Below are 57,671 nucleotides of genomic sequence, written 5' to 3'. Positions count from 1 at the left end.
AAAAAACTTCTTTTATATACAAAGCACCTTTTGAAAACGGTCTTACAGAGCACGAATTTGACCACATTATGGTTGGTTATTATAATGATGAGCCAAACATTAATAAAGACGAAGTAGAAGCTTGGAAATGGATGTCTTTAGACGAAGTAAAGCTAGATATAGAACAGCATCCAGAACTATATACCGCATGGTTTAAGATTATTTTTGAAAAGTTTTACGAATTTATAAAGCATTAATCAATGAAAGTAACCGTTAGCAGAAAAGCACATTTTAATGCCGCACATAGGCTGTATAGAAAAGACTGGACAGAAGACAAAAATAATGACGTATTTGGTAAATGTAATAACCCAAGCTTTCATGGTCATAATTACGAGCTAATTGCACATGTAACAGGAAATATTGATCCCGAAACAGGTTATGTAATAGATATGAAAATATTAAAAGATATCATAAAAGAAGAGGTAGAAGATGCTTTTGATCATAAAAACCTAAACGTAGACGTACCAGAATTTAAAAACTTAAACCCAACAGCAGAAAATATAGTTGTCGTAGTTTATAATAAAATTAAAGCCAAATTAGATCCAAAATTTGAACTACAAGTTACTTTGTACGAAACACCACGCAATTATGTAACTTATCCTTCAAAATAATTAGAATAAAACTATCAAAAACTAAGTTATATAGTGAAGATAATAAACTTTATATGTAGCTTTGCGCAAATTAAATTTTAATTATCATGGCAAATAAAAGAGACCTAAAAAAAGATATTAATTACGTTTTAGGAGATATTATTGAAGCTGTTTATATCTGGGAATATGCAAATACAGATAAAGACACAAAAGAAAGTGAAAAAATTATTGATGATGCAATAACAACTTTTGACGAGTTAATAGCAAAAGTAAACGCTAAAGATGTTGAAAATAAGAAAGTTCACTTTAAAGGTATTCAACAAGAACTAGAAGACAAAGGTAGAGCGTTAATAGAAAGAATTAACAAATTAGGATAATTTTTTAAAAAAAAGTTTGCAAATATCATTTCTCAAATTATATTTGCACTCGCTTTGCCGATGTAGCTCAGCTGGCTAGAGCAGCTGATTTGTAATCAGCAGGTCGTGGGTTCGAGTCCCTCCATCGGCTCTAAAAGCTTCTCAATAAAATGAGAAGCTTTTTTTATTAATAAAAGTTGATATTTAATCATTAAAAAAGCCATTCAATTTTGAATGGCTTTTTTAATTATTTCTGTTATTTTATTTAGCTTCTTCAGCTTTTCGTTTACTTATATAGTCTTCTAACTGCTTACCATATTTAGAGTTTTTAATCTCTGGAGTTAGTACTTTATTAATCGTATCTAGTAAGTTTAATCTAGCATCATAAATTTCAGATAAAGCTATGTAAGGAGCAACTTCACTATCTTTATTATTAATAGCAAAATTAACAGCATATAAATATTTTCTTTTTGTAAAGCCTTCTAAAGCCTTTTCTGTTTTCTTTATAGCAGCAGAATCTTTATTTTTTAAAGCATCTAGATTTTCTTTAAAAACATCTAAGTTTTTGTTGTTTATTTTATTCATCATTTCTAGATATTCTTGGTAAAGTTCTTGTTGTTTAGAACCTTCAATTTTAGCGTAAAAATTAAAGTTTTCTAATTTGGTGTAAATTTTGGTTACACCTTTATCACCAAAGAAAGATATGCGATCATTTTCTTTAGAGTTTTTATCTAAATACAAATGAAATACTTCTGGCTCATCAATCTCTGTTTGTAATGTAAAGTTAGAATCGCCATTTACAGTTACAGAATCTACAGTAACTAAAGTTGTATCAATTACTTTTTTTAGGTAAACAGTACCTTTTTTTAAACCTTTAACGGTAGCTTCAACAGTAAGTTTTTTTCCGCTTTCACCGCAAGAAAAAATAAGTGTTACAAGAAGTAGTACTAAGATTTTTTTCATTTTTATTTAATTTTTAATGGGCAAATATCTTATAAAAATCACAAAAATACTAACCAGCAGAAGCTAATTGCATTAAAATTGTACAACCAATTGCAGCTATAGTACCAACTGCATAACCAAAAACAGCTAATAGTACACCAACTGTAGCTAATGATGGATGAAAAGCAGAAGCAACAATAGGTGCCGATGCAGCGCCACCAACATTTGCTTGACTACCTACAGCAAGGAAAAAGTAAGGTGCTTTAATAATTTTTGCTACAAAAATTAAAAGTAGCGCATGAATAGACATCCAAACTAATCCAATTGCAATTAAACCAACATTGTCAAATATTAAGGTTAAATCCATTTTCATACCAATACTTGCTACTAAAATATAGATAAATACACTACCAAATTTACTAGCGCCTGCACCTTCATAATTTCTAGCTTTTGTGAAAGAAAGTAAAATGGCAATTATAGTTGAAATACTTATCATCCAGAAAAAAGAACTGTCTAAAAAGGTAAATACATTTTTTAAAGTTTGGTTTTCTATACCATCAACAATGTTTTTGAAAAAAGGAGCTAAAATACCAGCAAATAGATGGGCTACACTAACAGTACCAAAAGCGATTGCAGCCATTAGCATTAAATCTGTTAAAGAAGGATTACGTTTTACGCTATCTGTAAAAGAAGACATTTTTTCTTTTAAGGATTCAATAGAAGATGTATCTGCTTTTAACCATTTGTTAATAGCGTTTCTTTTACCTATTCCTATTAAAAGAAGCGCCATCCATAAATTAGCAACAACAATATCTACAAAGACCATTCCGCCATAAAGTTTTTGATTATAACCGTAAATTTCTAGCATAGCAGTTTGGTTAGCTCCGCCACCAATCCAACTTCCTGCAAGGGTTGATAATCCTCTCCAAACAGCATCTGGACCAACACCGCCAACAGTTTCTGGAGAAAAAGCAGAAATCAATAAAATAGCTATAGGTCCTCCAATTACAATACCTATTGTACCTGTAAAAAACATGATTAGCGCTTTCCAACCTAAATTAAAAACACCTTTTAAATCAATACTTAAAGTCATAAGTACTAAAGCAGCTGGTAAAAGGTATCTACTTGCAACATAATATAGGTTTGTGCTATGTTTTGTTATTTCACCAGTGTCTGTGTTAGTAGTTTCCCATTCTGGAGCAATTAAACCTACAGTAGTTAAAACTGCAGGAAGCATATAAGCCATAAATAACCCAGGAACTATTTTATAAAATTTCTCCCAAAAGCCACCTTTTAAAGACTCTGTGTAAAAAATAGCACCAAGTGCTAACATTAATATTCCAAAAACGATAGTGTCGTTTGTAAATAATGGTTCGTTCATAGTTTAGTTTTATAGTTACCGCAAAATAATCAAATAAAACTGTAATAAAAAGGACTTAAAATAAAGTTTGGCACAGCATTTGTTTTATTTAAAGTGTAATTAATTATGATGACTTGGTAAAGGTGTGGTTACCTGATCTAACGAGTAATGATTACTCATATTTTTGGTTGGTTAGTATGAAAAAGCATCTCTTTTTGAGGTGCTTTTTCTATGTAATAAACTTTAACAAAACTTTTAAATTCTAATTGTAAGGAAATCAGTATTATATAGACTAAATATATGTAATATTTGTGAAGACGTAATTATGGTGTGGTTACCATAATTAAATAGCAAAGATTATTCATATTTTTGGTTGGTTAGTACGAAAAAGCATCTCATTTTGAGGTGCTTTTTCTATTTTATGTCAAAATAAAGTTTGGCACAGCATTTGATTTATATAATACGTAATTATTTATGAAGACTTAGTAAAAGGTGTGGTTACCTTAATTAACGAGTAAAGATTACTTATATTTTTGGTTGGTTAGTATGAAAAAGCATCCTTTTTAGGATGCTTTTTCTATTTAGGTATGTTGCCATTTAACTATTTAATAAAATTTGTAATAGTATCAATTAACCCTTCTGCAATAGGTCTTTGGGTTTCTGCATATGATTTTGAATTTTCTAAATTATCACCTTCTATAGTAACAAGTACGTGATTCATATTTTCTATTATTTTTAAAGTAGCATCTTTATTAGCTTCTTTTAAAAGTTTAGCTTCAGTTTCACTTACCTGTAAATCTTTAGTTCCGTTTATAACTAAAATAGGTATGTTTAAAGTACTTAAGACTTCTGTTGGATTATATTTCATCCAATTTATCATAAACTTTTGGATTTCAATATTAAATATAGAAGATAATGCCATAGGATAATCTGTAGTTGTTTTACCTTCTTTTAAAGTTTTAAATATACGTTTAGTATCTTCTGTAAAATTAGGTGCTGTTTTATTGACTTGTTCTATAATAACTTGATCAATACTTTGTCCTGCACCTGCTAAAGATATAAAACCATCTGCACGGTCCTTAGCAGCAAGCATACCAACTAAGCTACCTTGACTGTGCCCAATAACATAAATTTTATTAAAGTTTTTAGTGCTTTTAAAATAATCTATTACAGATTTTGCGTCTGTAACAAAATGATCAAAAATTATATTTTTATCTAAATTATTAGATTTTAATTGTTTAACAATACGTTTATCATATCTGTATGTAGCAATATTGTTATTGGTAAGATTTACAGCTAATTTTTTTAAGCTATTATTTTTTAAAAAATTTTGATTACCATCTCTGTCGGTAGGTCCTGATCCTGCAATTATAATAGCTAAATTAGGCTTTTTGACATTATTTGGTGATAATAATGTACCATCTATATGTTTATTTACAGAAATGTCTTGTTTTGTAAAACTAGATTCTTGCGCAAGAAGAGAAGAGCTAAAACAAAGCGAAATAAAAAGAACTAAAAATTTCATATTATTTTTTAATTTAAAATTGTCAAAAAGATGCCAATTTATAGTGTTAACATGTACAAAAATAACTGAATTTATTTTATCGATAGTTATCGAATTAATAATTTTAAATAGTGTTTTTAGTCCCTTGTTTTGTGTTTTTAATCGATAAATGTTAAAATTAAGTGCATTTCATCGAATATTTATGTTTTTAAACTATTTGAAGAAGAAATAATGTTATGTTTGACACGTACTAAGAATTACATACTTTTTAGTTCAATGGATTAATTAATTAATATTTGCATCTTGATTAGATATAGAGACCCTAAATCTGACCAATATATAAGATGCCAAATAGCATAGAGTCAAGGTTGAGGGACCTTGACTCTTTTGTTTTTAATAATTTCTATTTAATAATTCTAAAGGTTAGATTTATTCTCTGACCAATATCTTTTTTAGTTTTTGCAATTTGATGTAACCAATGGTGTTGGGTTTTACCTTGCATTAAAAGTAAACTACCATGCTGAAGTAATAGTTTTTGTTTTAAAGATTTATCTTGTCTATGTTTTAAATGAAAGTATCGTTCTGCTCCAAAACTAACAGAAGCAATTATTGGGTTTTTTCCTAATTCTTTTTCATTATCTGCATGCCAGCCATTACTGTCGTTTCCGTTTCGGTATAAATTAGTAAGACACGTGGTAAATTTTGTGTTAACTTTAGTTTCAACTTTATTTTTTATTTGCTGTAGTTCTTCTGTAAAAACATGCGGATGCATTGTAATATTTGAATAGCTGTAAGGCTTACCATTGTTGCCAAAAAGCGCTGTTAACCTTGGTTGTTTATAGGTTTTTCCAAAAACAGTTATATCATCTTGTTGCCAATTTATGTGTTTTAAAAGCGAATTAAAATAGGCGTCTGCTTCTTCTTTATTAAAAAAGTCTGGATAGTATTTAATGTCAGAATCAGGTAAATTTAATGATATGTCTTCAGGAAAAAGCATTTTAAAATTGTAAATAAAAATATGCCCAATACATTAAAAAGAATTGTAATGGAATGCGTAAAATTAATACCCATTTAGGTAAACCTGCACTAGCTTTTTCATTAGAAAGCATATAGAAATGAACAGTAAAAAAAACAGCTAGCATTAAAATAATACCATAAATAGCTGTGTTTTTTGTTGAGGGAAAGCATAGCGTTGCACCAAGAATAATTTCGGCAACACCACTAAGTAATACCATTAATTTGTGATTAGGAATATAATTAGGCATAATGCGCATATACATTTTAGGTTTTACAAAATGCATTATTCCAGCCAAAATATACATACACGCCATAGCGTAAAGATGCCAAGGATAAGTCATAGTAACGTTTTATTTTATAAATTTAACCTATTAATTATTTATCATGAAATTTAGCCTAACTCTTTTATTATTTTTTATAACTCGACTCACTTTTGCACAACTACCTAAAGGCTTTGTATATGCACAAGATAGTTTACCTAATTTAAAAGTTGAATTACGTTATTGTTATGATAATAATTTTGTTGGAGAACAAATAGATGGCTATGTAAACGAAGTTGTGATTACAACAACACAAACAGTAGAAGCCTTAAAAAAGGTACAAGCCGATTTAAAAAAAGAAGGTTTAACCCTAAAAGTTTTTGATGCTTACAGACCACAACGCGCAGTTAATCATTTTGTTCGTTGGGCAAAACAAGTTAATGATACAATGATGAAAATGCATTACTACCCAAAAGTAAATAAGCGTAATTTATTTAAAGAAGGTTACATTGCATCAAAATCTAGGCACAGTAGTGGTAGCACTTTAGATGTAACTATCGTGAATTTAGAAACTGGTGAAGAACTAGATATGGGATCTCCTTTTGATTTTTTTGGACCAGAATCTTGGGTAAGCAATACTAATCTAACCGAAAAACAAATCGCTAACAGACAACGTTTACAAAATGTTATGCTTAAAAACGGTTTTAGAAATTACCCGAAAGAATGGTGGCATTTTACATTAAGAAATGAGCCGTTTAAAAACCAATATTTTGATTTTTTAGTAGAATAGTTTTTAGACGTGCTGATCAATCAAAACAGGATTACCATCAGGATCTAAAATCACAAAACTTGCTGGACCAGAACTGTTTTCGTCAGCTTCTGTAATTAAAGGTATTTGATAAGATTTGATGTGTTTCTGGATATCTCTTACATCTGTAAAGTCTTCTAATTTATTAGCACTTTCGTCCCAACCAGGATTAAAAGTTAGTATGTTTTTATCAAACATGTCTTGAAACAATCCTACAAGCGCGTTACCATTTTTCATGATTAAATAATTTTTTTCTATCTCTCCAGCAAAAGGTGTAAAGCCTAATTTTTCATAAAATGCTTTTGATTTATGTATGTCTTTTACAGCAAGACTAACTGAAAATGCGCCAAGTTTCATTATCTAATTTTTTAAAATGAAGTTTTGAAGATAGGTAATTTTTATCAAAATTGGGTTACTGTTTTAAATTCTTAATTCTTTCTAACAATGTAGGATGAGAATAATGCATAAACACGTACGCAGGATGAGGCGTTAAATTACTTAAACTATTTTTAGATAACTTTTTAAGTGAAGTTATTAAAGGCTCTGCTTTGTAGGTGTTTTTTGCGTAGTCATCTGCTTGGTATTCAAACTTTCTAGAAAACCAATTCATGATTAATCCTGTGATTTCAGAAAGCGGACTGTATAAAATACCAAATGCAATTAACCCGATATGAAAGCTTGTTTTTTGTACGCCTAAAGCTTCAGAAAGCATAGGATTGTCAATTAATAATGACAATATAAAAAGTGTGAAACCAGTTAATAAAATCGAAGAAATTAAATTGAAAATAATATGCTTTTTCTTGTAATGACCAACCTCATGCGCTAGAACTGCAACGATTTCATCTTCATCTAAATCATTAATTAATGTATCATAAAGCGTCACTCGTTTTTCATTTCCAAAACCAGAAAAATAGGCATTGGCTTTGGTGCTTCGTTTTGAACCGTCAATGATAAAAATCTTATCTAGATTAAAGCCAACACTTTCAGCATATTTAGAAATTGCATCACGCAAACTTCCGTCTTCTAAAGGTGTTTGTTTATTAAAAATAGGTACTATTAATCGCGAATAAAATAGGTTGATAAAAATGGTGAAAACAGATACTAAAATCCAAGCATAAATCCAGAATAAATCTTTAGTTGTGTGATAAAACCATGTGATGATGCCTAGTATGATTCCGCCAACAATTATGGTCATTAACCAACCTTTAATTTTATCTAAAATAAAGGTTTCTTTAGTAGTTTTATTAAACCCAAACTGTTCTTCAATCACAAAGGTTTTGTAAAAAGAAAATGGCGTGGTCAAAATATCACTACCTATCATTATAATTCCAAAAAAGATAAGCGTTACCAAAATATTATGGTCTGTAATTTGTCTAGCTAATTGATCTACAAATGCAAAACCATCTAAAAAGAAAAACGCTAACGTTAATACAAAAGAAAATGTAGAAGTTAATATCCCAAAACGATAGTTAGTAGCTTTGTAGCGTTGCGATTTTTTATACTCGTCTTCATCATAAACATCTTGTAACTCTTCAGGTAATTGATCTTTATAATGTTTCGCGTTAAGCGCATCTAAAATTTTATCAATAATAAAATTAATGCTTATAATTGCGATGATGATATAGAATAGGGTAGTGTGATTCATGATAATATTTTAAATAAAATCTCTTTGTCTTTTAGCTTCAAAAACTAAAATTCCAGCAGCAACAGATACATTCATAGAGTCAATTTTTCCACTCATTGGGATAATGATGTTTTGTGTTGAAGCATCGCGCCAAGCTTGACTTAAGCCATCTGCTTCTGTACCAACAACAATAGCGCTGGCTTTAGTGAAATCTTGTTTATGATAATATGCTGCATCCTGCAAAATAGCACTGTAAATATTAATGTTATTCGACTTTAAAAATGCGATAATATCTTCTGTATTACCAGTCGCAATGGTATTAGTAAACAAGCAACCAACACTAGATCTAATAATGTTTGGATTGTACAAATCGGTTTTAGGATTTGCTAATATAAAAGCATCTACGTTTGCTGCATCTGCGGTACGTAACAACGCGCCGATGTTTCCAGGTTTTTCAGGTGCTTCTGCAATTAAAATTAATGGATCTTTATTGTTTAGTTTCAAGTTGTCTAATTGATGCGATTTACTTTTAGCAATCGCTACAATACCTTCAGTTGTATCTCTATGCGCTATTTTTTGATAAACGTCTTTAGAGATTTCAATGACTTGAGTAGAATTATTTAGTTTAGGTAAACTGTCTTGTGGGCAAATTTCAGGATAAAACAAAAGGGTTTTTATATCGTAATGTCCTTGTAAAGCCAATTGTATTTCGCGTAAACCTTCAACAATAAACAGGTTTGTTTTACGACGTTCTCTAGATTTTTCTTTTAATAAAACTATCTGTTTTATTAGTTGGTTTTGTGTGCTAGAAATTTGTTTGTAATTCATAACACAAAAGTAATTTAAAAAATGTAAGTATTGTAACAATATAACGACCTAGCACTAATTATAACGATAAACCTTAAACATGAAAAATTTTTTATTACTAATTACTTTAGCTGTTTTTCTTTTTAACTGTAAAGAACAAACAAAAAAAGAAACTGAGATTACTACTGATTACAAAAAAGAAGAATTAGATGTTACAACTTCAATTTACCCTGAAACATTAACTAAAATTTTTGATGCGCATGGAGGAATTGACCTTTGGAATCAAATGAAATCTTTAGAGTTTACAATGCCAAAACCTAACGGAAATGAAGTAACCTTAACCAACTTAAAAACTAGAGAAGCTTTAATAACACATCCTGATTTTGTGATTGGACATGATGGTGCAAAAACTTGGTATGTAAATAATAAAGAAGGCGAGTACAAAGGTTACGACCCTAAATATTATTATAATTTGATGTTTTACTTTTATGCAATGCCTTTTGTATTTGGAGATGATGGTATTAACATAAGCGATGCAGAACCATTAACCTTTGAAGGAAAAACATATCCTGGTATTAAATTTACTTATGAAAATGGAGTAGGAGAGACGCCAGAAGATCAATACATTGTATATTATAATCCAGAGACTTACGTAATGGAATGGTTAGGATATACCGTAAACTTTATACCTGGTATTGATACTACCGAATTTCATTTTAGAAAATATAGCAAATGGCAAGATGTAAATGGTATCTTATTACCTGCAGAAATGGTACGTTATAAATACAAAAATAATTTACCTACAGAACCAATGGGAACAACAGAATTTATAGATGTTAAATTAACAAAACAAGCTGCTCCTAGAGCGAATTTTAAAGCACCAGAAATTGCTACAATTGTAGAATAAAAAAAGCGAGCATTTAGCTCGCTTTTTTTTATTATTGGTTTTTATATTTTTCTGAGTAGCGTTTTGCTAATTCTGTTTGATGTGTTTCAAGACTAATATCTCTACCTTGTATAAAGGCTTTAGTTAGTTTGTTGGTACGCATATCTAAAGCATCACCTTCACTAATAAAAAGTGTGGCATCTTTACCAACTTCTAAAGATCCAACAGTATCATCAATACCTAAAATCTTTGCTGTGTTGTAAGTGATTAAACTTAAAGCTTGTTCTTTAGTTAATCCGTAAGCAACAGTAGTACCTGCTAAAAATGGTAAGTTTCTAGTGTTCATACGTTCCATATCACCAGCATTTTCAAGACCAACCAAAACGCCAGCTTCAACCAATTGAGTAGCTAATTTATATGGTAAATCATAATCGTCATCACCACTATTTGGTAAAGAGTGTACACGTTGTAAAAGCACTGGTACGTTATTTTCTTTTAATAAGTCTGTTACGTTGTTAGCTTCGTAACCTCCAACAATTACAGTCTTTTTTATGTTTTGCGCTTTCGCGAAATTGATAGCGTCTGTAATTCCTTTTTCGTTATCTACATGTACATAAAGCGTTTTATTACCATTAATTAAACCTTGTAAAGCATCAAAAGGAATATCTTTTGGAGATGTATTACCCGCTTGATAGGCTTTATTTTCTGCAAAATAGTTTTTTAATTCGTCTACTTCTTTGCTGTAGTTTTTGTTTTCGGTTAAAACCATTGGTTCTCCTAACCACCAACGACCGCGCGAATATGCTCTTGGCCAATTTAAATGGATTCCATCATCTTCTTTGATGATCGCATCTTCCCAATTCCAAGCATCTAATTGTACAATGCTTGACGTTCCAGAAATACGTCCGCCACGAGGCGTGATTTGCGCCATTAAGACACCGTTTGGACGCATAGATTCTACAACTTTAGATTCGGTATTATATGCAATTATACTTCTTACATGCGGATTCATAGCTCCGATTTCATCTTCATCATCACTAGCTCTTACAGCATCTACTTCTACTAAACCTAATGTAGAATTAGGAGCAATAAAACCAGGATATACATGTTTGCCTTTTGCGTCTATAACTTTGCCTTGTCTGGCTATTTTCATCATAGCACTACCAACAAAAGTAATTTTTCCGTTGTCAAACATGATTAAAGAATTTTTAATCACATTACCGTTACCCATATGTAAGGTAGCACCTTCTATAGAGTAAGCATTTGTTTGTTTTGGTGCTGGTGTTTGCTGTGCTAAACCAGAAAGACTCACCAAAAGTGTTAGGATTAATATATTTAGTTTTTTCATTTTTTATACGTTTTGATTATACACGTTGTCCTTTTTTAAAACTGATGTTCTACAGAGTCACAGTGTAATAATTCTTTTTCTTTTTTCTCAATTGACTTCGTCTTTAACCCTTTGTGTTTAGCCTGAAGCATCATTGTGGTTAATTCATTTTTTTCTTTTTCCATTGCTTCACGAAGTTGTGCATCACGTTCAATATCAAAATAAACTGTACCGTCAATGATTGTTTTTTCTGCTTTAGCATAAATAGATAACGGATGATCTGACCATAAAACCACATCTGCATCTTTACCAACTTTTATACTTCCTACACGATCATCAATGTGTAATAATTTTGCTGGGTTTAAAGTCACAAACTTCCAAGCGTCTTCTTCGCTAATATCTCCGTATTTTACACTTTTTGCAGCTTCTTGGTTTAAGCGTCTAGACATTTCAGCATCATCACTATTAATAGCAACCGTTACACCTGCATTGTGCATGATTGGTGCGTTAAAAGGAATAGCATCGTTAACCTCATATTTATATGCCCACCAATCGCTAAACGTAGATCCTCCAACACCGTGTTCTACCATTTTATCGGCTACTTTATAACCTTCTAAAATATGTGTGAAGGTATTAATGTTGAAGTTGAATTGTTCTGCAACCTTCATTAGCATATTAATTTCACTTTGTACATAAGAGTGACAAGAAATGAAACGTTCTTTATTTAAAATCTCGGCAATAGTTTCTAACTCAATATCTTTTCTATATGGTTTACCGCTTTTCTTTAATGCATCATATTCTTTTGCTCTTTGAAAATAATCTATGAAAACCTGCTCTACACCCATTCTTGTTTGTGGAAATCTGTTTCTACTATCATCGCCCCAATTACTTTGCTTTACATTTTCACCTAAAGCAAACTTGATAAATTTTGGAGTGTTTGTGTAAATTAAATTTTCTGGTGTTTCTCCCCATTTTAACTTAATAATTGCCGAACGACCGCCAATTGGATTTGCAGATCCATGAAGTACTTGGATTGATGTAACACCACCAGAAAGGTTGCGGTAAATATTTATATCTTCGGCATCTAAAACGTCTTCTATACTTACTTCTGCAGTGCTATTATGACCAGCTTCATTAACACTTGAAGTTGCAATATGCGAATGTTCGTCAATAATTCCAGACGTTAAATGCTTTCCTGTAGCATCTACAATTGTTGCATTACCAGCGCTAAGATTTTTACCGATTTTAGAAATTTTTCCGTTTTTAATTAAAACGTCTGTTTGTTCTAAAATACCTTCAGCTTCATTAGTCCAAACCGTTGCGTTTTTAAATAAAATAGTTTCTTGTTGAGGTAGGCTAGTAAAACCGTAAGCCATGTTAGGATAAGTAACAGGGAATAGTTTTGGCATTTCACTTTCTTTATCTTCGTCTTTATCGCTTTTTTTCTCTTCAGTTTTTTCTGAAGCTTTTTTAGTAGCGTTAAAAGCAAATTCTGTTCCGTTAGGTAAAATTGCTTTTCCTTTTATGTTTTCTGAATCTGAAATTTTTGAAATAACTCTTACAAACTCTTGTTTTGTAGTGTCAATTGTAGAAAAAGTTAGCGTTAACCATTCGTTAGAAAAGTTAATTTTAGAACCTAACTCTTTATCTTCAGTTTTTACTTTAGACTTCAGTTTTTCTATATCTCCAGAGATTGATAATTCGTAATCGGTATTATTTAATTTAAACGTGTAATCTCCACGTAAGTCTTTGGTGTCCATTGGTGTTATTTCATCTTTAACACCAGTTACCCAGTTTTGATAAATGGTTGTTTCTTTATCAAAAATATCTCCGGAAGTGATTAAAAAGTTAGCATAAGCACCAGTTTTTAAATGTCCTAATTGAGTAGATTTACCTATGATTTGAGCAGGAATAGTTGTTAAAGCTTCTAATGCTTTAGTTTTATCTAAACCATATTCTATAGTTTTTTGAAGATTAGCCAACAAGTCTTTTTCTTCTTTTAAATCATGAGTTGTAAAAGCAAAAGTAATATTGTTATCTGCTAATACTTTAGGATTTGAAGGTGCTTGATTCCATGCTTTTAAGTCGGCTAAACTAACAGAGCTAGCCATTAATGGATCTTCCATATCATATGCATCTGGAAAATTTACAGGTACGATAAACTGTGCGTTTGTCGCTTTGATGTCTTTAATCCATTCGTATTCATCACCGCCAGAAACAAAAACATATTGAGTATTAAATTGATCACCGATTTTATCAAAACGAAGTACATTTTCTTTGCTAGAAGCATTAAGAATTTGAATTTCATTTCTATTAGCATTAAACGCTTCTAAAGCACGATCTTTCTCTTTTATATTTCCTTTTGCGTACCAATCTGCGTCAAGATTTACTTGTCTTAATAATGCCATAGTACCCATTAAAGATGTTGGGTACATTTGACGTGATGTTTTACTTTTTGAAGTACCGTAAAACTGACCTAATTTTTCGTCTAATAATCTTGTAGCATCACTACCTTCTGGAGCTAATGTAATCAATACGCCAGTACCTTGGATAATTCCGTCGTCAATGTGAGAATTAACAACTCCAAAACCAGCTTTTCTAAGTTTTTCAGCCTTTTTAATATCAAAGTCAAAAAAGTCTAAAGCGTTTTGGTCTGGTCTTATATGGTCGTTCCAATAAAAACCATCGCGACTTGCATCGTATTGAGGTGATCGTCTATTACTTGAAGCGTTTTCAACAGGTTTCATTCCAAAATCGCTGTACGTTTCGATAAATGAAGGGTAAATAGTTTTACCACTTAAATCTACAGTTACTGCATTTTTTGGGACAGATACATTATTACCACTAGCAACTACTTTTCCGTCTTTAATTAAAAGTGTACCATTATCTACAATTTGTGTTGGAGTAATGTAGATCTTAGCATTTGTAAATGCTGTGTAATTAGAGGTGTTAGTTTTTACACCATCATTTTTAGGAATATATTCTTGTGCAAAGGAATAACTACACAACAATAGTCCTAAAAAGCTTAGGATTTTTCTCATAAGATTAGTTAGTTTAAAGTCTTAAAGAGACTAAAGATAAGTCTTAAAGCAACCCATTCAAAATCAAGGGTGAAATTTTAACTTTTTTAAAGTGTTTTATTTTGTAGGTAATTTACTAGTAATGCCACTACATAGCTGTAGCTTTCCATACCTTTTGCTTGGTTATTGGCTTTTAGATAAGTAGTGTATGTGCTTTTAAAGAAAATTTCTGATGGGTTTTTGTAACTATCCCAAAAGTCCTGTACTTCTTGATAGTTTTTGATAATACCAGGGTTTATAGTTTCAACCAATTCAAAATAAGTATCAGGATTACGTTTATAGACTTCTCTTAAGCAATGTCTTAATCCAAAGGTGTAACCACAATATTTAAAATAAATATCTGGATTGTTTACAGATGCTAAAAAGCCCATAAAATTAGCTTCGTTTTCTAAAGCATAACCTAATTGGTGTGCAATTTCGTGCGCAGAAGTAGTTGGGAATTTATACTCCGGAATTAAATAATCTACTTGCGCTTCGTTAGTTAGCGGATTCAAATATCCGCTAAAACCCATATACGTTAGCGGTAAACTAAATATCGATTTTTTTAAACTTTTTGGATGGTATTCTAAATGCGGAAATTCTTTTTCTAGCGCTTTATAACCATTAGGAGTTTGTTTTAAAATTTCGGTTTTTGTGTAAGGTAAAACTACTTTTACAGTGTCGTTTTTGGCAATTTGTAACTGTAAACTGTTAGATTTTTCAATAAGTTTTTTGGTGACCGAAAGTAGTTGCTCTGTAGTGTAATTATCTTCTAATTTTAAGTTTTTGTGTAAAGGATTACGGTAATAATTAAATCCCCAAAGTAAATGAAACGCAAAATACACAACACCCAAAACAGCACCAACATCTAACAACCATTTTACGGTGTCTTTATAAATGCGTTTTCTATTTAAAACTAACCATCTAAGTATTAAGATTAAGCCAATACCATAAACAAAATCACCAAAACTAAACGGTAACCAACCCAAAACATATCTAAAGAATTTAGATAAAAACGGATATAAACCGTCGCTATAATAACGGTCTACAAATTCAGGAAAACGTTTGGCAAGTTGCACCAAAATGTAGGTAGGTACAATTAATCCCGTTAAAATTAATTTGGTGTGTTTTCGCATAGACATCAAAAATAAATAAAATAAACCCTTATTGGTTATGTTTTAAGTATTCTTTTAGATTTCAAAATAGGGGAAATATTCTCATAATTTCAACTTAAAAAAGTAATTAATCCATAGTGCATTTTGTACTTTTGTGTTTCAATAAAAATAAAAATATGAGTCAAGACGTAAGAGCCTTAGAGCCTAAAGCATTGTGGAATAAATTTGCCGATTTAAACGCTGTACCAAGACCTTCTAAAAAAGAAGAGCGCGTTATAAAATTTATGAAAGATTTTGGAGCTAAGCTAGGTTTAGAAACTATAGAAGACGAAGTAGGAAACGTAATCATCAAAAAGCCAGCAACAGCAGGTATGGAAGACCGTGTAACTATTGTAATGCAATCGCATTTAGATATGGTACATCAAAAAAATAACGATACGGTTTTTGATTTTGATACACAAGGTATCGATATGTATGTAGATGGTGATTGGGTAAAAGCAAAAGGAACAACACTTGGTGCAGATAACGGTTTAGGTGTTGCCACCATTATGGCTATTTTAGAAAGTACAGATATACCACATCCAGCAATAGAAGCTTTATTTACCATTGATGAAGAAACTGGTATGACTGGCGCAATGGGATTAAAAGGCGGATTATTAACTGGTGATATTTTATTGAATTTAGACACCGAAGAAGATGACGAAATTGGTGTTGGTTGTGCTGGTGGTGTAGATGTTACTGCAAGACGTTCTTATGATGAAGAAGAAACACCAGAATTTAAAACCGGTTATAAAATTGAGGTAAAAGGATTGCAAGGTGGACATTCAGGAATGCAAATACACGAAGGTTTAGGTAACGCTAATAAAATTATGAACCGTGTGTTATTTGACGGTTTTGAAAACTTTGGTTTACGTATCTCTCAAATAGAAGGCGGAAGTTTACGTAACGCTATTCCACGCGAGAGTAAAGCAATTGTCGCTATAGATGCGATACACGAAGAAGCTTTTTTAGCTGAAATGAAAGAGCAAGCCAATACCATAAAAAAGGAACTTAAAACCATGGAGCCAGATTTAGAGATTTTAGTCACTAAAACTGAAACGCCAGAAAAAATTATGGATTTAGGTGTGCAAGAAGGAGTAACCAGAGCAATTTATGCGGCTTTAAATGGTGTATACCGTATGAGTGCAGATATACCAGAATTAGTAGAAACCTCTAACAATATAGCGCGAGTAACTATAAAAGATGGCGAAATAGAAATTGCGTGTTTAACACGTAGCTCTGTAGAGAGTTCTAAATTAGATTTAGCCAATACTTTACGCGCAACGTTTGAATTAACAGGTTGCGAAGTAGAGTTTTCTGGAGATTATCCAGGTTGGACACCAAATATGGACGCATCTATCTTAAAAGTGGTTACCAATGTTTACGAGCGTTTAAACAACGAAAAACCACACGTTGCAGCTTGCCATGCAGGATTAGAATGCGGTATTTTAGGACAAAATTACCCAGATATGGAGATGATTAGTTTTGGACCAAATATAAAAGGTGCACATAGTCCAGACGAGCGTGCACAAATTAGCTCTGCACAAAAATATTGGAAATTTGTGTTAGAAATTTTAAAAGACATCCCAAAGAAATAGGGAAGTAGATAATAATAAAAAAAAGCTCAGTTTTGCTGGGCTTTTTTTGTTTCGTTTAACGGTCTAGTATAAGAATAGTAGCGGATTTAGACGCACTAACTTTTCGGTTAAATACAGACCTTTTTTATACTTACTTGCTTTTGTTTTAGCGATTAAACCGCTATTATTTTTATACATTGTTGGCAATAGTACTATTTTATTTTAAGTGAGATTTTATAAATTTTACTTAAGCCATTGTTACTTTCATTAATATATTTTTTAAAATCTGAAATAGTTTCGAAATTTCTTGGATAAATATTATTTCTTTTGCTTGTGAAATATAATATTTGGTTTTGCTCATCATAAAATGGGCAATATTCCATATATTTTGTGTTTACAGGAATTCCTAGGTTTATGGCCTTTTTCCAGTTTCCATTTGTATCCTTTTTCGAGATATATAAATCCCCACTTCCTTGACCATCTTTTTCATTATATTTCGAATAAATTATAAAATCTTCGTTTTCAGAAATAAAAGCATTAAACTCATAGCCGGCACTGTTTATATTTTCATCTAATAAAACAGGTTTTAAATACTTATCACCTTTCAATTCACAATAATAAATATCATCTTTTCCAAAACCATCAGGTGATACCATTGTAAAATATATGTTCCCATTTTTACTGACAGTAGGATAAAACTCATCTAATTCTGAATTAATTGGTTTCCCGACGTTTTTGGGTTTTGACCACACTTCATTATTGTTACCTCTTTCAACATACCAAATATCAAAATCCTTTTTTTCATTAATAGAATCATTTAATGGTCTATTAGAGACAAAAAATAGTCGATTATTATCAAAAGACAAAAAGGGCTCTAAATACATATATGAATCACAAAAAGGCAATAATTCTGGTTGAGACCATCCTGTTTTATTCTTTTTAATATAAGCAAGTTGTGAAATTTCCTGATTAGGGCTTTGTACAGTAAAGAATGCTTCTTTTCCATCTTTTGAAATACAAAAATCTCTTACATTAAGAAATTGATTTAGTGCTTTATCAAATTGAGTAATATCAGATTCACTCTGAGCTGATAATAAATTTGAAATAAGAATTAACGAAATTACTAATCTGATTTTTTTCATTATTGAAGTTTTTTTTAACGTATTATTGCCAACGTTAAGATAAAGCAAGTTTCCAATTCGCGTTATCGATTGTTAAACGAAGTTAGTGTTTTAATGTAAGAAAATCAATACGTAGGTCTACATATATTTATAAAAAAACCACCTAAAAAGGTGGTTTTGTATTTATGTTTTAGAGGTATTTATTTAATACCAACAATTTCTAAATCAAATACTAAATTAGCATTTGGTGGTATACGTGGCGCACGTCCGTTTGGTCCGTAACCTAAATAACTTGGTACAAAAATACGGGCTTTATCGCCAATGTTCATTTTTAGCATAGCTTCTCTAAAACCTGGTACAAGCGTAGCAGACTCGTTATAAATCATAGGGAAAGGCTCATATGCACCAGCTTTATCTGCTTGTTCGTTATAGGTGTTTGTAGCTTTTGCTACTTCTGCATCTGTGGTGTAAAATAAGTTTCCGTTTTCAAAGTAACCTGTACTTTGTATTAAGACATTATCGGTGCTTTTTGGTGTTACACCATCTTTGGCTTTATTTAAAATCATCACTAATCCAGTAGGCGACTCTATAACTTCACCTTCCATATCTTTATTTTTCTCGATAAAGGCTTTACCAGCTATTTTTGCTTGCTCTTTAATTTTTTCTTGCATAGCAGCTTGTTGTTCTTCTAAGCGTTGAGGTAATAAAGGCTCTTTTTCGGTAAATACTTTTGCAGCGTCAAATGCTTTTGCATCGGCACCTTTTCTTATAATATTTAACTCTTCAATAATAACAGGATCTACAGGTTTTGTTTGTACTGTTTTTACATTAGATATGGTGTCTTGTACTTCTATTCCTTTTACTAATTCTCCAAACACTGCATGACAGCTTGTTCTTGGCATGTTACAGTTTTTAAAACTTCCGTCTGCATAAAAAGCATCAAGATTGGTTTTTGGTACTTCGGTAATAAAAAATTGGCTACCATTTGTGTTTAATCCACCAGAGTTAGCCATAGATAAAATACCTGCTTTATCGTGACTTAGACTTGTGTCAAACTCGCTATAAAATTTAAAACCTGCGCTTCCCATACCAGTTCCTGTTGGGTCGCCACCTTGTATCATAAATTTATCCATAACTCTATGAAAAGTAATACCGTTATAAAATGGTTTTCCTTTTAAAGAATCTGCTAATTTTGGATGTGTTCCTTCTGCAAGACCTACAAAGTTGGCAACAGTAACAGGTACTTTGTCGTAAAATAACTTAGCGACCATGGTTCCTTTGTTGGTTTTAAACTCGGCGTAAAGTCCGTCTGGTAAATCAGGATATTTGTCTTGACACGACATTGCCGAAAAGCTGACAATAAAAGCGATAAGTAAAAATTTCATTTGTTTTTTTATTAGGTTCATTGTTATTTGGTTTAGTCTTGATTTTTAGTGATTTTATTTACGGTTACTTGACACATAATTGGTGTGTTAATACCTATTTTGCGTTCGTCTCCATAATAACCATATGCTTTTTGCGAAGGGAATAAAAATGTAGCAGTTTCTCCTTCTTTTAGAAGTTTTAAACCTTCGCGAAGACCAGTAAAAATTTCTTCTTGATCCATAGCGTAGTTTTGCGTTTTTATTTCTTCTTTAGTGTAAATTACATCGCTATCTAAGGTTTTTACATTGTAATTGAAGTTAATTATATCGCCAAAACCTGGTGTTTGTAAACTGTCATTTTCAACTTTTGTATTGTAATAGTACCAAAAACCGTTTCCTGAATTTTTAAATTCTTTATCAGGTTGATTGGCTATTATGGTTTCTATTTTTTCAATTTCTTTTTGGTTTAAAGCTTTATTACGTGCAACAGATTGGTCTATAAAACTTCCAGAAGACACAGTAATTGGTTTGCGCGCTTCAGGACTTTTGCAAGCTGTAATAAGCAGTCCTAAAAAGATAAATATAAAATGATTAAGCTTCATTTAATGCCGATTTGTATTGTGGTAATATACTAATAAATTTTTCAACAGTTTCTTTAATTGGTAAATCACTTTTTCCGCCAGCAGCATTAGTATGTCCGCCACCTTCAAAATGAGATCTAGACATTAAATTTACAGAGAAATCTCCTTTAGATCGTAAAGAAATCTTTACGATATTTTGTTGTGCGTCTTCTATAAAAATAGCAGCTAAAACAATATTATTTAATGATAAAGCGTAATTTACAAATCCTTCTGTATCTCCTTTTTTATAATCGAATTTTTGAAGCTCTTTAAGAGTTAAAGTGATGTATGCAGCTCTATATTCTGGCAATACTTTTAGGTTGCTTAAAGCACAGCCTAAAAGTTGCAAACGGTTGTAACTATTAGTATCGTATACTTGATTATGAATAAAAGTATTTTGAGCACCTTTATCAATTAAATCTGCTATAACACGATGAGTCCTGCTTGTAGTTGAATTAAACCTAAAAGAACCAGTATCTGTCATTATTCCTAAATAAATAGCGGTTGCCATATTGCTATCTAAAAGGTCTAAATCTCCTAACATTTCAATAAAATTATAAATCATCTCGCAGGTAGAACTCATACTTACATCACTATATGTATACTTTGCGTACGGATCTGGTTGTTGATGATGATCTATCATAATTTTTAACGACTTATTTTCTGCAAGCGTATTTTCCATATCTCCAGCTCTATGGAAGGCATTAAAATCTAAAGTAAAAACAATATCTGCATTGTTTAACGCTTCTAAAGATTGACTGTTTTGTGAGTCAAACTTTAAAATTAAATCCTGACCAGGAACCCATTTTAAAAAATCAGGATAATCATTAGGTGTAATAACTGTTACAGAATGATTGATTTTTGTTAAATAATGAAATAAGGCTAAGCTAGATCCGATAGCGTCTCCGTCAGGGTTTTTATGAGTAACAATTACTATTTTTTTAGGTGAAGCTAATAGCGATTTAATATCTGAAATTTCATGTTTTGTCATAGCGTACGAATATACAATTTTTTAATAATTGAATTTGTTGTTTTTCTTAATAAATGCCTTACTTTTGCACAAAATTAACAAGCTAAATATAGCTGTGTTATAATAAGTTGAAATTAAACTAAAACAATAAAATGGCAACTAATAGAACATTTACAATGCTTAAGCCAGATGCTGTAGAAAAAGGACACATTGGCGCAATTTTAGAAAAAATTAATGCTTCAGGATTTAGAATCGTAGCAATGAAATTAACACACATGACTAAGCAAGATGCAGAAGCATTTTATGCTATACACAAAGAAAGACCTTTCTTTGGTGAGTTAGTAGAGTATATGACACGTGGTCCTATTGTAGCTGCTATTTTAGAAAAAGATAACGCAGTAGAAGACTTTAGAACTTTAATAGGTGCTACTAATCCAGCAGAAGCTGCAGAAGGAACTATTAGAAAAATGTACGCAGAATCTATAGGAGAAAATGCCGTACACGGTAGTGATAGTGATGAAAACGCAGCTATTGAAGGTGCTTTTCATTTTTCTGGAAGAGAAATGTTTTAAATAATAAAACATATATAACTAAAAAAGCCTTTCTAATTTAGAAAGGCTTTTTTTGTAATCGTTTAAATAGAAAATATATATTATACTACTTTTACATTTACTGCGTTCATACCTTTACGTCCTTCTTGTAGATCAAACTCTACTTCATCTCCTTCTCTAACTTCGTCAATTAGACCTGAGATGTGAACGAAATGGTCTTTGTTAGATCCTTCTTCAGTTATAAAACCATAACCTTTAGAATCATTGAAAAATTTTACTGTGCCTTGAGCCATTGTAATAAAAAAAATTTGTTAATAATGTGCCAAAGATAGAGTTTATAATATTAACTCAACGTTATTTTTAAAATTTTTCAAAAAAATAAAAAAAACGATAAAAATTTTTCAATTATCTGAGTACTATTTTATTAACTATATTTTTACCTAGCTCTTCATTAATAAGATTTATGATTTTTTCTTTTCCGTAGCTTAGTTCTTCTCTTAAGGCACTAGAGCTTAATTGTATATATAGTGTGTCTCTTTTTAATTGAATATTTGTTGTGTAGTTGTTAATACCATTACCCATAAGTTTTATCCAGGCTTCTCTAACTTGTACTTTGTCTAAACCAGTTTCTAGCTTATTTTCTGTAACAAATTCTTTTAAGACATCTTGTAGGTTTAATATATCGTTATTTCGTTTGGCCATTATTGAATGTTTATTGGTGTGTAACGTTTATATAAATATACGTCTTTGCTTTGGTTTATTACTTTCATTTCATCTTTAGAAATATCTAAAATAGTTTCTTTCCAGTTATGGTATGGTGTTTTGTAATGTAAGTTAAAACTGTCGTTTTCTATTTTGAAAGTGAAAGTTTCTGAGTTTTTTGAAGTCTTAAAAGTACCATCAAACTCAGGTTTCATTTTTTTTCTAAATCCAGAAGAGTCTGATGTGATTTCTATATAATCAATAGTTTCGTTAACAGTATATTGTTTTTCTACTCCATTATTTAGTTTTACTTCTTTTATTTCCCAATAGCCTTCTAAATTATTAGTGAATTGTGTTTTGTCTTTAGAGCAACTAAAGATTGCTAAAATGAATATAAAGATTAATTTTTTCATTTTTAAAAAATTATAGTTTAAATATTTTATAACTTTGATGTACTTGTTTTACTACATTTTCTGTACGATCTGCATGTGTATCGCTTATAAAAATCTGACCAAAATTTTCGTCATCAACTAGCTTAATAATTTGAGCAACTCTAGTTTCGTCTAACTTATCAAAAATATCATCTAAAAGTAATATTGGATTACTACCACTTTCGGCTTTTATACTATCAAATTGTGCAAGTTTTAATGCAATTAAAAAAGATTTTTGCTGTCCTTGACTACCAAACTTTTTTATAGGATGATCATCAATATTAAATATTAAATCGTCTTTGTGTACACCAACACTTGTGTATTGTAAAGCTTTATCTTTATTTATGTTTTGGCGTAAAAGTGTATTTAAATCATCATCAAAAAGATGGCTTTTGTAATCTAAATCTATAGCTTCGTTATTATCGCTAATGGCTTTATAACGTTCTTTAAAAATAGGAACAAAAGATTTTAAAAATGCTTTACGTTTTTCAAAAATTTCTGTTCCATAAGTATTTAACTGTTCGTTATACACATCAATAGTGTCTTGGTTGTACGTATGGTTAGCAGCAAAATATTTTAATAACGAATTACGTTGCGCCAATACTTTATTGTAGTTTATTAAATGACTTAAGTAGTTTTTATCGTTTTGACTAATTACACTGTCAATAAATTTTCTTCTGGTATCGCTGCCCTCAATTATTAAATCTCTATCTGCTGGAGAAATAATTACAAGAGGTAAAAAGCCAATATGATCACTAAATTTATCATAAGCTTTTGTGTTACGCTTTATAACTTTTTTTTGTCCTTTTTTTAAGCTAACAACAATGTTTTCGGTTTTATTATCTTTATCATATTCGCCATTAATAACAAAAAAATCTTCATCATGTCTAATATTCTGTGAAGAGACCGGATTAAAATAGCTTTTACCAAAAGAAAGATGGTAGATAGCATCTAAAACATTAGTTTTTCCTACACCATTATTACCGACTAGGCAATTAATAGTAGTATCAAACTCAAAAGTTTTGGTGTCAAAATTCTTATAATTTAAAAGCGAAAGTGATTTTAAAATCATGGATATAATATAAAAAAAGTGTGCTAAATAGTGTTACCACAATAAGAAGTGCAAATTATTGAAAAATATCAAATAAATAGGCTTTTATTTATGAAGAAAAATTATATTTTTGTGCGCATTAATAAAACGAAGTATGGCAACGTATAAGAAAAGAGGATACAAACCTAAGACGAAAGTTGAAAAAGAAATAGAAGTAGAAGAAGAATCTACAACAGCAGAAGTATTTAATACTTTAGACGAGTCTGCAAACAAAGCAGAAGAGTTTGTAGAAAAAAATCAAAAAAACATCTTTATAGTAATTGGTGTTATAGCTGCTTTAGTTTTAGGGTACTTAGGTTACCAACAATTTGTAGCAAAACCAAAACAAGCAACTGCTATGAATGAGATGTACCAAGCAAAAAAGTATTTTAATGATGCTGTAACAGCTACAGCAAATAAAGACTCTTTATACAATTTAGCTTTAAGTGGAGGAGAAGGTAAGTTAGGATTAACAGATATCGTAGATCAATACAGTGGTACAGATGCTGGTAACTTAGCAAACTACTATGCAGGTATGGCATACTTAAATTTAAAAGACTACGAAAAAGCAATTGCTTACTTAGACGATTTTAAAAGTGAAGACGAAGCTTTAGCGCCAATGGCTAAAGGAGCAATAGGTGATGCGTTTATGCAATTAAACCAAGAAGAGCAGGCTTTAGACTATTATTTAAAAGCAGCTAACTTACGTCAAAACGAATTTACTACACCAACGTTTTTATATAAAGCAGGTGTAACAGCTTTAAATATGGGTAATACTTCTAAAGCATTAGACTTATTTAACAAAATTAAAGATAACTATCCAGATGCTCCTGAAGCTAAAAACTCAGAAGTATTTATAGGAAAAGCACAAGCGATGTCAAAATAAAATAATATGGCAACAACAGATTTATCAGCTTACGATAAAGCATCAATCCCAAACGGAAAGCAATTTCGGTTTGGGATTGTTGTTTCAGAATGGAACGATAATATAACCGAAGGTCTTTTAAAAGGAGCAAAAGACACACTTTTAGAACATGGTGTTATACCAGACAACATTGTAGTTTGGCATGTGCCAGGTAGCTATGAGCTAATTTACGGAAGTAAAAAAATGCAAGAACAACTGGTAGATGTTGTAATAGCAATTGGTAGCGTAATACAAGGCGAGACAAAGCATTTTGATTTTGTTTGTGATTCTGTATCACAAGGAATTAAAGATCTAAACGTACAGCACGAAACACCTGTAATTTTCTGTGTGCTTACAGATAATACTTTGCAACAAGCAATTGACCGTTCTGGCGGTAAACATGGTAATAAAGGTGTAGAAGCTGCTGTAGCTGCCTTAAAAATGGCACAATTAAGAGAGAACGCATAGATTTCTGTATATAGTATTGATTATTGAGTTTTCAGTATTTAGTGTGTAGTTAATGTTAGTTTATTTAATATTTCTAACAGCTAGCTATTCCTTTTTGTTAACAATTTTTAGCATTCTCTAACCAGCAATCTCTAGTATTTTCAGTAAATTTGAACTTACTAGTAATACCATTTAGCATTGTTTGGTCAAAGAAAAAATAAAACATTTACTTACAAATCTCGTTTTAATAAAGACAACGATTCTGCTTCTCAATTAAAAGAAAGTATGAAATCTAGTTGGAGAGAGGCAAGACCTTCTATTTCTGGAAGAAAAAAGAGTAATACCTTGTTCCTTTTAATAGGACTTTTAGTATTTATTGCTATCTTAATGTATTACTTAGACACAAAAATTAAATAATTATGGGACTTCTAACAAGACGAAAAAACAAAAAGTTTAGTTACACACCAAGATATTATAAAGGTGAAGGAAGCCCATATGAAATAAAACACAAATTTGACGATTTTAGAACAACGGTAGGTGATAACAAAAACATAAAACAAAAATTTAATAACGCAATAGACGAGTTAAAACATAACCCAGATCAAGCTGCAAATAGACGCATTTTGATAATTGTTGCAGTCTTAGTGTTTTTATTTTTATTGATTATTGGTTTTGACCTATCCATTTTCTTCCCAAATTAGAATATGGCAGATATCATTCAATTATTACCAGATCATGTTGCTAATCAAATTGCTGCAGGAGAAGTAGTACAACGTCCTGCATCTGTCGTAAAAGAGCTTTTAGAAAACGCAATTGATGCTGGAGCAACAACAATAAAATTAATTGTAAAAGATGCTGGTAAAACATTAATACAAGTTATCGATAACGGAAAAGGAATGAGTGCAACCGACGCTAGATTGAGTTTTGAGCGTCATGCTACATCAAAAATCCGAAATGCAGAAGACTTATTTCAATTAAACACAAAAGGGTTTCGTGGCGAAGCTTTAGCTAGTATCGCTGCAATTGCGCATGTTGAGCTAAAGACAAAACAGGAAGATGACGAGCTTGGTACTTGTATAGAAATTGAAGGTAGCGAAGTTAAAAATCAAGATGTAGTCGTAACACCAAAAGGAACATCGTTAGCTGTAAAAAACTTGTTTTTTAATATTCCTGCACGACGAAATTTTTTAAAATCTAATGCTGTCGAATTACGTCATGTTATAGACGAGTTTCATCGTGTGGCATTAGCACATCCTAGCATAACATTTTCTATGTTTCATAACGGAAGCGAAACATTTAATCTTCCTGAAAGCAATTATAGGCAGCGTATAGTTAATATTTTTGGGACTAAAACCAACGAAAAATTAGTACCTGTAGAAGAAGCTACAGAGGTACTAACCATTTCTGGATTTGTTGGTAAACCAGAATTTGCCAAGAAAAGTCGTAACGAGCAGTTTTTCTTTGTAAATAATCGTTTTATTAAAAGCGCCTATTTAAGTCACGCAATAAATTCAGCGTTTGAAGGTTTACTTAAAGATGGTGCACAACCAAGTTATTTTTTAAACTTAACGGTAAATCCGCAAACCATAGATATTAATATTCATCCAACAAAAACTGAGATTAAATTTGACGATGAGCATACATTGTACGCCATCTTAAGATCTGCAGTAAAGCATAGTTTGGGACAGTTTAATATTGCACCAGTTTTAGATTTTGAACGCGATGCAAATTTAGATACACCTTATAATTATCAACAAAAATCTGCACCTTCGGTTGAGGTAGATAGTAGTTTTAATCCCTTTAAAGATGAAGTTGTTACTAGCAAGTCGTCTTCATCTGCATCTTCATTTTCAACTTCGCCTTCATTTAAAAAAGATAGAGGAACAAGTTGGGAAAGTTTGTATGTTGGATTAGAATCTAAAGGCAATCAATCGGCTTCAAATTTTAACGAAGTAACTTTTGAAAGCGAACCAGAAACCGCTTCAATTTTTGAAAACGAAAATGAAGTAGAGCAGAAGCAAACTACCTATCAGCTTAATAATAAGTTTATAATAAGTACCATAAAATCGGGTATGTTGGTTATAGACCAGCATAAGGCACATCAACGTGTATTGTATGAAGAATACCTTCAAAATATAACTGTAAAAGAAGGTGTAAGTCAGCAGTTATTATTTCCGTTAGAATTACATTTTTCTAAGCAAGAAATTAAATTAATTCAACAACTACAAGAAGATTTAGAAGCTACAGGATTTGTATTTACACATGTTAAAGATGAAATTGTAGTGATTACTGGCGTGCCTGTAAATGTCCCAGAAAGTGAAGTATCTATAATCTTAGAGCAGCTAATAAGTGATGTAGAAAACGAAGTGCCAGACAGCCATTTTTCTGCAGCAGATTTATTAGCAAAATCTATGGCGAAAAGTTTAGCTATAAAAACAGGACAAACCTTAACAAATACAGAGCAAGAACACTTAGTAAACAGGCTGTTTGCTTGTAAAGAACCAAGTGTGTCACCGACCAATAAAACAACGTTTATTACGATGACTGTTGATGAACTTGAAAAGAAATTTATGTAAGTTATGATGAGAATTTCAGATACCGTAAAACACCTTATAATTATCAATGTAATTTTTTTCATTGGAACGGTTACTGTTGGTGGCGGAGAAGCTTTTTATGAATGGTTTGCGCTTCATTTTCCTGCAAGTGATAGTTTTAAACCTTGGCAAATAGTAACGCATATGTTCATGCACGGTAGTATTGGACATATCTTTTTTAATATGTTTGCGTTATGGATGTTTGGTTCTCCCGTAGAATATCGCTTAGGAAGAAATAAATTTTTGTTTATCTATTTTTCTGCAGGTTTAGGAGCTGCATTGTTTCAATTAGGTGGTGCATATTTTAATTATTTACCTGCTTACGAGCAGTTGATGGCTTCTGGAGTGACATCAGATCAGTTTTTTGACATGATGAATACAGGAAGAGTATACAACAATGTACCTCAAGAAATGATTACAGAATTACAATCTGCGTATAACTCATACAACAGTACAATGGTTGGTGCATCAGGTTGTATAATGGGAATTTTAGCAGCATTTGGTATGATGAATCCAAACGCAGAGCTAATGATGATTTTCTTACCAATTCCTATAAAAGCTAAATACTTTATTCCCGGGATAATTATCTTAGATGTAATATCTGCTGTTACAGGTCAATCATTTTTTAGTCCAAGTAATACCGCTTATTTAGCTCATGTTGGTGGTGCTTTAGTCGGATTTTTTATTATGTGGTATTGGAAGAAAAATCAATTCAATCAAAATCGTTGGGATAGATAAATGAGTCAAATAGATCAATTAAAATATAAATACGCTAGGCTTAATGTGCTAGAAAAAGTTATAGTCATTAATGTGATTATCTTTTTGCTTGCATTAATCTTAAATCCTATTGTTCCTAGTGTTTTTAAATGGTTAAGACTACAAAGCGACTTTTATGATGTATTATATAAACCGTGGACAATCTTTACTTATGGATTTGTGCATTTTGGTTTATTTCATATGATTTTTAATATGCTTTGGTTATACCTTTTAGGAAGAATATTTATGAACTTATTCAATCCTAAAATGGCGCTTAATATTTATTTTTTAGGAATAATTGTAGGTGGTTTAGCCTTTTTATTTGGTTATAATGTTTTTTCTAGTTTCTTTTCAGCAAATGCTTATCTAATTGGTGCTTCTGGTGGCGTTAGTGCGTTATTAATTTTTTTAAGCGCTTATTTACCCGATAAAAATATAAGATTTTTTACTTTCAATTTAAAATTATGGTGGATAGCTGTAGCATTTGTAGCTTTTGATATTATAGGTTTGTTTGGTAGTAACGCAGGTGGAAGTTTAGCACATTTAGGAGGAGCTTTATTAGGTTTTGTTTATGCAAAAAAATTAGAAAAAGGCAATGATATAGGTGCAGGTTTTGGTCGTTTTATGGATAATATAGCTAGTTGGTTTAAGCCAAATAATAAATCAAACTTAAAAACCGTTCATAAAAGGAAAAGTAAAGTAGCTGGTTATGATAAAAAAGAATTTAACGAGCTTAATACACAAAAAAAAATAGATACTATTCTAGATAAAATAAGTAAAAGTGGTTACGATAGTTTGACTAAAGAAGAGAAAGATTTTCTTTTTAGAGCAGGAAAATAACAACTAAAGTAACTGAGGAAATATGATATGAAAAAGTTGAAATTTTTTGAAAAAATCGTTTTTTTTCTCAATTCTATTGTGGCTTTTCTACTGTTGCTATCTTATATTTTACCTCATGTACCTCCAAAAACTTTTGCTACACTTTCTGTGCTAAGTTTAGGTGTTCCTTTTTTAATTTTGTTAAACGTATTATTTTTTGTGTATTGGTTGTTTAAAGTCAAAAAGCAACTCATACTTTCTTTACTTGTTATAGCTATTGGTTATCTATTATTTGGTTCCTTTTATAAGTTTTCAAACTCCGAAAAAAATATAGAAAGTAGTCTATCTGTGATGAATTATAATGTACGCCTATTTAATCTTTACGATTGGATAGCAGAAAAAGACATCCAAACTAAGCTGACTAATTTTGTGAAAAAAGAGCAACCAGATGTGTTGTGTATACAAGAGTTTCATCCACATCAATCTGTAGATTTATCTTTTTTTAAATATAAATTTGAAAAATTAGAGGGTAAAAAAACAAAATATGGTCAAGCTATTTTTTCTCAATATCCAATAATTAATTCAGGTTCGATTAATTTTCCTAATACTGCTAATAATGCCATTTTTGCAGACATTGTAAAAGATAAAGATACAATTAGAGTTTATAATGTACATTTTCAATCATTACGACTTAATACTAAAACAGAAAATTTAACTCAAGAAGAAGGAGAAAAAATTTTTAATGGTATAGGTGAAACTTTTAAAAAGCAACAAACTCAAGCCGAATTATTTTTAAAACATAAATCCAATTCTCCTTACAAAATGATTGTTTCTGGAGATTTTAATAACTCTGCTTTTTCTTATATATACAATCAAGTAAAAGGCGATTTAAAAGATACTTTTAAAGAGCAAGGTAATGGTTTTGGGCGCACTTACGATTTTAAGTTTTTCCCTTTAAGAATAGATTTTATTCTAGCAGACCAAAGTTTTGAAGTGGATAGTTTTAAGACTTTTGATGTAGAGTATTCTGATCATTATCCTATAATGACAAGATTAAGCTTAAAAGATAACTAAAGTAAACAGTCTACACTATCTGCCAAGATATGTATAACTAAGCCTAATCCAATTAAGCGTGTTTTTTTGGGGATTAGAAGTAGTATGTAAATAGCAATAGCATAATAGGAGTGAAGTGGATGAAAGTTAATGCTACATCTGTTAGGTGCAAAAATAGGCGTTGCTAATATATGGTCTAAATCTATTAGCATACCACAAATCATAATTAGATAAGCTCTTTTCCAATTTTTTTTATAGAAAAAAACAGCAACCACTAAAGGTAATATAAAGTGAATACCATAATGTATAATTGGTTTATACATGTGTAGGTAGTATTTGGTTCTCTAAATAAGTCAACGCATTTGTTCCTTCATTAAACAATAAGTCTATAATACTTAAATTATCTATATATCCACATTTATCAAAAAAGACTTGTCTATAGTTTTCAAAGTTGAAATTAGGCTCTTTTCTGGCGTTAACAAGCGATCTAAAATCTGTTAAATCGTCATGCTTTGTTTGATAACTTTCAGTATAAGTAATATCCATATCTAACTGAAGACAATCACTTACAACTTCAAAACATTTTAAATTAAAATCATAAATAAACTCATGTCTTTTCTCGAAAAGTGGAATAAATTCATCTTCATAATATTCAAAAAAAGGCGACGTGCGATAAGCAGCTTCAAGACTTTTCCAGTGTATTTGTTGCCATTTTTCGGTATTACTAATTTTTACATCCTTGTATAATTGTCTGTTTTTATGACTGTGAATTATAGGAATACTTAATTGTAATTTACCATTTGCACCATAAATGTAAGTACGATTACGGTACGTTTGTTTTTGAAAATTATCATGTTTTTCAAACACCAAATCTTCAGCTTTTGCAATAGCTACACATTGTGCAATGCTAGGAAAATATGTTGGATGAAGAAGTGCTTTCATTTGTTAATGCGTTTTTTGTACTTTTAAATTATGATTTATTTTTTAAAAACAATAAACAATTGGTTTAGAAATTTAATATTGCCAAACGTTGATAAACCGTTAAAAGACTATATAGGATCTGGTATGAATCGTGGTTTTAGGTCAAAAAAAGACCCTGTTGAGCAAATTGAAAAAAGGTTTGATGAACAAAAAAGTATGAACTAAACTTAAGCTGTTTTCTTCTTACGTTTTCTAAATTTATTAAAAGCAAAAATACCAGCTAATACCACTAAAAATGGAATAAAATACGATGTTGGTTTACCTTCGCCACCAACGGTAGTAAATAATCTATTCCAACGTATTTTGTCTAATCCTTTACCGTTGCTATCCCAACTCATCCAAACAAATACGGGTTTTCCAACCACGTGGTCAAATGGCACATAGCCCCACATTCTTGCATCCTGACTATTATGTCTGTTATCACCCATCATCCAATAATAATCTTGTTTAAAAGTATAGGTATTTGCAACTTCACCATTTATTATAATTTGATTTCCTTTTACATCTACAGTATTACCTTCATAAGCAGTAATTATGCGTTTGTAAAGCGGTAAAACCTCTAAATTTAAGTCGACTGTCTTTCCTGCTTGAGGAATGTAAATTGGACCAAATTCATCTTTATTCCAACTATATTCTGGCGTACGAGGGAAAATATCATTTTCCGGTTGTGTTGATAAATCTTTTTTAAGCGAAACTACATTAGGATTATTCTTAATTTTTGTAGCTAATTCTTCTGTAAGATTAATGTTTAATGCTTTATCAGAAAAATTAATTTTTAATTTATCATACATGTCTTGAGACACATTGCCTTTAAAAGCAACCATGTCGCCATCATCTGAAACCACAGTTAAGTTAATCCCATTTGCTTTGATGTATTGTTGAACTTTTTCATTCTCAAAAATTGATTTTTTAAGTTGAAATACTCTTGTGTACTCCGTAATTCCGTACTGGTCTAAAAATTCTTGAGAGACGTTATTCTTTAATATTACTGTATAAAAAAACTGAAGTTTAGCTCTGTCGGGTAATTCGTTTTTCTTTCCGTTAATGTAAACGTATCCTTCTTTGATAGATAAAGAGTCGCCAGGTAATCCCACACAACGTTTTACATAATTGGTCTTTTTGTCTACAGGTTTGTATCTAACTTCTCCGTAAGGATTATTAATATCTACCAGCGTATCTACGGGCCAGTTAAAAACAACAATATCGTTACGTTCTATCTCTTCTAAAGCTGGTAACCTAAAATATGGTAATTGTGGTTTTTTGATGTACGACGGAACTGTAGTTCCTGGAACAGCATCGTGTATCATTGGTACAGCAACTGTAGTTTGTGGTGTACGCGCGCCATAATTTACTTTACTAACAAATAAGAAATCACCAACCAATAAAGTTTTTTCTAAAGAAGAAGTTGGAATTACAAAAGGTTGAATAAAATAAGTGTGAACAATTGTAGCAGCAACAACTGCAAATAAAATAGAACTTACCCAATCACCAAGCTCGGTTAAAGGATGTAAGCTTCTATTTTCTCTGTATTTTAAATCTTTTGCCCCATAACTTAAATAGAAGTTGTAAAATCCTAATAAAATAATAGCTAAAAAAGTATCTTGAGTGCTGTTTTTGTTAAAGCTTCTTGCTGTTTCTACCCATACTACAGGAAATAAGATAAGATTAACTATTGGCAAAAATAAAAGGATTGTCCACCACCAAGGTCTGTTTATAATCTTCATTAAGATAACAGCATTGTAAACAGGTACAAATGCTTCCCATGCTTTTCTTCCTGCTTTTATATATAACTTCCAAGTAGCTAAACCATGTAAAAGTTGAATGATAAAGAAAAATATAATCCACTGAGTTCCACTCATAATAAAATATCTGATTTGTTAGTTTATCTTGTTTTACAAATGTTGTTAAATATATTAAAGTTACCCAATATTTAACACATCTTTCATAGTAAAAACACCTGTTTTGCCAATAATCCACTCGGCAGCGATAACAGCACCTAAAGCAAAACCTTGTCTGCTGTGTGCTTCGTGTTCAATTTTTATGGTGTCAATATCACTTTTATAAGTAATAATGTGTGTACCAGGAACATCAGGAATACGTTTTGCAGTTATTGGAAGTATGTTTTCTGTACTTTCATCTAATTTCCAATTAGAATATTGACTGTGATTTTTTATTACGTCTTCTGCTAAAGTTATAGCAGTACCACTTGGTGCGTCTAATTTTTTTGTATGATGAATTTCTTCGATGTCTACCTTATAATCTTCTAGTTTAGTCATCATTTTTGCTAAAATTTCATTAAGTTCAAAAAAGATATTTACACCTAAACTAAAGTTTGAAGCATATATAAATGCACCTTTATTTTTTTTGCAAAGCGAAACAGCGTCATTATATTTATCTAACCAACCTGTTGTACCTGAGATTACAGGCACATCATTATTTAGACAGTTTGAAATATTATTAAAAGCAGCATTAGGAATACTAAAATCTATAGCAACATCTGCTTCTTTAATATTGTAACCTGTATTACTACTTGTTTTTATTACAATATCGTGTCCTCGGCTTACGGCAATTTGCTCAATAGCTTGACCCATTCTACCATATCCTAATAATGCGATTTTCATTTTTTATGTATTTAAATGAAACTAAAGTTAGCTTCAATTTATAAGAAGTTAAAATTTAAAGTTTAACGTTAAGCCTAAATCTCCTTGATTATCAATATCGTTTAGTTTGTAATGAGGCTTTAAACTTAAGTTTTCGTCTATATTATATTGTAATAAATGAGCGTCTATATTAGCGTCTACAATATTTAGAGCATAAAGACCAAATGTAATTAATAAAGATAATTCTTTATTACGTCTAAATGTTTGTTGTGCATCTCTTAGTGCATCGTCAGTTAGTCTACCATAAAACTCGTCATCTGTAAAACCTGCAAGTCTTCTCTTGTAGGCATCTCTAACACGATTGTATTGTTTGTTATTATGATCGTAAAATAAAATACCCGTGGTTATTGCACCTACAACAATAGGTACTTTCCAGTATTTACCATTATAAGCCTGACCTAAACCAGGTAAAATTGCAGAATAAAATGCAGCACGAGAAGGTGCTAAAGGGTCATATTCTCTTGGAAGCTTAACTTTTTTTACTTTACTAGAGTCTGCTAAAGCTATATCGTCCTTTTCCTTTAATCCTTTAGGTAATTTGTTGGTTTTTGTTGTGTCTGCTTTTTTATTGCTGTTATCTTCTTGTGCTTGAAGAAAACAGCAAAAAATAACACAAAGAAGTGTAATAATATATTGCTTATTTATCACCTTGGACTAGCTTTTTTATACGGTTAAAATCTTCTTCAGAATGAAAAGGAATTGTAATTTTTCCTTTACCATTGCTAGAGACTTTAACGTCAATTTTATGTCCAAAGTATTCTGAAAAAGCAGTGATGCCTTTTTTAACATATTTTGGTAATTCTTCTTTTGTAGGTTTTGCAGGAACTTTTACTTCGCTAGTTTGATTATAATTACGAACTAAATTTTCGGTTTGTCTTACAGAAAGTTTGTCACTTAAAATCTTTTCGTAGATTTCAAGTTGAATATTTTGATCTTCAATATTTATAATAGCACGTCCATGTCCCATAGATAAAAATCCATCTCGCATACCTGTTTGGATAATCGGATCTAACTTTAAAAGACGTAAGTAATTAGCAATGGTGCTTCGTTTTTTTCCTACACGTTCACTCATTTGTTCTTGTGTAAGGTTAATTTCGTCTATTAAACGTTGATAAGATAATGCAATTTCTATTGGGTCTAAGTCCTGACGTTGGATGTTTTCTACCAATGCCATTTCTAGACTTTCTTGATCGTTAGCTATTCTTATGTACGCAGGTACAGTTTCTAAACCAACTAATTTTGATGCTCTAAAACGTCTTTCACCAGAAACTAACTGATATTTTTCAAAGCCTAATTTTCTTACCGTGATTGGCTGTATTACACCTAATTCTCTAATAGACGAGGCTAATTCACGCAGCGATTCTTCATTAAAATTAGTTCGTGGTTGAAATGGATTCATTTCAATTTGATCTAATTCTAACTCGACAATATTACCTATAACTTTGTCTGCGTTTTTGTCTTTAGCAGATTGAATATCGTTTTCTGGATCTTTCAGTAATGCTGAAAGTCCGCGTCCTAAAGCCTGTTTCTTAGTTGCTTTCGCCATAAATTAGGAGTTTTTTGTAATAATTTCTTTAGCTAAACTTAGGTAATTGCTAGCACCTTTACTTGATGCGTCGTAATTAATAATGTTTTCACCATAACTTGGTGCTTCACTAAGCTTAACATTACGCTGAATAATGGTACTAAATACCATGTCGTTAAAGTGTTTTTGGACTTCGTCTACTACTTGATTAGATAGTCTTAAACGCGAATCGTACATGGTTAACAATAAACCTTCTATGTCTAGATTTTTGTTATGTATTTTCTGTACACTTTTAATAGTGTTTAATAATTTTCCTAAACCTTCTAGTGCAAAATATTCACACTGAATTGGAATAATTACTGCATCTGCAGCAGTTAGCGCATTAAGGGTTAATAGTCCTAAAGAAGGAGCGCAATCTATTAGTATATAATCATATTGGTCCTTTATCTCTTCAAGAGCTTTCTTAAGCATATATTCGCGCTGGTCTTTATCTACTAATTCAATTTCGATAGCAACAAGGTCAATATGAGCTGGTATTATATCTAGGTTTGGAGTTTCTGTAGGTATTGCAGCTTCTTTTGCTGTATTTGTGTGTTCTAAAATTTGATATGTACCAATTTCTACAGACTCTACATCTATCCCTAATCCAGATGTGGCATTAGCTTGTGGATCTGCATCTATAAGTAAAACTTTTTTTTCTAAAACACCTAAAGAGGCGGCTAAGTTTACAGAGGTAGTTGTCTTACCAACACCACCTTTTTGATTGGCAATTGCTATAATTTTACCCATTAATCAATTTGGTTTTTGTAACGGTAAAAATACAATTATTTATGAGGAATAAAAACCTTTGTTAATAACATAAATAAAAAAATGAGGTTGTAAATTTAACATTGCAACCTCATTTTTATTAATGTTTGACTTGATTATTTTTCTGGATTGTGGATACCTAAAATATAACCTTTTGTTAGATATTTTTGAGCAACATTTTGTATGTCAGATTTATTAAGATTAGTTACAGTTTTTTCATACTCTAAGATTTTATTAGCATCTTTATCTTCATAATCTGCATTTTTTAGAAGTCTTAACCAGAATCTGTTTTCTTTTAGATCTTCTTTTCTTTCTAATAGCTGCGCTTCTTTTACTTTGGCTAAGTCCTCTTCTGTAGGTCCGTTAGCTACAATTTTTTCAACTTCGGCAATAGCTGCATTTTTAAGTTTTTCTACATTTTCTGGTCCACAAGGAAAACTAATACTAAAGCTATACCAGCCGTAAGGAATTTTGTTAATATTTCCTCTAGCTCCAACACCATAAACACCGCCTTCTTCTTCACGTAGTTTTTCGATTAGTTTTATGGTTAAAATTTCACCTAAACTACTTAATGCATAGTCTTCTTTTTCATCATAAGTTGTTTCACCTTGATACACAATTCTAACAGAACTTTTTGGGTCTGTACCTTTTTCTACAATTTTTGTATGTGATCCTGATAAAGGTCTAAAATCTGTTTTTTTGTAAGTTTCTTGTTTACCTGTTGATGGTAAGTTAGCTAAATATTTTTCTGAGTATTCCTTTATTTTGTTTTCATCAATGTTCCCTACAAAGTAAAATTTAAAATCTCCTGCGTTTGCAAAGCGTTCTTTAAACTTTTGGTAAGCTAAATCATAATTAGCTTGATCTAATTTTTCTGGTGTTGGAAAACCGGAATATCTTGGATTTGCACCGTATACAAATTTAGAATATTGATCTTGAAAATAGAATTGCGGACTTGATAACATATTGCCAATAAAGGCTTTTTGTTTATTTATATATGAAGCAAAAGCTTTTTCGTCTTTATTTAATGCTGTAAAATATAAATGTGTTAGCTGAAACAATTCTTCAAAATCTTTTGGTGTTGAAGATCCTGAAATTTCTTCCGTAATACCGCCAACTCTTGGTCTTACACTAACAATTTTTCCTGACATCATTTTTCCTAGATCTACTTTGCTAAATCCATTAACGCCAGCATCTGTTAATCCATTGTTAGCAAATACTGTTTCTAAGTAATCTTCATCAGAATATAATGAGCTACCACCAAAACTGAAGGCATCAAATAAAATTTCGTCGTTTTTAAAGTCTGTTTTTTTGTAAGTAACCGTTGCGCCGTTACTTAAGGTTAGGGTAGTGGTGCCTAATTTGTTATTTTGTGTTTCTTTTACAATAGAACCTTTTGGAGGTGAATTTGTAATTAAAGAAGAAGCTACTTCTTTGTCTTCGTAAGGTTTTATGTCTTCGTTTTTAACGGTTTCTAATAAATCTCTTACTTCTTTTTCTGTTACTTTTTTAATATCTTCTTTATCAGGACCTGTTAAAACTACAACTCTGTTTGTGTCTTTTATATAGTCTGAAATTAATTGATTTACTTCATTTAGTTTTATTGTAGGTAGTTGTTCTTTATGAAAGTTGTATTCCCATTCTATACCTGGCATTGGCTCGTTAACCAAAAAGTTTCTTATGTATTCTCCTAAAACTCTGTTAGACTCAGTTTTATCTTTGTCTTTAAAAGATTTTTCTAATCTAGCGATTAAATCTTTTTTAGCTCTTTCAAATTCACCTTGGCCAAACCCGTATTTTTTTACTCTTTCATTTTCTTCAAGTAATACTTTTAATGCTTTTAATTGTCCATCTGGACTTGTCATAGCAAAAGATTGATAAGCGTCTTTAGTGTCTGCCCATGTACCTCCATGAAAAGAATACCCGTAAACAAATGGTGGATTTTCACTATTTCTAAGTTCGTCTAAACGATTATTTATCATTTGGGAAAAAAGTGATTCTACAATAGAGTGTCTAAATTCTTCTAATGTTTCGTCTTCTTTACTGTTGCTTTCATCTTTAAAAAGTACTCTAACCTGAGAAAATGAAGCTTCTTTGTCGGTTTCTATAGCTACAAAAGTTTCATCATGATTAGGAACGTAAAAAACTTCTCTAGGTTTTGGTGTGTCCGGATTTTTTATTCCTCCAAAATGAGATTTGATTTTATTTTCTAAAGTTTCTACATCAATATCTCCAACAGCTATTACAGCCATTAAATCTGGTCTGTACCAATCTTTATAATAGCTTCTTAAGCTTTCGTAGTCAAAATTTTCAAGATTTTCTTTTGTTCCGATAGGTAACCTTTCTGCATATTTAGAACCATACATTAATTTTGGTAGGTAGTTTTGCATCATTCTTTCATCAGCGCCTTGACCTAATCTAAATTCTTCTAAAACAACACCTCTTTCTTCATCAATATCTTTTTCTGTTAATAGTGCATTATGTGCCCAATCTTCTAATATTTGAAATCCTTTTTCTAATTTTTCAGGATCATCACTAGGTATTGGAAGCATGTAAACGGTTTCGTCAAAACTAGTATATGCGTTTAAGTGAGCACCAAATTTTACTCCTATACTTTGAAGGTAATTAACAAGTTCGTTCTTTTTAAAATTTTTGGTTCCGTTAAAGTTCATGTGCTCCATAAAATGAGCTAAACCTCTTTGATCTTCATCTTCAAGAATAGAACCAGCTTTAACTACAAGTCTAAGTTCTACTTTGTTTTCTGGTTTACCGTTGTTTTTAATATAATAAGTTAAGCCGTTACTTAAAACTCCTTTTTTTACTTCTGGATTAAAAGGGATTTTTTCTGCAGAATTAAATTTTTTAGTTTGATTTGTTTTAAGTGATGTTTTAGTAACAGTTTGTCCATTTAATTTAATAGTACCTGTTAATACAAACAACACCATTGTGAAAATTGATAGTGATTTTTTCATTTTTGGTTGTTTTAATTAATAATTTGTAAGGAATGGTTTATAAAAATAAAATTTATGTTTAACTAAATGTTGAAATTTATGTTAAAATGAAAATTTATTCAATAAGCTAACGGAAAGAATTTTAATTTATTATAAAAAAAAGAGCCACTTTTTTAGTGGCTCTTTTTATAATTAATCTATCAAGATTTCTAAAATTTTGATAGCAGCATCACTTATTTTGGTTCCTGGACCAAATACAGCGACTGCGCCAACATCAAATAGATATTGATAATCTTGTTTTGGGATAACGCCTCCAACAATTACCATAATATCTTCTCGACCATATTTTTTAAGTTCTTCAATAACCTGCGGAACTAATGTTTTATGTCCTGCAGCTAAACTAGATACACCTAGAATATGCACATCGTTTTCTACAGCTTGTTTTGCAGCTTCTTTTGGAGTTTGAAATAATGGACCTATATCTACATCAAAACCTACATCTGCATAACCGGTAGCAACTACTTTTGCGCCACGATCATGACCATCTTGTCCCATTTTAGCAATCATAATACGAGGTCTTCTACCTTCTTGCTCAGCAAAAGTATCTGCTAATGCTCTAGCTTTTTTAAAGCTACTGTCGTCTTTTATCTCTTTACTATACACACCTGAAAATGATTTTATATTTGCTTTATAACGTCCAAATACAGTTTCTAAAGCATCGCTAATTTCTCCTAATGTAGCTCTTTCTCTAGCCGCATTTACAGCTAAAGCTAATAAATTTCCTTGGTTTGTTTTAGCTGCATTTGTTAAATTATTTAAAGCTTCTTTTACTTTTTCAGTATTACGAGTTGCTTTAATTTTATTTATGCTTTCTATTTGTTGTAGTCTTACCGTTTGATTATCTACTTCTAATATATGTAAAGGATCTTCTTGCTCTAATTGGTATTTGTTTACACCAACAATAATATCTTGACCAGAATCTATTCTTGCTTGTTTACGCGCAGCAGCTTCTTCAATACGTAGTTTTGGTATACCAGCTTCTATAGCTTTTGTCATACCGCCAAGATCTTCTACTTCTTGTATTAAATCCCAAGCTTTTTCGGCAATATCATGTGTTAATTTTTCAACATAATAACTTCCTGCCCAGGGATCTACAGTTTTTGTAATGTGTGTTTCTTCTTGTAAGAAAATCTGCGTGTTACGCGCAATTCTTGCTGAAAAATCTGTTGGTAATGCTATTGCTTCATCTAACGCATTAGTATGTAAACTTTGTGTGCCTCCAAAAGCAGCAGCTGCAGCTTCGATAGTTGTTCTTGCTACATTATTAAAAGGGTCTTGCTCTGTAAGACTCCATCCACTTGTTTGGCAATGTGTACGTAATGCTAAAGATTTAGCGTTTTTAGGGTTGAATTGTTTTACCAATTTAGCCCAAAGCATTCTGGCAGCTCTCATTTTGGCAATTTCCATAAAATGATTCATACCAATAGCCCAGAAAAAGGATAATCTTGGAGCAAAAGTATCTATGTCCATTCCTGCATCTAATCCTTTTCTAATATATTCTAATCCATCTGCAAGTGTATATGCTAATTCGATATCACAAGTTGCGCCAGCTTCTTGCATGTGGTAACCAGAAATACTAATACTATTGAACTTTGGCATGTTCTGGCTAGTATATTCAAAAATATCTGAAATGATTTTCATAGAAGGTGTTGGTGGATAGATGTAAGTATTACGCACCATAAATTCCTTTAAAATATCATTTTGAATAGTTCCTGCTAATTGTTCTGGTTTTACACCTTGTTCTTCGGCAGCGACAATGTAAAATGCCATGATTGGTAATACAGCACCATTCATAGTCATAGATACAGACATTTTATCTAACGGAATTTGGTCAAATAAAACCTTCATATCTTCAACACTATCAATAGCTACACCAGCTTTACCTACGTCTCCAACTACACGTTCGTGATCAGAATCGTAACCACGATGCGTAGCTAAATCGAAAGCAACTGAAAGACCTTTTTGACCAGCTTCAAGATTTCTTCTGTAAAATGCATTACTCTCTTCAGCGGTGCTAAAACCTGCGTATTGGCGTATGGTCCAAGGTCTGCGTACATACATTGTGCTGTATGGTCCGCGAAGATTTGGTGCTATTCCTGCAACAAAATTTAAGTGTTCTAAATCCTTAGTATCTGACTTAGCGTAAGTAGATTTTACAGGAATGTCTTCTGCAGTATTAAATGTAGAAGTTTGTTGATCTACTGTTATGTTTTCTTGTGTTTTAAGCGTTATATGTTGAAGATTTTTTCTTGACATTATAATATCATTTTTTGTAAAAACGGATCAAAGTTAGCTTCAAAAGGTGTGCTTAATTGAATAAAAACCGTTTTGTTGTTGTAAGAAACTATATAAGTAGAATTATAAAAAGCCGAATTATCTATTGACTTAGTGTCTTCTACTTTAAAAATCGATTTAAATATTTGTGGTCCAACAGAATTATCATATTTAGCAGTGACCTTTGTATATTTTAAATCTAGATTGTTTTCATTTTCTCTATTTGACTGACTTATGATGCCTAACAAAAATTTTGCGTCTTGTCTTTGAAGAGGCATGTAAGGTAAAGTGTTAATTGTGTAAGTAGAGAATGTGCTTTTATCAAAATAGATGTAAAAATTACCTTCTATTTCTCTTAATTGTTTTAGTCTGGCATATTCAAGTTTTAGACTATTCTTATCTGAAGAGATGCTGTCTAAAATTTCCTCAAATTCTACACCACTTTTCCTTTTAAAAACACTTGGTAAGTATATTCTAACAGGATCTTTATCTAGCTTATGGTAGCTGCCTTCTATAGTTTCTATATTAGAACTATCTACCATTAACCAGTTGCTTACCTCTGTAACATTGTTTATGCAAGAGGTAATTACTAGACTTATTAATATTAAATATGTTATTTTTTTTAAGTTCATATTAATGATTGTGCCCAGCGTGATCGTCTGCTTTTTTTACGTTATTTTTTTTAGGTAGATTAAGAGGTGTTTTATTAAAATCTATTTTGTTATTTGCTTCTTGTTTAGTGTCGTTAAATTCTAAATTAATTTTGGAGAAATCTAAATCAAACATCTTAGAGTAGTAATAATCTAAAGCTATAAAGGTTTGTAAATAAGCGTCTCTGGTGTAAGATGTGTTACTTCTTAATGCAGGACCAAATAATTTGTAATTCATGCTATTGGTGCTTACAAGTGCGTTAAAAGTTGTTTTTAAACTTTGATCTTGCATGTTTTGAGATAAACATTTAACTAAATCGCTATTATAGTTTAAAGCTCCTTCTTGCCATAAATCTGATTTTGTTTTTAATACATCAAAAATAGCTTTTGTGTGCGAAGACATCATGTTTTCTGGTTTTACACGATCAGAAATTGCATTATTTACAAAAGCTCTGTATGCTCTTAATTTATTTTTACCGTTTGGGTCATATTGGTTTAAAATATCTTTTTCAAAGCTATATAACGCTTCTTTTAATAGCTTGTCATTTGCAGGATCACAGCTAATAGTTTCTGGTTTTTCTGCATATTTATACTCTGCTAACGTAGCTTCGGTGTTATCTTGTTTGCAGCTAAAGTTTAATACGATAAAAAATACAAATACAGTTTTTAAAATACGTGTGTTCATGTTTTTTTAGTTTTGTTGTTTATTCTTCGGTTTTTAATCGTTCTTGTTCTAGTTTTTCTGCTAAACGCTTTTCAATTATAGGTTCTATTAAAGTCTTAACAGGATTGGTTTTTACAAAAGGAAATAACTCTAAATCGTTTTTCATTTTATCTTCTTTATTAGGATGTTTATTGGTACCTAAAAGAATGATTTTTTGTTCATCAAATTGTTGTTGTTCTTTTGCGGCGCTTTCTTTTATTTTTTTCTGAATAGTGCCTTCTTTTAATTGTTTTAACAATCCTCCGTTAGCTTCAATATCTTTAAAAAGATCTAGACTATTTTCTGCAAGTTGATTTGTTAAACTTTCTATGTAGTAACTACCATCTGATGGGTTGTTAACAGCATTAAAATAGCTTTCGTTTTTTAATACTAATAATTGGTTTCGTGCTATTCTTTCTCCAAAAGTATTGTCTTTATGGTAAATTGCATCATACGGTAAATTAAAAACAGTATTAGCACCACCAAGGACAGCACTCATGCATTCTGTTGTTGTACGAAGCATGTTTGTATTATAATCGTATATAGTTTTGTTTCTTTTTGAAGGAATTGCGTTTATAACGCATATTGCAGAGATACTGTATTCTGAAGCAATACTGTCAAATAACGCTCTAAGCGCTCTTAGTTTTGCAATTTCGAAAAAATAATTTGTACCAATAGCAACATTGAAAACTACCTTTTTTATGGTTGAAACATCTACGATATTAAAATATTCATTAGCATGTAAAACAGTGTAGGCTATTTGTTGTACGTTATTTGCACCAGCGTTTTGATAGGTTGTAGCGTCTATAGTTAAACAGCCTGTATGTGCTACTGTATCTTTAATGGCTGCAAGATCTTTATCAAGATTAGAAAACCAATTACCAGTTTTTACTAATTGATGAATTGGGTCTACTTGAGTACTTATATTTTGATCAATATTTGAAATCCAGTTTTGATCTAAAAACAATAACTCTAATTGAATGTTTGTAGCGTGTAAATCAATATTATTGATTAATTCTGAAATTGATACTTCATTATTAGGAATAATAAATTTTATAGTTTCTGCGCCTTTTTCAATTGCATTTATTGCTTTTTTATTAGCTGCATCTGCGTTTTGAGCAAATATAATTTGACCAATAGACCAAGTTTGTGGTTTTATGTGTAAAGTGTTTTCTAAAGTGTCTTGATGGTAAAATGGTTTTACATTTATACCATCGTTAGTTTGCCAAACTAAAGTGTCATTATAGTCTGCTCCTTTTAAGTCTACCTGTATTTTTTGTTTCCAAGCTTTTGCAGAAACTGGTTCAAAATCTGAAAATAGTTTTTTACTCATCTTCTTTAGTTTTTAGGCTGTCTTGATATTCTATTATATAAATATCTTCATTATCTCGCTTCATGTAGTATTGTTCTCGTGCAAAGGTTTCTATGCCTTCTTCACGACTCAATTCTTCTATAGCTTTTTTGTCTTTTTGTATTTCTTTTTTGTAGTATTCTTTTTCTGCCTCTAGATCGTCAATTTCAGAATTATATTGACTGTGTATAATTAGCGAATTGGTGTCAAAAAACACCATCCATATTACAAAAACAACAAGTGTTAAAATGTATATGTTTTTTAAGTATTTCAAACTAAGCGTTCGTTAATTATTGTTTTTACTATGTCTACAGCAACCGTATTATATCTGTTATTAGGTATAATAATGTCTGCATACTCTTTCATTGGTTCTATAAATTGTTGATGCATTGGTTTTAACGTGTTTTGGTAACGTGATAATACTTCGTCTATATCACGACCACGATCTTTTATATCTCTTTTTAGTCGTCTTATTAAACGCTCGTCACTATCTGCATGAACAAATATTTTGATATCAAAATGCTCTCTAATTTCTGGATGAGAAAGGATTAAAATTCCTTCAACAATCATTACTTTACGAGGTTTTGTTACAATAACATCGCCTGTACGATTATGTTTTATAAAAGAATATACTGGTTGGTTTATTGCATTTCCAGCTCTTAATTCTTTTAAGTGTTCTTCTAAAAGTTCAAAATCTATTGATCGTGGATGGTCAAAATTAATTTTAACACGCTCGTCAAAAGATAGGTGAGTAGTGTCTTTGTAATATGAGTCTTGAGATATTACACCTACTTCACCTTCAGGTAATTCATTTAATATTTGATTAACTACTGTTGTTTTACCGCAGCCTGTTCCTCCAGCAATTCCTATAATTAGCATTGTTTTTATTTAATTTTAAGGTTCAAATTTAAGAATTTACAACCTTATTTAAGTAGTATTTTAGAAACTTCTTTACTTGTAATTAAAGTGTCACTATTGTTGCCCCAATTATTTAAAATATAGTTAGTCACATCTGCTACTTCTTGGTTATTTAAACCCATTGGAGTCATAACGTTATTGTAGGTTTTTCCGTTTACTGTAATTTTACCTTTCATACCGTTTTTTATTCCTTTGATACTAGCTTCTAAATTGTTTTCTAAATAATCAGAATTTGCTAATGGCGGATATGCGTCTTCAATCCCTTCACCATTAGCCATATGACAGTTTATGCAGAAATTTTGATACACTTTTTCTCCTTGGGCAATAGAAGATTTTAATTCTGGGCTAGCTTTTTTGTCTGAAGATTTGCAGCTTATTATTAATATTAAAGCAACTAGAATTAGTCCTGTTTTTTTCATTCTTTATTTCTTTTTAATTTTACAATACCTAAGTTTTCTATGCCAACATAGATATAACCATCTGGACCTTGTTCTACAGATCTTACACGACCTAAACCATCTAAAAGACGTTGCTCTTTAATGACTTTTCCTTTTTGAAGTGTACATAAATCTAAATACTGAAATTTAAGTGAGCCGACTAACAAACTACCTTTCCAATCTCCATATTTATCACTATTAATAAATGCCATACCAGAAGGAGCAATGGATGGATCCCAATAATGTAAAGGTTGTTGCATGCCTTCTTTTTTTGTTTGGTCTGTAATTGCTGTTCCAGAATAGTTGATACCGTAAGTAATAACTGGCCAACCGTAATTGGCACCTTTTTTAATGATATTAATCTCGTCACCACCGCGTGGTCCATGTTCATGAGACCAAATTTCGTTAGTAAAAGGGTTAATTTTCATGCCTTGAGGATTACGGTGTCCGTAGGACCAAATAGCTGTTTTAGCATTTTTAGTATCAACAAAAGGATTATCTTTAGGTATACTTCCATCGTCATTTAGTCTATAAATTTTACCGCCATCTCTAGTTAGATCTTGAGGATTGATATCTCTTTCTCCGCGCTCTCCGATGCTAAAAAATAAGTAGCCATCTTTAAAGACAATTCTAGATCCAAAATGTTGTCCTTTTGTAGTATTTGGAACAGCTTTATAAAGTATTTCTTTATTAATTAAACTGTCGTTTTTAATTTTTGCACGCATTATTGAAGTGTTTCCTCCATTTTCGTCACCATCAGAATAAGCAAAAGAAAAATAAATCCATCCGTTATTTTTATAATTAGGATGTAGCTCAATATCTAACAATCCACCTTGACCTCTTAAATATACTTTTGGTGGATTTTTAATTTCAGTCTTCTTATTGTTTTTAAAATGAATGATTCTACCATCTTTTTCATTAATTAGTATTGAGCCATCAGTAAGAAAAGTAAATCCCCATGGGTTATTTAGGTCTTTTACAATTACCTCATATGAATGTTTTATGTTTATAGGATTTTTGTCTTGTGCACAAGCAAAAAATGAGGCTATAATTACTATAATAAATGGACCGAATTTGAATTTCATTTTCATTTTTTTTTATGAATTTACAATTTAATAATAAAAAATGTTTTTAAATTGATGAAAACTACTATATTTGCACCCTCAAAACAAAATTTATGTTTTGAAAAGATAACCATTTTCGGGGTGTAGCGTAGCCCGGTTATCGCGCCGCGTTTGGGACGCGGAGGTCGCAGGTTCGAATCCTGCCACCCCGACAAAACTAAAGCCTGAATATTTATATTCAGGCTTTTTTTATTTTAAATTCCCCTTGATGTGTTTTAAAAAATAAAAAACAACATTAAAGCATCCATTAATCTTATAGATGGATCTCAAATTTATTAATTACATTATTAAATTGTTGTAGTAAATAGTCATTTCTTCTTATAAGACTAATTGATCTAGATTATATTTATTCATATTTTATTTTGTTGAAAAACGATTTAAATTTTTTTAAATGAAATCTTAAGAATATTACAACTATACTTTTTATAGTAAATTTAACATTCGGTTGAATGTATTGATATTGTTGAGTTTACGTCTTTTTATACTATAAAAAATTAAACTATCCTTTTTGACCGTTATTGTCAGAAATAATCACTATACATACTTTTGTCACTATACTTTTGATAGTTAAAAATAAAACATAACAAGAATCAATTAAAAATGAATTTAAAAGAAACACTTAACTGGAGATACACTACTAAAGAATTTGATCCAACCAAAAAAATATCTGAAGAAGATATGGATCAAGTAAAAAGCTTGTTAAGACTGAGTGCGTCAAGTGTAAACTTACAACCTTGGCATTTTATTATTGCTGAAACTGAAGAAGGAAAAGCACGTATAGCAAAAGGAACACAAGGTTTTTTCCATTTTAACGAACCTAAAGTAACTAATGCTTCAGCTGTTGTGCTTTTTTGTGCAAAAACAGATGCAGACGAAGACTATTACAAACATATTGCAGATGTAGATGATAAAAATGGACGTTTTCCAAATGAAGACATAAAAAATGGATTTATAGGTGCTGTTAAAACATTTGCAGACATACATAAATATGATTTAAAAGATTTAAATCATTGGATGGAAAAGCAAGTATATCTTAACATAGGTAGCTTTTTGTTGGGTCTTGCGAGTTTAGGAATTGATGCTACACCTATGGAAGGAATTGATGTAAAAGCTTTAGATGAAGAATTTGGTTTAAGAGAAAAAGGCTTCACAGCTTTAGTTGCCGTTTCTATAGGTTACAGAGCAGAATCTGATTTTAACTCTACAGATAAAACACCAAAATCGAGATTGCCAGAAAGCGAAATTTTTACTGAAATATAATTTCTAAAACGTTTAAGCTAAATGTTAGTTGTAAAATATAATTAGTTTTTAATAATGTGTATTAAAAAATCGCTAAAAGATGTTCAACTTGATAGTTCAGCAGTAAAAAAGTAAAATAGTTTTAGAAAGACTTTAGTCTCAATAAGCCAAATAATTATGAAGAATAAAATAATCGGTTCTATAACATTACTTATAGTTTGTTTTATAGGAGTTGAAGCAAGCGCACAAGTAACAACCATAGATTCTGTAGCCACATCAAAAGTGCAACATTTCAATTTTGATGAAATGGAATCAGAAACTATTGGTAAAGGCATAAAACGCAAGTGGTTTCACGGTGAAAAAGGACAAATGACCATTTTTAATCTTGAAAAAGGCGCGCATATTCCTTGGCACCAACACCCAAATGAACAGATAACATATATTATGTCTGGTAAGGTAAAAATTAAAACCATAATTGATGGCAAAGAAACCTTTGTAGAAGTAGGGGCAGGAGAAGTTATTGTATTCCCAGAAAATGTACCACATGAATTTTGGGCGTTAGAAGAAACGGTAGATTTAGATGTGCATGTGCCTGTTCGTCAAGATTGGCTAAGCAAAGAATTACCAGCATATCTTAAGAAAACAAAAGAAAAATAATAATTTTTAAAACGAAATATTTTCGTTTTTAATCAATAAAACAAAAACTATGAAATCAATCACAACAACATTAGTAACGCTGTTATTAAGTGTTACGGCTTTTGCCCAAACACCAACAACAGATTTTAGAAAATCTAAAAATGAAGTCGTTACTGCAGACAATGTAGAATGGGGATGGTTAAATCCTTTAAGAGGCGATAAAAGTCCTGCTGCAGGAAAACTTTGGGGAGACCGTACAAAAAATGAACCTGCAGGTTTTTTAGTAAAATTTAAAAAAGGGTTTTCATCACCACCACATATTCACAACATCACCTATCGTGGTGTCGTAATTAAAGGTTTGTTGCATAATGATGATGAAAATGCCGAAAAACAATGGTTGCCAGCTGGTTCATATTGGCAACAACCTGCTGGTGAAGCACATATTACAGCTGCTGATGCCGAAGATAATATGGCGTTTTTAGATATTCAAGAAGGACCATATTTGGTAAAACCAACATCAGAAGCGTTTGATAATGGCGAAAAACCAGTAAACGTTGATAAAACCAATTTAGTTTGGTTAAATGCTAATGATATTGAATGGGTTTCAGAAAAAAGTAATGTGGAAACTGCTTTTTTATGGGGAAGTCACGAAAAAAATCAACTGCGTGCTACTCTTTTAAAATTACCAGCTGGTTTCAAGGGTAAAATTAAAAACTTAAGTCCAAACTTTAGAGCTGTGGTTATTTCTGGTAAAGTAACGCATCAATTTTCTAAAAAAGATGACGAAAATGTGTTGGAACCAGGTTCTTATTTTGGCGCAGAAGAAAAAGCTTCACCACGTTTAAGTACAGATACAGAAACGGTTATTTACATCCGTTCTAATGGTAAATTCAAAATAAAATAACAATGAAATTCTTTAAAAATATGCTTGTTTGTTTTAGTTTATTTCAATTAAATACCCAAGCTCAAGAAGCAGAAGTATTTGCCACTACAAATCAGGCAGTTGGTAACATTACATTTACTAACAATGGCGATTTAGTTTATAGCCATCATCCATTTTTTGCACCCGAAAATCGTGTGATGATTATGGATGCAAAAACCAAAGAAAGCAAACCGTTTCCAAATAAAGCGTGGAATTTACCAAGAGACACAGACGACAATTATTTAAGTAATGTGTTGGGAATCCGTAATGACGAAAATGGCATTATCTGGATGATAGATATGGCACAACGTAATAACGTAACACCTAAAATTGTGGGTTGGAATACAAAAATCAATAGTTTAGAGCGTATTTATTACTTGCCAAAATCGTCAGTTCCAAAGATTGCACAGCCCAACGATATGGTCGTAGATACCAAACACGGTTATTTCATTATTGCAGACGAAGGTATTGGTAATGGTGGCGATGGAAGTCAAGCTGCTTTCATTATTGTAAATATGAAAACTGGAAAAACACGTCGCATTTTGGAAGGAACACGAACCACAAAACCAGAAAATACACCAACGGTTATTAATGGTAAACATTTGGCAGTAAATGGAAACAATTTATTGGTTGGTAATGATGGAATTACTGCCGATAAAGATTTTGAATATATTTATTACGGTCCATTAAACGGAACAAAAATCTACAGAATTAAAACTTCAGATTTAGTAAATGAAGCTTATACTGATGCCGATTTAGATACTAAAATTGAAACCTATTCTAAAAAACCTAACAATGGCGGAATGAGTATTGATATGGATGGAAACATTTATCTAACAGCGCTTGAAACGCAAAGTGTAGCAGTGGTTTCTGCAAAAGATAAAAGTGTAAAAACCATTGCAAAACATAAAAATATGGTTTGGCCAGATGGTGTAAGTTACAATCATGTCGATGGTTATATGTACGTTTCTGCAGCACAGGTTAATAATGGCGCTGTTTTTAACAATGGAAAGGATAAATCATCTACACCGTTTTATATTTTTAGGTTTAAACCTATTGTAAATGGAGTTCCTTACAGATAGATTTTAAGTTTAGTTTGATTAATAGCAAAAAAAGCCACGATTTATATTTTATAAGGTGTGGCTTTTTCATTTTTTAGAAGGTTTAATTAATTATAATTATGGCAAGAACGATTTTAGAAAATATTGTTATACAACAGTACAAAGACCAAACGTTTTTTTCGTTTTGCGAATATACCAGCATTCGTTTTTTCGAGATTTTATATTTTGAATCGGGTAGTGGACGCATTAAAATAAACGGAAATACGGTTAATTATTCACCAAATAGCATTTTTGTATTTGTTCCAGATGATTTTTATATCCTTGAACCCGAAACGGCTACAAGTACCATTGCCATTAAGTTTTTAAAGAGTTTCTTTAGAAATACCAACTCACAAAATCAAGAATTACCCGTAAACGATTGGTTTCGTAAAATTGAAGAAATTTTGAATAGCGAAAGCCATCAACTACGCGAAATGCAGTTTGAAACAACTTCAGACAGGTCGCATTTAGTGTCTTTAGTCAATATGGTAGCTACGGAATATTTAAATACCCAAACTCACGATATTTTCATTATTCAAAATTCATTGTCTGTAATTCTTCATTTAATTGCGCGTAATATTCAGTATTTGAATACTTCAACAGTAAAAGAAATCAAATCTTCAAAAATTCAGCAAATCATTAACTATATTCATTCTAACATTTATAATTCGGAATTACTAACTACTAAAAGTTTAGCCAATGAATTTCATATGGCTGATAATTACATTAGTGAATATTTTAAAAAACATACCGATGTTTCTCTTAAAAAGTATATCATTAACTACAAATTAAAGTTGGTAGAAACCCGCTTAAAGTACACTGATGCACAAGATTCTGAAATTGCATTAGAACTTGGTTTTACTGATTCTAGTCATTTAAATAAAACCTTTAAAACCTATAAAGGCATCAGTTTAAGTGTGTATAAAGCTAGTTTAGTCTAGTTTTTTACTAGAAACCTTATTTTTTACCAAAACCACATTGTTTTCTACCAAAAAATAGCTTCTTATCAGGAATACTTTTGTGGTGTAAATAAGTAACAATAAAAATTTATCATGAAAACAATAGAACATACAAACGCACTTAAAGAAGCGCTTGCTTTAGAAGTGCCATCAAGAGAATTATCATTAAGACGAGATCCATCAGTTTCAAAATTTTGGAACGATAACAGTGAATTATTAGAAGCTGCTTGGGCGGAATGGGAACTAGAAAACAAAGACAATTTACTGTTACCAAATGAATCTTTACTTGATCCAAAATTACGTAAAGCCATTAACGATGCTTGGGAAAACCCAGAAAAAGAAGTTGCTGTAGCCGATTTATGGGAAGAAATTATTCCCGGTGTGTACGAAACACAGTTTTTCGATTTAGAACGTTTAGCCGATTTTAGAACGTATTTAGAAGATGTGGTTAATTCCGGAATTCCAAAACGTGCACCTTACGGTATTCAATTAAACCGTTACGGAATGATGTTAGACCCACGTTCTGAAGGGCATTTGGCAGCACCAAGTTTTCAAGCATTTTATAACGCTATTATGGACCGTTATATGCGTCCCATTTCTCGATTGTTATTAGGAACTTACGGTTACGATAATCAGACATTCGGATTTTCAATACAGTACAATCCAGATAAAGACAAAGATTTGCATGCGCATACCGATGCTTCATCAGCAACTTTAAATATCAATACTAATTTACCTGATGAAGAATTTACGGGTTCTATAGTAGACTTCTATGATAAAGCTTCTGGTAAAACGGTACAAACCAAGTTTCAACCAGGTAAAGCCATCATTCACAGAGGTAATGTACCACACGCCACACATCCAATTGAAAGCGGGCAACGTAGTAATTTAGTAGTTTGGCTGTATGGCGATAATATGCAAATACCACGTGGAAGTACGAGTAGCTATGGGAACATAAGCAGTAGTTCAATTAAAGATGTGGCATTAGAAAGTGTTACAGCACGCCAACGCTGGAGTTTACCTGATGGACCCAAAGATACTGTTGCGCCATTTTAAATGGACAAAATACAATAGATAAAAATAAAGGAACGTCAGTTCGAGTAATTTTTCTATAGAACAATTTCTGAAAAAAATAATATAGATAACTTCTCTCGAACCGACATTTCATCAAAAATATAAAACACAATGAAAACCATATTAATTACAGGAAGTACAGACGGAATAGGGAAACTAACCGCATTAAAATTAGCCAAAGAAGGACACGAAATATATCTTCACGGTAGAAGTGAAGACAAATTAAATGCAGTAATAGGCGAGCTAAAAGAAGCTTCAAACAACAAAAACATAAAAGGTTTTATAGCCGATTTTTCAGATTTAAATGCTGTGAGACAAATGGCCAAACAAATTAATAAGGATGTTTATAAATTAGATATTCTTATTAATAACGCTGGTATATACAAAACAGCCACAAACAAAACCAAAGACGGTTTAGATATTAGAATGGCAGTTAATTATCTGGCGCCTTTCATCTTAACAGAAAACATTATTTCGGTTTTAGAAAAAGGTTCAGAACCTAGAATTGTTAATTTAAGTTCGGCAGCACAATCTAGTGTTCAAAAAGGTGTTCTTTCGGGTGATGCTACAGTAAACGCAAGTGAAAGTTATGCGCAAAGTAAGTTGGCTTTAACGATGTGGTCGTTCAGCTTTGCAAAACAACATCCAAATATTACCACTATTGCAGTAAATCCAGGATCGTTATTAAATACCAAAATGGCAAACGAAGCTTACGGGCAGCATTGGTCGCCTGCAGAAAAAGGTGTAGACATTCTTTACGACTTAGCAGTGTCAGAACGTCATAAAAGCCAATCAGGCACATATTTTGACAATGACAGAGGAAGTTACAATAATGCGCATCCTGATGCGTATGCTGAAGACAAAGTGAAATTATTAGTAACTTTAACTGAAGAAATTACAAGTCAATAGTTTTTTTAATAAACCTAAACCAGCCAATGAAAAAAGTACTCATTCTTTTCGCACATCCCAAATTTGAAAAATCAAGAGTCAATGCTACGCTTATCGACCGATTAAAAGATAAGGCGCACGTAACATTTCACGATTTGTATGAGCATTATCCTAACTTTCATATTAATGTGCAACAAGAACAAGAGTTACTACTTCAACACGATATTGTTATTTGGCATCATCCGTTGTATTGGTACAGTAGTCCAGCCATTTTAAAGCAATGGAAAGATTTAGTTCTAGAGTTTAATTGGGCATACGGTCCACACGGAAAAGTACTGAAAAATAAAACCGTTTTTAATGTTATTACTACTGGAGGATCTCGCGAAGTGTATTGTACAGAAGGCTATAATACCTATACAATAAATGAATTTTTAAGACCTTTTGAACAAACTGCTACATTGTGTGGAATGAACTATTTTCCACCTTTTGCTGTTATGGGTACGCATCATTTATCTGATGTTGATTTACTTAATTATGCCAACAAATATGAACAATTAATTGATTTGTTGCAAGGCGATTTTAATGCAACGCAGCTATCCAATTGTTCTTTTCTTAACGATTTAGAAATTTTAAACGCGTAACGTATGTCTGGAAGTTTATTATTTGAAGCGATTGTTTTTCTTGCTGGTGCCATTATTTGTGTATCAATAGCTAAACGATTGGGTTTAAGTTCGGTAATTGGATATTTATTAGCAGGTGTACTCATTGGTCCTTATGTGTTCGGGTTTATTGGTGAAGAAGGTGAAGATATTTTACACTTTGCAGAGTTTGGCGTTGTAGTAATGCTGTTTTTAATTGGTCTAGAAATTGAACCAAAAAATTTCTGGAACATGCGAAAATCCATACTTGGTATGGGTGGAATACAAGTGGCATTAACAGTAGGTCTAACTTATGTGTTCTTTGTATTTTTAGGTTACGAATGGCAGGTTGCACTCGCTATTGGTATGGCTGTAGCACTGTCATCAACCGCAATTGCTTTGCAAACTATAAAGGAAAAAGGATTAATGAATACCACCTTTGGTTCAAGCTCGTTTTCCATCTTATTATTCCAAGATATCATCGTCATATTTATGATTGGTGCTTTACCATTATTAAGTAATTCTTCGGAACATACGAGTAATGAAGCATCACATTCTACATCAAGTTTAATTGAAAGTTTACCTATAGGATTACAAACTTTAGCCATTATTTTATCTGTTGTTGTTATTGTATTGGCTGGTCGTTTTGTAGTGATACCTATGTTGCGCAAAGTAGCTAAAACAGGTGTTAGAGAATTGTTGATTGCTGCTGCATTTTTAATTGTTTTCGGGATTTCATATTTAATGGAATTTGTAGGCTTAAGCCCTGCATTAGGTGCCTTTTTAGGTGGTGTGGTTTTATCTACAAGCGAGTTTAAACACGAGTTAGAAAGCACGCTAGAACCGTTTAAAAACCTTCTACTCGGTCTCTTTTTTATGGCAGTTGGTGCCTCTATTAATTTTGTGGTGATTGCGAATAGCCCGTTAACAATTGGCGGTATTTTACTCGCTATTGTTGCCATAAAAGCGTTGGTATTATTTATTACAGGGCGTATTTTCAAATTAAAACTCGATCAAAATGTATTGTTAACCTTTAGTTTAGCTCAAGTAGGTGAGTTTGCATTTGTATTGTTATCGTTCGCCTTTCAGCTTAATATTTTAGAGCAAGAACAAATGGATATGATGCTAGTAATAACTGCAGTATCTATGTCGTTAACACCAATTTTAGCAGTAATCAATGAGCGGTTAATTCTTCCAAAAGTAGGTACTAAAGAATCTATAAAACGACCAATGGATCATATCGCTAAATCGCAAAAAGTAATATTAGTTGGTTTTGGACATTTTGGTAGTACGGTTGGCAGATTTTTGCGTTCTCATGGCGTAGAAGCCACCATTTTAGATTTCGATTCTAACCGTGTCGATTTCCTTCGTAAAATGGGATTTGAAGTGTATTATGGTGATGCCACACGCGAAGATTTGTTAGAATCCGCAGGAATTGCAGAAGCTAAATTGCTTATTTGTGCCACAAACAAAGTTTCTGTAGCCAAAGCCATCAGTAAAATTATAAAAGAAAAATATCCGCATGTTGAGATGTTGGTTCGTACTAAAAACCGTTACGACGCTTACGAGTTATTAAATCTTGATGTAACTAATATTTACCGTGAAACTTTAGATACATCTTTAGCGTTGGCGAGTGATGCACTTAATAAACTAGGCTTTAGAAAATATACTTTAAACCGTCAAGTACAGAATTTTATTAAGTATGATGAAGCTAGTTTAAGGCGGTTAGCTTCTGAACCTAAGCGGGAAGAAGACTATGTGTTTATGGCGAGAAAAGAAATAGAACAGCAAGAAAAATTGCTTGAAGATGACTTTAAACGAGGCATTGTAGCCTACGATAATCATTGGGATAGCGAACATATTAGAAAGCAATTAGAAAAATCTAGTGAAGCGTAAACTTTTAAAATTTTTAAAACGAATGGTGTTAAGCATCGTAATAGTTGTTGCTGCAATCGCATTGGTTGTGGTGTTATTTTTACAATTTAGTCCTCAATTTGGCGGAAAATCATCTAAAGAAGCAATTGAAAGTTATAAAACTTCAAAAAATTATAAGGATGGTGTATTTAAAAACACCAAAGATGTTAAACTCGATATGAGTTTAAAAGATATGGGTAAAGCGTTAATGGGCTTTTTTAAAAGTCAGCCAAATACAAAACCAGAACACGATTTACCTTCAATAAAAATTGATTCTTTAAATATTGCTAATTACAAAGGTGATACACGGTTAGTTTGGTTTGGGCATTCAACATTTTTACTGCAAACTCAAGGTAAAACTATTTTGATAGACCCGATGTTAAGCAGTGTTCCTGCGCCACATCCAACTTTAGGAAGTAAGCGTTTTTCTGAAGAATTGCCAATTACAATTGGACAATTACCAAAAATTGATGCCGTACTAATTTCTCACGATCATTACGATCATTTAGATTACGAATCGATAAAGGCTTTAAAAGATAAAGTTGGTCACTTTTATATGCCACTTGGCGTTGGTGCACATTTACTTGAATGGAACGTTGATAAAAACAAAATTACAGAACTCGACTGGTGGCAAGAAACCACGTTTAATGATTTAAAATTTGTATGTACACCAGCGCAACATTTTTCTGGTCGCGGATTATCCGATAGGGCAAAAACATTATGGTCGTCGTGGGTAATTCAATCCAAAAATGACAATATTTTCTTTAGTGGCGATAGTGGTTATGCAGATCATTTTAAAGAAATAGGCGAGAAGTACGGTCCGTTTGACTTCGCCATGATAGAATGCGGTCAGTACAACAAAATGTGGCCAGACATACATATGTTTCCTGAAGAAACGGTACAAGCCGGAATTGATGTAAATGCGAAAAAAGTAATGCCAATACATTGGGGCGCATTTAAACTTGCAATGCATTCATGGACAGATCCTGTAGAGCGATTTACAGCAACAGCAAAAACAAAAAAATTAAATGTGGTAACACCTAAAATTGGTGAAGAAATATATATTAAAGATAGCAGTTTTACAACAAAAAATTGGTGGAAATAATTGATGCCAAAAGATATCCCAAA

Annotated in this window: 62 protein-coding genes and 2 tRNA genes (2 of these 64 only partly in view); 29 read left to right on the top strand and 35 right to left on the bottom strand. The window is 31.5% G+C overall.

All coding sequences use genetic code 11. The features are described 5' to 3' along the window. From idi to H574_RS0111350, 4 genes are all read left to right on the top strand, one after another. On the top strand, nt 1–236 hold the 3' portion of the coding sequence (idi, locus tag H574_RS0111365; RefSeq protein ID WP_027880700.1) for an isopentenyl-diphosphate Delta-isomerase. It extends 283 nt beyond the left edge of the window; only the last 236 of its 519 coding nucleotides appear in the window; its start codon lies beyond the left edge, outside the window; its stop codon occupies nt 234–236. A gap of 3 nt (nt 237–239) precedes the next feature. Next, complete coding sequence (locus H574_RS0111360; protein WP_027880699.1) at nt 240–650, top strand: 6-pyruvoyl trahydropterin synthase family protein; 411 nt, start codon at nt 240–242, stop codon at nt 648–650. Between the two features lie 86 nt (nt 651–736). Then, entirely contained in the window at nt 737–1,006 is a 270-nt protein-coding gene (locus H574_RS0111355; protein WP_027880698.1) for a hypothetical protein, read from the top strand. 56 nt (nt 1,007–1,062) lie between these two features. Beyond that, nucleotides 1,063–1,136: transfer RNA gene (locus H574_RS0111350), tRNA-Thr, on the top strand. 110 nt (nt 1,137–1,246) lie between these two features. Here the strand turns inward: H574_RS0111350 and H574_RS0111345 are convergent. The 5 genes from H574_RS0111345 to H574_RS0111325 all read right to left on the bottom strand — a co-directional run bounded on the left by H574_RS0111345 (nt 1,247) and on the right by H574_RS0111325 (nt 6,149). Beyond that, nucleotides 1,247–1,948 (bottom strand): DUF4369 domain-containing protein, encoded by a 702-nt coding sequence (locus H574_RS0111345; RefSeq protein WP_027880697.1) that lies wholly within the window; start codon nt 1,946–1,948, stop codon nt 1,247–1,249. A 49-nt stretch (nt 1,949–1,997) separates the two neighbouring features. After that, nucleotides 1,998–3,308 (bottom strand): DUF819 family protein, encoded by a 1,311-nt coding sequence (locus tag H574_RS0111340; RefSeq protein ID WP_027880696.1) that lies wholly within the window; start codon nt 3,306–3,308, stop codon nt 1,998–2,000. Between the two features lie 580 nt (nt 3,309–3,888). Further along, the gene (locus H574_RS0111335) at nt 3,889–4,812 is read right to left on the bottom strand and encodes an alpha/beta hydrolase (RefSeq protein WP_027880695.1); all 924 of its coding nucleotides are present in this window, start codon (nt 4,810–4,812) and stop codon (nt 3,889–3,891) included. 382 nt (nt 4,813–5,194) lie between these two features. After that, a complete protein-coding gene (locus H574_RS0111330) occupies nt 5,195–5,788 on the bottom strand; it encodes an alpha-ketoglutarate-dependent dioxygenase AlkB family protein (protein WP_027880694.1) in 594 nt (197 codons plus the stop codon). A 1-nt stretch (nt 5,789) separates the two neighbouring features. Then, nucleotides 5,790–6,149 (bottom strand): DoxX family protein, encoded by a 360-nt coding sequence (locus tag H574_RS0111325; RefSeq protein ID WP_027880693.1) that lies wholly within the window; start codon nt 6,147–6,149, stop codon nt 5,790–5,792. A 43-nt stretch (nt 6,150–6,192) separates the two neighbouring features. Between H574_RS0111325 and H574_RS0111320 the strand changes: the two genes are divergently transcribed. Next, a complete protein-coding gene (locus tag H574_RS0111320) occupies nt 6,193–6,858 on the top strand; it encodes a M15 family metallopeptidase (RefSeq protein ID WP_027880692.1) in 666 nt (221 codons plus the stop codon). Between the two features lie 3 nt (nt 6,859–6,861). On the opposite strand, the gene H574_RS0111315 is transcribed toward H574_RS0111320, so the two are convergent. The 3 genes from H574_RS0111315 to H574_RS0111305 are packed head-to-tail and all read right to left on the bottom strand — an operon-like array spanning nt 6,862 to nt 9,328. Continuing rightward, a complete protein-coding gene (locus tag H574_RS0111315; protein ID WP_027880691.1) occupies nt 6,862–7,233 on the bottom strand; it encodes a VOC family protein in 372 nt (123 codons plus the stop codon). A gap of 55 nt (nt 7,234–7,288) precedes the next feature. Then, the gene (locus tag H574_RS0111310) at nt 7,289–8,521 is read right to left on the bottom strand and encodes a M48 family metallopeptidase (RefSeq protein WP_027880690.1); all 1,233 of its coding nucleotides are present in this window, start codon (nt 8,519–8,521) and stop codon (nt 7,289–7,291) included. A gap of 9 nt (nt 8,522–8,530) precedes the next feature. Continuing rightward, nucleotides 8,531–9,328, bottom strand: coding sequence for a TrmH family RNA methyltransferase (locus H574_RS0111305; protein ID WP_027880689.1), 798 nt, complete (start codon nt 9,326–9,328; stop codon nt 8,531–8,533). 79 nt (nt 9,329–9,407) lie between these two features. Between H574_RS0111305 and H574_RS0111300 the strand changes: the two genes are divergently transcribed. Continuing rightward, nucleotides 9,408–10,214 (top strand): DUF6503 family protein, encoded by an 807-nt coding sequence (locus H574_RS0111300; protein WP_027880688.1) that lies wholly within the window; start codon nt 9,408–9,410, stop codon nt 10,212–10,214. A 31-nt stretch (nt 10,215–10,245) separates the two neighbouring features. On the opposite strand, the gene H574_RS0111295 is transcribed toward H574_RS0111300, so the two are convergent. From H574_RS0111295 to H574_RS0111285, 3 genes are all read right to left on the bottom strand, one after another. Further along, nucleotides 10,246–11,541: an amidohydrolase family protein gene (locus tag H574_RS0111295; protein ID WP_027880687.1), complete on the bottom strand. Its 1,296-nt coding sequence runs from the start codon at nt 11,539–11,541 to the stop codon at nt 10,246–10,248. A gap of 35 nt (nt 11,542–11,576) precedes the next feature. After that, on the bottom strand, nt 11,577–14,561 hold the full coding sequence (locus H574_RS0111290; RefSeq protein ID WP_027880686.1) for an amidohydrolase family protein: 2,985 nt from the start codon (nt 14,559–14,561) through the stop codon (nt 11,577–11,579). Nucleotides 14,562–14,647: 86 nt separating this feature from the next. Beyond that, on the bottom strand, nt 14,648–15,715 hold the full coding sequence (locus H574_RS0111285) for a DUF3810 domain-containing protein (RefSeq protein ID WP_027880685.1): 1,068 nt from the start codon (nt 15,713–15,715) through the stop codon (nt 14,648–14,650). Between the two features lie 155 nt (nt 15,716–15,870). Here H574_RS0111285 and H574_RS0111280 point away from each other — a divergent pair, with 155 nt between their 5' ends. Continuing rightward, on the top strand, nt 15,871–17,331 hold the full coding sequence (locus H574_RS0111280) for an aminoacyl-histidine dipeptidase (protein ID WP_027880684.1): 1,461 nt from the start codon (nt 15,871–15,873) through the stop codon (nt 17,329–17,331). Between the two features lie 191 nt (nt 17,332–17,522). Here the strand turns inward: H574_RS0111280 and H574_RS0111275 are convergent, their stop codons facing one another. The 4 genes from H574_RS0111275 to H574_RS0111260 form a co-directional block, all read right to left on the bottom strand. After that, the gene (locus H574_RS0111275) at nt 17,523–18,452 is read right to left on the bottom strand and encodes a TolB-like translocation protein (protein ID WP_027880683.1); all 930 of its coding nucleotides are present in this window, start codon (nt 18,450–18,452) and stop codon (nt 17,523–17,525) included. Nucleotides 18,453–18,631: 179 nt separating this feature from the next. Beyond that, nucleotides 18,632–19,816, bottom strand: a complete 1,185-nt coding sequence (locus H574_RS0111270) for a peptidylprolyl isomerase (RefSeq protein WP_027880682.1) — start codon at nt 19,814–19,816, stop codon at nt 18,632–18,634. A gap of 32 nt (nt 19,817–19,848) precedes the next feature. Then, nucleotides 19,849–20,397 (bottom strand): gliding motility-associated peptidyl-prolyl isomerase GldI, encoded by a 549-nt coding sequence (gldI, locus tag H574_RS0111265; RefSeq protein ID WP_027880681.1) that lies wholly within the window; start codon nt 20,395–20,397, stop codon nt 19,849–19,851. Then, complete coding sequence (locus H574_RS0111260) at nt 20,387–21,406, bottom strand: DHH family phosphoesterase (RefSeq protein WP_027880680.1); 1,020 nt, start codon at nt 21,404–21,406, stop codon at nt 20,387–20,389. Before H574_RS0111260 ends, gldI begins: the two co-directional genes overlap by 11 nt. A 131-nt stretch (nt 21,407–21,537) precedes the next feature. Between H574_RS0111260 and H574_RS0111255 the strand changes: the two genes are divergently transcribed. After that, nucleotides 21,538–21,957, top strand: a complete 420-nt coding sequence (locus tag H574_RS0111255; RefSeq protein WP_027880679.1) for a nucleoside-diphosphate kinase — start codon at nt 21,538–21,540, stop codon at nt 21,955–21,957. Between the two features lie 80 nt (nt 21,958–22,037). Here the strand turns inward: H574_RS0111255 and H574_RS0111250 are convergent, their stop codons facing one another. From H574_RS0111250 to recF, 4 genes are all read right to left on the bottom strand, one after another. Continuing rightward, nucleotides 22,038–22,229 carry a cold-shock protein gene (locus H574_RS0111250; protein ID WP_027880678.1) on the bottom strand — a complete coding sequence of 64 codons (192 nt, stop codon included), beginning with the start codon at nt 22,227–22,229 and terminating at the stop codon, nt 22,038–22,040. 112 nt (nt 22,230–22,341) lie between these two features. Continuing rightward, nucleotides 22,342–22,638, bottom strand: coding sequence for a DciA family protein (locus tag H574_RS0111245; protein ID WP_027880677.1), 297 nt, complete (start codon nt 22,636–22,638; stop codon nt 22,342–22,344). Next, nucleotides 22,638–23,051: a lipocalin-like domain-containing protein gene (locus H574_RS0111240; RefSeq protein ID WP_027880676.1), complete on the bottom strand. Its 414-nt coding sequence runs from the start codon at nt 23,049–23,051 to the stop codon at nt 22,638–22,640. The genes H574_RS0111245 and H574_RS0111240 overlap by 1 nt, the downstream gene beginning before the upstream one ends. A gap of 10 nt (nt 23,052–23,061) precedes the next feature. Continuing rightward, complete coding sequence (gene recF / locus H574_RS0111235; RefSeq protein ID WP_027880675.1) at nt 23,062–24,141, bottom strand: DNA replication/repair protein RecF; 1,080 nt, start codon at nt 24,139–24,141, stop codon at nt 23,062–23,064. Nucleotides 24,142–24,274: 133 nt separating this feature from the next. On the opposite strand from recF, the gene H574_RS0111230 reads away from it, so the two are divergent. From H574_RS0111230 to H574_RS0111195, 8 genes are all read left to right on the top strand, one after another. Next, nucleotides 24,275–25,045: a tetratricopeptide repeat protein gene (locus H574_RS0111230; protein WP_027880674.1), complete on the top strand. Its 771-nt coding sequence runs from the start codon at nt 24,275–24,277 to the stop codon at nt 25,043–25,045. 6 nt (nt 25,046–25,051) lie between these two features. After that, on the top strand, nt 25,052–25,531 hold the full coding sequence (ribH, locus tag H574_RS0111225; protein WP_027880673.1) for a 6,7-dimethyl-8-ribityllumazine synthase: 480 nt from the start codon (nt 25,052–25,054) through the stop codon (nt 25,529–25,531). 177 nt (nt 25,532–25,708) lie between these two features. After that, complete coding sequence (locus H574_RS0111220) at nt 25,709–25,927, top strand: hypothetical protein (protein ID WP_027880672.1); 219 nt, start codon at nt 25,709–25,711, stop codon at nt 25,925–25,927. Nucleotides 25,928–25,929: 2 nt separating this feature from the next. Continuing rightward, nucleotides 25,930–26,211, top strand: coding sequence for a hypothetical protein (locus H574_RS0111215; RefSeq protein WP_027880671.1), 282 nt, complete (start codon nt 25,930–25,932; stop codon nt 26,209–26,211). Between the two features lie 3 nt (nt 26,212–26,214). Then, the gene (mutL, locus tag H574_RS0111210; protein WP_027880670.1) at nt 26,215–28,086 is read left to right on the top strand and encodes a DNA mismatch repair endonuclease MutL; all 1,872 of its coding nucleotides are present in this window, start codon (nt 26,215–26,217) and stop codon (nt 28,084–28,086) included. Nucleotides 28,087–28,089: 3 nt separating this feature from the next. Beyond that, nucleotides 28,090–28,842, top strand: coding sequence for a rhomboid family intramembrane serine protease (locus H574_RS0111205; protein ID WP_027880669.1), 753 nt, complete (start codon nt 28,090–28,092; stop codon nt 28,840–28,842). After that, the gene (locus H574_RS0111200; protein WP_027880668.1) at nt 28,843–29,700 is read left to right on the top strand and encodes a rhomboid family intramembrane serine protease; all 858 of its coding nucleotides are present in this window, start codon (nt 28,843–28,845) and stop codon (nt 29,698–29,700) included. Nucleotides 29,701–29,778: 78 nt separating this feature from the next. After that, nucleotides 29,779–30,753, top strand: coding sequence for an endonuclease/exonuclease/phosphatase family protein (locus tag H574_RS0111195; RefSeq protein WP_338101003.1), 975 nt, complete (start codon nt 29,779–29,781; stop codon nt 30,751–30,753). Here H574_RS0111195 and H574_RS0111190 read toward each other — a convergent pair. After that, entirely contained in the window at nt 30,750–31,055 is a 306-nt protein-coding gene (locus H574_RS0111190; RefSeq protein WP_027880666.1) for a DUF6122 family protein, read from the bottom strand. The genes H574_RS0111195 and H574_RS0111190 overlap by 4 nt on opposite strands. Continuing rightward, the gene (locus tag H574_RS0111185) at nt 31,048–31,674 is read right to left on the bottom strand and encodes a WbqC family protein (RefSeq protein WP_027880665.1); all 627 of its coding nucleotides are present in this window, start codon (nt 31,672–31,674) and stop codon (nt 31,048–31,050) included. Before H574_RS0111185 ends, H574_RS0111190 begins: the two co-directional genes overlap by 8 nt. Before the next feature lie 30 nt (nt 31,675–31,704). On the opposite strand from H574_RS0111185, the gene H574_RS14660 reads away from it, so the two are divergent. Further along, complete coding sequence (locus H574_RS14660) at nt 31,705–31,878, top strand: hypothetical protein (protein WP_155912652.1); 174 nt, start codon at nt 31,705–31,707, stop codon at nt 31,876–31,878. A gap of 2 nt (nt 31,879–31,880) precedes the next feature. Here H574_RS14660 and lepB read toward each other — a convergent pair whose 3' ends face one another. The 14 genes from lepB to H574_RS0111110 form a co-directional block, all read right to left on the bottom strand. Next, nucleotides 31,881–33,572: a signal peptidase I gene (gene lepB, locus H574_RS0111175; RefSeq protein ID WP_027880664.1), complete on the bottom strand. Its 1,692-nt coding sequence runs from the start codon at nt 33,570–33,572 to the stop codon at nt 31,881–31,883. A 60-nt stretch (nt 33,573–33,632) separates the two neighbouring features. After that, complete coding sequence (gene dapB, locus H574_RS0111170; RefSeq protein WP_027880663.1) at nt 33,633–34,334, bottom strand: 4-hydroxy-tetrahydrodipicolinate reductase; 702 nt, start codon at nt 34,332–34,334, stop codon at nt 33,633–33,635. A gap of 48 nt (nt 34,335–34,382) precedes the next feature. Continuing rightward, nucleotides 34,383–35,021: a DUF5683 domain-containing protein gene (locus H574_RS0111165; protein ID WP_027880662.1), complete on the bottom strand. Its 639-nt coding sequence runs from the start codon at nt 35,019–35,021 to the stop codon at nt 34,383–34,385. After that, nucleotides 35,011–35,919, bottom strand: coding sequence for a ParB/RepB/Spo0J family partition protein (locus tag H574_RS0111160; RefSeq protein ID WP_027880661.1), 909 nt, complete (start codon nt 35,917–35,919; stop codon nt 35,011–35,013). The genes H574_RS0111165 and H574_RS0111160 overlap by 11 nt, the downstream gene beginning before the upstream one ends. 3 nt (nt 35,920–35,922) lie before the next feature. Then, the gene (locus H574_RS0111155; RefSeq protein WP_027880660.1) at nt 35,923–36,687 is read right to left on the bottom strand and encodes a ParA family protein; all 765 of its coding nucleotides are present in this window, start codon (nt 36,685–36,687) and stop codon (nt 35,923–35,925) included. A gap of 134 nt (nt 36,688–36,821) precedes the next feature. Next, complete coding sequence (locus H574_RS0111150) at nt 36,822–39,677, bottom strand: M16 family metallopeptidase (protein WP_027880659.1); 2,856 nt, start codon at nt 39,675–39,677, stop codon at nt 36,822–36,824. 171 nt (nt 39,678–39,848) lie between these two features. Continuing rightward, nucleotides 39,849–41,972, bottom strand: a complete 2,124-nt coding sequence (gene scpA / locus H574_RS0111145; protein WP_027880658.1) for a methylmalonyl-CoA mutase — start codon at nt 41,970–41,972, stop codon at nt 39,849–39,851. After that, complete coding sequence (locus H574_RS0111140; protein ID WP_155912650.1) at nt 41,972–42,622, bottom strand: hypothetical protein; 651 nt, start codon at nt 42,620–42,622, stop codon at nt 41,972–41,974. Before H574_RS0111140 ends, scpA begins: the two co-directional genes overlap by 1 nt. Before the next feature lies 1 nt (nt 42,623). Next, nucleotides 42,624–43,325, bottom strand: coding sequence for a hypothetical protein (locus H574_RS0111135; protein ID WP_027880656.1), 702 nt, complete (start codon nt 43,323–43,325; stop codon nt 42,624–42,626). Between the two features lie 19 nt (nt 43,326–43,344). Next, complete coding sequence (locus tag H574_RS0111130) at nt 43,345–44,676, bottom strand: methylmalonyl-CoA mutase subunit beta (protein ID WP_027880655.1); 1,332 nt, start codon at nt 44,674–44,676, stop codon at nt 43,345–43,347. Continuing rightward, on the bottom strand, nt 44,669–44,968 hold the full coding sequence (locus tag H574_RS0111125; protein ID WP_027880654.1) for an FtsB family cell division protein: 300 nt from the start codon (nt 44,966–44,968) through the stop codon (nt 44,669–44,671). The genes H574_RS0111130 and H574_RS0111125 overlap by 8 nt, the downstream gene beginning before the upstream one ends. Next, nucleotides 44,965–45,573 (bottom strand): uridine kinase, encoded by a 609-nt coding sequence (gene udk, locus H574_RS0111120; RefSeq protein ID WP_027880653.1) that lies wholly within the window; start codon nt 45,571–45,573, stop codon nt 44,965–44,967. Before udk ends, H574_RS0111125 begins: the two co-directional genes overlap by 4 nt. 44 nt (nt 45,574–45,617) lie before the next feature. Beyond that, nucleotides 45,618–46,031 carry a c-type cytochrome gene (locus H574_RS0111115; RefSeq protein ID WP_027880652.1) on the bottom strand — a complete coding sequence of 138 codons (414 nt, stop codon included), beginning with the start codon at nt 46,029–46,031 and terminating at the stop codon, nt 45,618–45,620. Next, nucleotides 46,028–47,134, bottom strand: coding sequence for a PQQ-dependent sugar dehydrogenase (locus H574_RS0111110; protein WP_036227593.1), 1,107 nt, complete (start codon nt 47,132–47,134; stop codon nt 46,028–46,030). The genes H574_RS0111115 and H574_RS0111110 overlap by 4 nt, the downstream gene beginning before the upstream one ends. 116 nt (nt 47,135–47,250) lie before the next feature. Between H574_RS0111110 and H574_RS0111105 the strand changes: the two genes are divergently transcribed. From H574_RS0111105 to H574_RS0111050, 12 genes are all read left to right on the top strand, one after another. Further along, nucleotides 47,251–47,325: transfer RNA gene (locus tag H574_RS0111105), tRNA-Pro, on the top strand. Between the two features lie 448 nt (nt 47,326–47,773). Then, entirely contained in the window at nt 47,774–48,433 is a 660-nt protein-coding gene (gene nfsB / locus H574_RS0111100) for an oxygen-insensitive NAD(P)H nitroreductase (RefSeq protein WP_027880650.1), read from the top strand. A gap of 156 nt (nt 48,434–48,589) precedes the next feature. Next, on the top strand, nt 48,590–49,069 hold the full coding sequence (locus H574_RS14180; RefSeq protein ID WP_036227585.1) for a cupin domain-containing protein: 480 nt from the start codon (nt 48,590–48,592) through the stop codon (nt 49,067–49,069). Between the two features lie 49 nt (nt 49,070–49,118). Next, entirely contained in the window at nt 49,119–49,952 is an 834-nt protein-coding gene (locus tag H574_RS0111090) for a DUF4437 domain-containing protein (RefSeq protein ID WP_027880648.1), read from the top strand. A gap of 2 nt (nt 49,953–49,954) precedes the next feature. Continuing rightward, nucleotides 49,955–51,052, top strand: coding sequence for an L-dopachrome tautomerase-related protein (locus tag H574_RS0111085; RefSeq protein WP_051169881.1), 1,098 nt, complete (start codon nt 49,955–49,957; stop codon nt 51,050–51,052). Between the two features lie 98 nt (nt 51,053–51,150). Then, complete coding sequence (locus tag H574_RS0111080; RefSeq protein WP_027880646.1) at nt 51,151–52,011, top strand: AraC family transcriptional regulator; 861 nt, start codon at nt 51,151–51,153, stop codon at nt 52,009–52,011. 111 nt (nt 52,012–52,122) lie between these two features. Next, the gene (locus H574_RS0111075; protein WP_027880645.1) at nt 52,123–53,085 is read left to right on the top strand and encodes a hypothetical protein; all 963 of its coding nucleotides are present in this window, start codon (nt 52,123–52,125) and stop codon (nt 53,083–53,085) included. A gap of 129 nt (nt 53,086–53,214) precedes the next feature. After that, entirely contained in the window at nt 53,215–54,012 is a 798-nt protein-coding gene (locus H574_RS0111070) for an SDR family NAD(P)-dependent oxidoreductase (protein WP_027880644.1), read from the top strand. Between the two features lie 26 nt (nt 54,013–54,038). Further along, entirely contained in the window at nt 54,039–54,632 is a 594-nt protein-coding gene (locus H574_RS0111065; protein WP_027880643.1) for an NAD(P)H-dependent oxidoreductase, read from the top strand. Between the two features lie 3 nt (nt 54,633–54,635). Continuing rightward, entirely contained in the window at nt 54,636–56,525 is a 1,890-nt protein-coding gene (locus H574_RS0111060; RefSeq protein WP_027880642.1) for a monovalent cation:proton antiporter-2 (CPA2) family protein, read from the top strand. 22 nt (nt 56,526–56,547) lie between these two features. Beyond that, complete coding sequence (locus tag H574_RS0111055; RefSeq protein WP_027880641.1) at nt 56,548–57,648, top strand: MBL fold metallo-hydrolase; 1,101 nt, start codon at nt 56,548–56,550, stop codon at nt 57,646–57,648. 3 nt (nt 57,649–57,651) lie between these two features. Beyond that, a protein-coding gene (locus H574_RS0111050) for a hypothetical protein (protein WP_027880640.1) crosses the window boundary here: on the top strand, nt 57,652–57,671 show its beginning. Its footprint extends 181 nt past the window's final position; 20 of the gene's 201 nt are visible here — the first part of the coding sequence; the start codon lies at nt 57,652–57,654; its stop codon lies beyond the right edge, outside the window.

The sequence above is a fragment of the Mesoflavibacter zeaxanthinifaciens DSM 18436 genome (genome assembly GCF_000422365.1).
Taxonomy (GTDB): Bacteria; Bacteroidota; Bacteroidia; order Flavobacteriales; family Flavobacteriaceae; genus Mesoflavibacter; species Mesoflavibacter zeaxanthinifaciens.
The sequence above is the reverse complement of the archived record's forward strand: the minus strand, read 5'-3'. Positions and strand labels throughout refer to the sequence as shown.

Bases quoted from the DNA above. Each gene is read 5' to 3' on its own strand.
- H574_RS0111230 (WP_027880674.1), top strand. From the start codon at position 24,275: ATGGCAACGTATAAGAAAAGAGGATACAAACCTAAGACGAAAGTTGAA.
- H574_RS0111110 (WP_036227593.1), bottom strand. From the start codon at position 47,134: ATGAAATTCAAATTCGGTCCATTTATTATAGTAATTATAGCCTCATTT.
- H574_RS0111280 (WP_027880684.1), top strand. From the start codon at position 15,871: ATGAGTCAAGACGTAAGAGCCTTAGAGCCTAAAGCATTGTGGAATAAA.
- H574_RS0111325 (WP_027880693.1), bottom strand. From the start codon at position 6,149: ATGACTTATCCTTGGCATCTTTACGCTATGGCGTGTATGTATATTTTG.
- H574_RS0111315 (WP_027880691.1), bottom strand. From the start codon at position 7,233: ATGAAACTTGGCGCATTTTCAGTTAGTCTTGCTGTAAAAGACATACAT.
- H574_RS0111300 (WP_027880688.1), top strand. From the start codon at position 9,408: ATGAAAAATTTTTTATTACTAATTACTTTAGCTGTTTTTCTTTTTAAC.
- H574_RS0111075 (WP_027880645.1), top strand. From the start codon at position 52,123: ATGAAAACAATAGAACATACAAACGCACTTAAAGAAGCGCTTGCTTTA.
- H574_RS0111285 (WP_027880685.1), bottom strand. From the start codon at position 15,715: ATGCGAAAACACACCAAATTAATTTTAACGGGATTAATTGTACCTACC.
- H574_RS0111310 (WP_027880690.1), bottom strand. From the start codon at position 8,521: ATGAATCACACTACCCTATTCTATATCATCATCGCAATTATAAGCATT.
- H574_RS0111135 (WP_027880656.1), bottom strand. From the start codon at position 43,325: ATGAACACACGTATTTTAAAAACTGTATTTGTATTTTTTATCGTATTA.
- H574_RS0111085 (WP_051169881.1), top strand. From the start codon at position 49,955: ATGAAATTCTTTAAAAATATGCTTGTTTGTTTTAGTTTATTTCAATTA.
- H574_RS0111335 (WP_027880695.1), bottom strand. From the start codon at position 4,812: ATGAAATTTTTAGTTCTTTTTATTTCGCTTTGTTTTAGCTCTTCTCTT.
- dapB (WP_027880663.1), bottom strand. From the start codon at position 34,334: ATGAAAATCGCATTATTAGGATATGGTAGAATGGGTCAAGCTATTGAG.
- H574_RS0111320 (WP_027880692.1), top strand. From the start codon at position 6,193: ATGAAATTTAGCCTAACTCTTTTATTATTTTTTATAACTCGACTCACT.
- H574_RS0111275 (WP_027880683.1), bottom strand. From the start codon at position 18,452: ATGAAAAAAATCAGATTAGTAATTTCGTTAATTCTTATTTCAAATTTA.
- H574_RS0111080 (WP_027880646.1), top strand. From the start codon at position 51,151: ATGGCAAGAACGATTTTAGAAAATATTGTTATACAACAGTACAAAGAC.
- H574_RS0111250 (WP_027880678.1), bottom strand. From the start codon at position 22,229: ATGGCTCAAGGCACAGTAAAATTTTTCAATGATTCTAAAGGTTATGGT.
- ribH (WP_027880673.1), top strand. From the start codon at position 25,052: ATGGCAACAACAGATTTATCAGCTTACGATAAAGCATCAATCCCAAAC.
- gldI (WP_027880681.1), bottom strand. From the start codon at position 20,397: ATGAAGCTTAATCATTTTATATTTATCTTTTTAGGACTGCTTATTACA.
- H574_RS0111255 (WP_027880679.1), top strand. From the start codon at position 21,538: ATGGCAACTAATAGAACATTTACAATGCTTAAGCCAGATGCTGTAGAA.
- mutL (WP_027880670.1), top strand. From the start codon at position 26,215: ATGGCAGATATCATTCAATTATTACCAGATCATGTTGCTAATCAAATT.
- H574_RS0111245 (WP_027880677.1), bottom strand. From the start codon at position 22,638: ATGGCCAAACGAAATAACGATATATTAAACCTACAAGATGTCTTAAAA.
- H574_RS0111270 (WP_027880682.1), bottom strand. From the start codon at position 19,816: ATGAAATTTTTACTTATCGCTTTTATTGTCAGCTTTTCGGCAATGTCG.
- H574_RS0111260 (WP_027880680.1), bottom strand. From the start codon at position 21,406: ATGACAAAACATGAAATTTCAGATATTAAATCGCTATTAGCTTCACCT.
- H574_RS0111140 (WP_155912650.1), bottom strand. From the start codon at position 42,622: ATGAACTTAAAAAAAATAACATATTTAATATTAATAAGTCTAGTAATT.
- H574_RS0111240 (WP_027880676.1), bottom strand. From the start codon at position 23,051: ATGAAAAAATTAATCTTTATATTCATTTTAGCAATCTTTAGTTGCTCT.
- H574_RS0111185 (WP_027880665.1), bottom strand. From the start codon at position 31,674: ATGAAAGCACTTCTTCATCCAACATATTTTCCTAGCATTGCACAATGT.
- H574_RS0111090 (WP_027880648.1), top strand. From the start codon at position 49,119: ATGAAATCAATCACAACAACATTAGTAACGCTGTTATTAAGTGTTACG.
- H574_RS0111345 (WP_027880697.1), bottom strand. From the start codon at position 1,948: ATGAAAAAAATCTTAGTACTACTTCTTGTAACACTTATTTTTTCTTGC.
- H574_RS0111295 (WP_027880687.1), bottom strand. From the start codon at position 11,541: ATGAAAAAACTAAATATATTAATCCTAACACTTTTGGTGAGTCTTTCT.
- scpA (WP_027880658.1), bottom strand. From the start codon at position 41,972: ATGTCAAGAAAAAATCTTCAACATATAACGCTTAAAACACAAGAAAAC.
- H574_RS0111160 (WP_027880661.1), bottom strand. From the start codon at position 35,919: ATGGCGAAAGCAACTAAGAAACAGGCTTTAGGACGCGGACTTTCAGCA.
- H574_RS14180 (WP_036227585.1), top strand. From the start codon at position 48,590: ATGAAGAATAAAATAATCGGTTCTATAACATTACTTATAGTTTGTTTT.
- H574_RS0111065 (WP_027880643.1), top strand. From the start codon at position 54,039: ATGAAAAAAGTACTCATTCTTTTCGCACATCCCAAATTTGAAAAATCA.
- H574_RS0111305 (WP_027880689.1), bottom strand. From the start codon at position 9,328: ATGAATTACAAACAAATTTCTAGCACACAAAACCAACTAATAAAACAG.
- H574_RS0111070 (WP_027880644.1), top strand. From the start codon at position 53,215: ATGAAAACCATATTAATTACAGGAAGTACAGACGGAATAGGGAAACTA.
- H574_RS0111115 (WP_027880652.1), bottom strand. From the start codon at position 46,031: ATGAAAAAAACAGGACTAATTCTAGTTGCTTTAATATTAATAATAAGC.
- H574_RS0111290 (WP_027880686.1), bottom strand. From the start codon at position 14,561: ATGAGAAAAATCCTAAGCTTTTTAGGACTATTGTTGTGTAGTTATTCC.
- H574_RS0111055 (WP_027880641.1), top strand. From the start codon at position 56,548: ATGGTGTTAAGCATCGTAATAGTTGTTGCTGCAATCGCATTGGTTGTG.
- H574_RS0111360 (WP_027880699.1), top strand. From the start codon at position 240: ATGAAAGTAACCGTTAGCAGAAAAGCACATTTTAATGCCGCACATAGG.
- H574_RS0111205 (WP_027880669.1), top strand. From the start codon at position 28,090: ATGATGAGAATTTCAGATACCGTAAAACACCTTATAATTATCAATGTA.
- H574_RS0111190 (WP_027880666.1), bottom strand. From the start codon at position 31,055: ATGTATAAACCAATTATACATTATGGTATTCACTTTATATTACCTTTA.
- H574_RS0111340 (WP_027880696.1), bottom strand. From the start codon at position 3,308: ATGAACGAACCATTATTTACAAACGACACTATCGTTTTTGGAATATTA.
- H574_RS0111150 (WP_027880659.1), bottom strand. From the start codon at position 39,677: ATGAAAAAATCACTATCAATTTTCACAATGGTGTTGTTTGTATTAACA.
- udk (WP_027880653.1), bottom strand. From the start codon at position 45,573: ATGCTAATTATAGGAATTGCTGGAGGAACAGGCTGCGGTAAAACAACA.
- H574_RS0111355 (WP_027880698.1), top strand. From the start codon at position 737: ATGGCAAATAAAAGAGACCTAAAAAAAGATATTAATTACGTTTTAGGA.
- recF (WP_027880675.1), bottom strand. From the start codon at position 24,141: ATGATTTTAAAATCACTTTCGCTTTTAAATTATAAGAATTTTGACACC.
- lepB (WP_027880664.1), bottom strand. From the start codon at position 33,572: ATGAGTGGAACTCAGTGGATTATATTTTTCTTTATCATTCAACTTTTA.
- H574_RS0111130 (WP_027880655.1), bottom strand. From the start codon at position 44,676: ATGAGTAAAAAACTATTTTCAGATTTTGAACCAGTTTCTGCAAAAGCT.
- H574_RS0111215 (WP_027880671.1), top strand. From the start codon at position 25,930: ATGGGACTTCTAACAAGACGAAAAAACAAAAAGTTTAGTTACACACCA.
- H574_RS0111155 (WP_027880660.1), bottom strand. From the start codon at position 36,687: ATGGGTAAAATTATAGCAATTGCCAATCAAAAAGGTGGTGTTGGTAAG.
- nfsB (WP_027880650.1), top strand. From the start codon at position 47,774: ATGAATTTAAAAGAAACACTTAACTGGAGATACACTACTAAAGAATTT.
- H574_RS0111060 (WP_027880642.1), top strand. From the start codon at position 54,636: ATGTCTGGAAGTTTATTATTTGAAGCGATTGTTTTTCTTGCTGGTGCC.
- H574_RS14660 (WP_155912652.1), top strand. From the start codon at position 31,705: ATGATTTATTTTTTAAAAACAATAAACAATTGGTTTAGAAATTTAATA.
- H574_RS0111200 (WP_027880668.1), top strand. From the start codon at position 28,843: ATGAGTCAAATAGATCAATTAAAATATAAATACGCTAGGCTTAATGTG.
- H574_RS0111330 (WP_027880694.1), bottom strand. From the start codon at position 5,788: ATGCTTTTTCCTGAAGACATATCATTAAATTTACCTGATTCTGACATT.